56 protein-coding genes and 1 other annotated feature (2 of these 57 cut by a window edge) are annotated in these 57671 nt (G+C 49.4%); of the genes, 10 read left to right on the plus strand and 46 right to left on the minus strand.

Going from position 1 to position 57671, the window contains the following annotated elements; all coding sequences use genetic code 11:
- The 21 genes from DW835_RS06470 to DW835_RS06565 form a co-directional block, all read right to left on the minus strand.
- Window positions 1–1563 carry the 5' portion of an ABC transporter ATP-binding protein gene (locus tag DW835_RS06470; protein WP_118669241.1) on the minus strand. 117 nt of this gene lie to the left of the window's left edge, so the window shows 1563 of its 1680 coding nt (coding positions 1–1563); its start codon is at window positions 1561–1563; the stop codon falls past the left edge of the window.
- Between the two features lie 6 nt (window positions 1564–1569).
- Window positions 1570–1833, minus strand: a complete 264-nt coding sequence (locus tag DW835_RS06475; protein ID WP_243037075.1) for a PqqD family peptide modification chaperone — start codon at window positions 1831–1833, stop codon at window positions 1570–1572.
- Window positions 1834–1997: 164 nt separating this feature from the next.
- Window positions 1998–2174, minus strand: a complete 177-nt coding sequence (locus DW835_RS17935) for a hypothetical protein (protein ID WP_022312381.1) — start codon at window positions 2172–2174, stop codon at window positions 1998–2000.
- A gap of 79 nt (window positions 2175–2253) precedes the next feature.
- Window positions 2254–3189 carry a hypothetical protein gene (locus DW835_RS06480; protein ID WP_022312380.1) on the minus strand — a complete coding sequence of 312 codons (936 nt, stop codon included), beginning with the start codon at window positions 3187–3189 and terminating at the stop codon, window positions 2254–2256.
- Window positions 3186–4973, minus strand: a complete 1788-nt coding sequence (locus DW835_RS06485) for an asparagine synthase-related protein (protein WP_118669240.1) — start codon at window positions 4971–4973, stop codon at window positions 3186–3188. Before DW835_RS06485 ends, DW835_RS06480 begins: the two co-directional genes overlap by 4 nt.
- Window positions 4974–4975: 2 nt before the next feature.
- Window positions 4976–5425, minus strand: coding sequence for a lasso peptide biosynthesis B2 protein (locus DW835_RS06490; RefSeq protein WP_118669239.1), 450 nt, complete (start codon window positions 5423–5425; stop codon window positions 4976–4978).
- A 40-nt stretch (window positions 5426–5465) separates the two neighbouring features.
- On the minus strand, window positions 5466–6644 hold the full coding sequence (locus DW835_RS06495) for a nucleotidyltransferase family protein (protein ID WP_118730877.1): 1179 nt from the start codon (window positions 6642–6644) through the stop codon (window positions 5466–5468).
- Window positions 6645–6662: 18 nt separating this feature from the next.
- Entirely contained in the window at window positions 6663–8438 is a 1776-nt protein-coding gene (locus tag DW835_RS06500) for a CotH kinase family protein (RefSeq protein WP_118669237.1), read from the minus strand.
- 12 nt (window positions 8439–8450) lie between these two features.
- The gene (locus tag DW835_RS06505) at window positions 8451–9680 is read right to left on the minus strand and encodes a nucleotide sugar dehydrogenase (protein ID WP_118730878.1); all 1230 of its coding nucleotides are present in this window, start codon (window positions 9678–9680) and stop codon (window positions 8451–8453) included.
- The gene (locus tag DW835_RS06510; RefSeq protein ID WP_117465586.1) at window positions 9610–11286 is read right to left on the minus strand and encodes an oligosaccharide flippase family protein; all 1677 of its coding nucleotides are present in this window, start codon (window positions 11284–11286) and stop codon (window positions 9610–9612) included. The genes DW835_RS06505 and DW835_RS06510 overlap by 71 nt, the downstream gene beginning before the upstream one ends.
- Window positions 11283–12128 (minus strand): polysaccharide pyruvyl transferase family protein, encoded by an 846-nt coding sequence (locus DW835_RS06515; RefSeq protein ID WP_117465587.1) that lies wholly within the window; start codon window positions 12126–12128, stop codon window positions 11283–11285. Before DW835_RS06515 ends, DW835_RS06510 begins: the two co-directional genes overlap by 4 nt.
- 20 nt (window positions 12129–12148) lie before the next feature.
- Window positions 12149–13144: a glycosyltransferase gene (locus tag DW835_RS06520; RefSeq protein WP_022312372.1), complete on the minus strand. Its 996-nt coding sequence runs from the start codon at window positions 13142–13144 to the stop codon at window positions 12149–12151.
- A complete protein-coding gene (locus tag DW835_RS06525) occupies window positions 13104–14279 on the minus strand; it encodes a glycosyltransferase family 4 protein (RefSeq protein WP_182430263.1) in 1176 nt (391 codons plus the stop codon). The genes DW835_RS06520 and DW835_RS06525 overlap by 41 nt, the downstream gene beginning before the upstream one ends.
- A 2-nt stretch (window positions 14280–14281) precedes the next feature.
- A complete protein-coding gene (locus DW835_RS06530) occupies window positions 14282–15448 on the minus strand; it encodes a hypothetical protein (protein WP_118730880.1) in 1167 nt (388 codons plus the stop codon).
- 31 nt (window positions 15449–15479) lie between these two features.
- A complete protein-coding gene (locus DW835_RS06535; protein WP_118730881.1) occupies window positions 15480–16874 on the minus strand; it encodes an O-antigen ligase family protein in 1395 nt (464 codons plus the stop codon).
- A 4-nt stretch (window positions 16875–16878) separates the two neighbouring features.
- Window positions 16879–17835 carry a glycosyltransferase gene (locus DW835_RS06540; RefSeq protein ID WP_022312368.1) on the minus strand — a complete coding sequence of 319 codons (957 nt, stop codon included), beginning with the start codon at window positions 17833–17835 and terminating at the stop codon, window positions 16879–16881.
- A gap of 3 nt (window positions 17836–17838) precedes the next feature.
- Complete coding sequence (locus DW835_RS06545) at window positions 17839–18777, minus strand: glycosyltransferase (RefSeq protein ID WP_118730882.1); 939 nt, start codon at window positions 18775–18777, stop codon at window positions 17839–17841.
- A complete protein-coding gene (locus tag DW835_RS06550; RefSeq protein WP_022312366.1) occupies window positions 18759–19562 on the minus strand; it encodes a hypothetical protein in 804 nt (267 codons plus the stop codon). The genes DW835_RS06545 and DW835_RS06550 overlap by 19 nt, the downstream gene beginning before the upstream one ends.
- On the minus strand, window positions 19537–20052 hold the full coding sequence (gene pssE / locus DW835_RS06555) for a PssE/Cps14G family polysaccharide biosynthesis glycosyltransferase (RefSeq protein ID WP_118730883.1): 516 nt from the start codon (window positions 20050–20052) through the stop codon (window positions 19537–19539). The genes DW835_RS06550 and pssE overlap by 26 nt, the downstream gene beginning before the upstream one ends.
- 1 nt (window position 20053) lies before the next feature.
- On the minus strand, window positions 20054–20506 hold the full coding sequence (pssD, locus tag DW835_RS06560; RefSeq protein ID WP_118730884.1) for a PssD/Cps14F family polysaccharide biosynthesis glycosyltransferase: 453 nt from the start codon (window positions 20504–20506) through the stop codon (window positions 20054–20056).
- A 20-nt stretch (window positions 20507–20526) separates the two neighbouring features.
- Window positions 20527–21930: a polysaccharide biosynthesis tyrosine autokinase gene (locus tag DW835_RS06565; protein ID WP_118730885.1), complete on the minus strand. Its 1404-nt coding sequence runs from the start codon at window positions 21928–21930 to the stop codon at window positions 20527–20529.
- A 356-nt stretch (window positions 21931–22286) separates the two neighbouring features.
- Between DW835_RS06565 and DW835_RS06570 the strand changes: the two genes are divergently transcribed.
- The 9 genes from DW835_RS06570 (at window position 22287) to DW835_RS06610 (ending at window position 28024) form a co-directional block, all read left to right on the plus strand.
- Entirely contained in the window at window positions 22287–22991 is a 705-nt protein-coding gene (locus DW835_RS06570) for a GGDEF domain-containing protein (protein WP_118730886.1), read from the plus strand.
- A 32-nt stretch (window positions 22992–23023) separates the two neighbouring features.
- Entirely contained in the window at window positions 23024–23587 is a 564-nt protein-coding gene (locus DW835_RS06575; RefSeq protein ID WP_117568853.1) for a sigma-70 family RNA polymerase sigma factor, read from the plus strand.
- A 4-nt stretch (window positions 23588–23591) separates the two neighbouring features.
- A complete protein-coding gene (locus DW835_RS06580) occupies window positions 23592–24107 on the plus strand; it encodes a hypothetical protein (protein WP_118503859.1) in 516 nt (171 codons plus the stop codon).
- 75 nt (window positions 24108–24182) lie between these two features.
- Window positions 24183–25178: a transglutaminase-like domain-containing protein gene (locus DW835_RS06585; RefSeq protein WP_182430265.1), complete on the plus strand. Its 996-nt coding sequence runs from the start codon at window positions 24183–24185 to the stop codon at window positions 25176–25178.
- Between the two features lie 19 nt (window positions 25179–25197).
- On the plus strand, window positions 25198–26250 hold the full coding sequence (locus DW835_RS06590; protein WP_118730887.1) for a type II secretion system F family protein: 1053 nt from the start codon (window positions 25198–25200) through the stop codon (window positions 26248–26250).
- A gap of 12 nt (window positions 26251–26262) precedes the next feature.
- Window positions 26263–26601 carry a hypothetical protein gene (locus DW835_RS06595; RefSeq protein ID WP_022312357.1) on the plus strand — a complete coding sequence of 113 codons (339 nt, stop codon included), beginning with the start codon at window positions 26263–26265 and terminating at the stop codon, window positions 26599–26601.
- A 15-nt stretch (window positions 26602–26616) separates the two neighbouring features.
- Window positions 26617–27132: a DUF4860 domain-containing protein gene (locus DW835_RS06600; protein WP_117465601.1), complete on the plus strand. Its 516-nt coding sequence runs from the start codon at window positions 26617–26619 to the stop codon at window positions 27130–27132.
- A gap of 60 nt (window positions 27133–27192) precedes the next feature.
- The gene (locus tag DW835_RS06605) at window positions 27193–27615 is read left to right on the plus strand and encodes a hypothetical protein (protein ID WP_182430266.1); all 423 of its coding nucleotides are present in this window, start codon (window positions 27193–27195) and stop codon (window positions 27613–27615) included.
- Window positions 27608–28024 (plus strand): hypothetical protein, encoded by a 417-nt coding sequence (locus DW835_RS06610; RefSeq protein WP_022312354.1) that lies wholly within the window; start codon window positions 27608–27610, stop codon window positions 28022–28024. The genes DW835_RS06605 and DW835_RS06610 overlap by 8 nt, the downstream gene beginning before the upstream one ends.
- A gap of 67 nt (window positions 28025–28091) precedes the next feature.
- On the opposite strand, the gene rpoC is transcribed toward DW835_RS06610, so the two are convergent.
- The 10 genes from rpoC to rpmG form a co-directional block, all read right to left on the minus strand.
- On the minus strand, window positions 28092–31802 hold the full coding sequence (rpoC, locus tag DW835_RS06615; RefSeq protein ID WP_117568855.1) for a DNA-directed RNA polymerase subunit beta': 3711 nt from the start codon (window positions 31800–31802) through the stop codon (window positions 28092–28094).
- A gap of 27 nt (window positions 31803–31829) precedes the next feature.
- Window positions 31830–35759 (minus strand): DNA-directed RNA polymerase subunit beta, encoded by a 3930-nt coding sequence (locus DW835_RS06620; RefSeq protein WP_118503849.1) that lies wholly within the window; start codon window positions 35757–35759, stop codon window positions 31830–31832.
- A 276-nt stretch (window positions 35760–36035) separates the two neighbouring features.
- The gene (gene rplL / locus DW835_RS06625) at window positions 36036–36407 is read right to left on the minus strand and encodes a 50S ribosomal protein L7/L12 (protein WP_022153710.1); all 372 of its coding nucleotides are present in this window, start codon (window positions 36405–36407) and stop codon (window positions 36036–36038) included.
- A gap of 53 nt (window positions 36408–36460) precedes the next feature.
- A complete protein-coding gene (rplJ, locus tag DW835_RS06630; RefSeq protein ID WP_117465603.1) occupies window positions 36461–36979 on the minus strand; it encodes a 50S ribosomal protein L10 in 519 nt (172 codons plus the stop codon).
- Between the two features lie 155 nt (window positions 36980–37134).
- Window positions 37135–37258, minus strand: a sequence feature (ribosomal protein L10 leader region).
- A gap of 39 nt (window positions 37259–37297) precedes the next feature.
- Complete coding sequence (gene rbr / locus DW835_RS06640) at window positions 37298–37834, minus strand: rubrerythrin (protein WP_118503845.1); 537 nt, start codon at window positions 37832–37834, stop codon at window positions 37298–37300.
- Window positions 37835–38060: 226 nt separating this feature from the next.
- The gene (gene rplA, locus DW835_RS06645) at window positions 38061–38750 is read right to left on the minus strand and encodes a 50S ribosomal protein L1 (RefSeq protein WP_118503843.1); all 690 of its coding nucleotides are present in this window, start codon (window positions 38748–38750) and stop codon (window positions 38061–38063) included.
- A gap of 61 nt (window positions 38751–38811) precedes the next feature.
- Window positions 38812–39237: a 50S ribosomal protein L11 gene (gene rplK, locus DW835_RS06650; RefSeq protein WP_117465604.1), complete on the minus strand. Its 426-nt coding sequence runs from the start codon at window positions 39235–39237 to the stop codon at window positions 38812–38814.
- A gap of 178 nt (window positions 39238–39415) precedes the next feature.
- Window positions 39416–39934 carry a transcription termination/antitermination protein NusG gene (gene nusG, locus DW835_RS06655; RefSeq protein ID WP_117465605.1) on the minus strand — a complete coding sequence of 173 codons (519 nt, stop codon included), beginning with the start codon at window positions 39932–39934 and terminating at the stop codon, window positions 39416–39418.
- Between the two features lie 15 nt (window positions 39935–39949).
- Window positions 39950–40153, minus strand: coding sequence for a preprotein translocase subunit SecE (gene secE / locus DW835_RS06660; protein ID WP_022153715.1), 204 nt, complete (start codon window positions 40151–40153; stop codon window positions 39950–39952).
- 27 nt (window positions 40154–40180) lie between these two features.
- The gene (rpmG, locus tag DW835_RS06665) at window positions 40181–40330 is read right to left on the minus strand and encodes a 50S ribosomal protein L33 (RefSeq protein WP_022153716.1); all 150 of its coding nucleotides are present in this window, start codon (window positions 40328–40330) and stop codon (window positions 40181–40183) included.
- Window positions 40331–40560: 230 nt separating this feature from the next.
- On the opposite strand from rpmG, the gene fliD reads away from it, so the two are divergent.
- Window positions 40561–41856, plus strand: coding sequence for a flagellar filament capping protein FliD (gene fliD / locus DW835_RS06670; protein ID WP_182430268.1), 1296 nt, complete (start codon window positions 40561–40563; stop codon window positions 41854–41856).
- A gap of 54 nt (window positions 41857–41910) precedes the next feature.
- Here the strand turns inward: fliD and DW835_RS06675 are convergent, their stop codons facing one another.
- The 15 genes from DW835_RS06675 to DW835_RS06745 all read right to left on the minus strand — a co-directional run.
- Window positions 41911–42261 carry a transcriptional regulator gene (locus DW835_RS06675; protein ID WP_022312172.1) on the minus strand — a complete coding sequence of 117 codons (351 nt, stop codon included), beginning with the start codon at window positions 42259–42261 and terminating at the stop codon, window positions 41911–41913.
- Between the two features lie 116 nt (window positions 42262–42377).
- Entirely contained in the window at window positions 42378–44288 is a 1911-nt protein-coding gene (locus DW835_RS06680) for an NAD(+) synthase (protein WP_022312171.1), read from the minus strand.
- 25 nt (window positions 44289–44313) lie between these two features.
- Complete coding sequence (gene hslO, locus DW835_RS06685) at window positions 44314–45183, minus strand: Hsp33 family molecular chaperone HslO (protein ID WP_118503838.1); 870 nt, start codon at window positions 45181–45183, stop codon at window positions 44314–44316.
- A gap of 21 nt (window positions 45184–45204) precedes the next feature.
- Window positions 45205–46014 (minus strand): class I SAM-dependent methyltransferase, encoded by an 810-nt coding sequence (locus DW835_RS06690; protein ID WP_118669223.1) that lies wholly within the window; start codon window positions 46012–46014, stop codon window positions 45205–45207.
- A 22-nt stretch (window positions 46015–46036) separates the two neighbouring features.
- Entirely contained in the window at window positions 46037–46513 is a 477-nt protein-coding gene (locus DW835_RS06695; RefSeq protein WP_022312168.1) for a small multi-drug export protein, read from the minus strand.
- A gap of 27 nt (window positions 46514–46540) precedes the next feature.
- Entirely contained in the window at window positions 46541–47602 is a 1062-nt protein-coding gene (gene hisC / locus DW835_RS06700; RefSeq protein WP_118730889.1) for a histidinol-phosphate transaminase, read from the minus strand.
- An 89-nt stretch (window positions 47603–47691) separates the two neighbouring features.
- On the minus strand, window positions 47692–48720 hold the full coding sequence (locus tag DW835_RS06705) for a glycosyltransferase family 2 protein (protein ID WP_118730890.1): 1029 nt from the start codon (window positions 48718–48720) through the stop codon (window positions 47692–47694).
- Window positions 48721–48762: 42 nt separating this feature from the next.
- Entirely contained in the window at window positions 48763–49485 is a 723-nt protein-coding gene (locus DW835_RS06710) for an amino acid ABC transporter ATP-binding protein (RefSeq protein ID WP_022312165.1), read from the minus strand.
- Complete coding sequence (locus tag DW835_RS06715) at window positions 49472–50161, minus strand: amino acid ABC transporter permease (RefSeq protein WP_117465612.1); 690 nt, start codon at window positions 50159–50161, stop codon at window positions 49472–49474. The genes DW835_RS06710 and DW835_RS06715 overlap by 14 nt, the downstream gene beginning before the upstream one ends.
- A gap of 136 nt (window positions 50162–50297) precedes the next feature.
- A complete protein-coding gene (locus tag DW835_RS06720; RefSeq protein ID WP_118730891.1) occupies window positions 50298–51143 on the minus strand; it encodes a basic amino acid ABC transporter substrate-binding protein in 846 nt (281 codons plus the stop codon).
- 88 nt (window positions 51144–51231) lie between these two features.
- Window positions 51232–51978, minus strand: coding sequence for a hypothetical protein (locus tag DW835_RS06725; RefSeq protein WP_118730892.1), 747 nt, complete (start codon window positions 51976–51978; stop codon window positions 51232–51234).
- 6 nt (window positions 51979–51984) lie between these two features.
- The gene (locus tag DW835_RS06730) at window positions 51985–56295 is read right to left on the minus strand and encodes an InlB B-repeat-containing protein (protein ID WP_182430270.1); all 4311 of its coding nucleotides are present in this window, start codon (window positions 56293–56295) and stop codon (window positions 51985–51987) included.
- A 2-nt stretch (window positions 56296–56297) separates the two neighbouring features.
- Window positions 56298–56987, minus strand: coding sequence for a hypothetical protein (locus DW835_RS06735; protein WP_118730894.1), 690 nt, complete (start codon window positions 56985–56987; stop codon window positions 56298–56300).
- Window positions 56950–57606: a hypothetical protein gene (locus tag DW835_RS06740; RefSeq protein ID WP_118730895.1), complete on the minus strand. Its 657-nt coding sequence runs from the start codon at window positions 57604–57606 to the stop codon at window positions 56950–56952. Before DW835_RS06740 ends, DW835_RS06735 begins: the two co-directional genes overlap by 38 nt.
- On the minus strand, window positions 57566–57671 hold the 3' portion of the coding sequence (locus DW835_RS06745; RefSeq protein ID WP_117465618.1) for a hypothetical protein. Its footprint extends 260 nt past the window's final position; 106 of the gene's 366 nt are visible here — the last part of the coding sequence; its start codon lies beyond the right edge, outside the window; it ends in the stop codon at window positions 57566–57568. Before DW835_RS06745 ends, DW835_RS06740 begins: the two co-directional genes overlap by 41 nt.

The raw sequence follows: 57671 nt of genomic DNA on the forward strand, positions 1-57671 counted from the left end.
GGGTCTCGGTTCTAATGCCCGGAGCCCCTGCAATACAGCGACCTCCGTAGCTTCATCCAGCGCCGAGGTGGCCTCATCCAGGATCAGAAACGGTGCTCTCCGCAAAAAGGCTCTGGCAATGGCGATCCGCTGCGCCTGTCCTTCCGACAGGCCATGCCCTCTTTCCCCGATGACGGTATCCAGCCCCTCCGGCAGTGACCGGACAAAATTTTCTCCGGAAGCCAGTTTCAGGGCCGCCCACAATTCTTCCTCCGAAGCATCTTCTCTGCCCATCTGCAGATTTTCTCTCACGGTTCCGCTGAACAGAGTATTCCCCTGGGGGACATAGGCAATAAACTTCCGGACGAAAGCTCCGGTCTCCTGCCTCTGTCCGCTGCCATTGTAGAAATCCACCGTTCCCGCTCCCGTTTCCAGAAAGGCCATCAGAATGCGGATCAGTGTTGTCTTGCCGATACCGGACTCTCCTACAATGGCGACAAATTCTCCCGGACAGATCTTCAGATTCACCCGTTTCAGCACCGGTTCCCTGGTATATCCGAAGCATACATTTCGAAGCTCCACTCCGATCTCCCATCCACGGATCTCTCCGGCTGCCCTTTGCTCCCCGGGAATTCTCTGTAACTCCATGATTCTCCCGGCGGAAGTCAACAGGGCAATGATCCGGGGAATCTGCTGGGCCAGTCCCAGGATCGGCGCCTGTACCCGGTTCACCAGTGTCAGAAATACCGACATAGTACCGTAGGTGATCTGTTGTCTCGACAGCTGCCATGCCCCGTAGGAAAATGCTATCAGATATCCTCCCTGAAAAGCCAGTGACATCACCGTGGAACTGGCGGTTCCCAGTCCGGTCTTGCGGTATACCCAGTAGAACCGTTCCTCCCGCAGCTTTGTCAGGCGCTCCACCGCCCGGTCCTCTCCGGTAAAAGCCTTTACGATCAGAAGGTTGGCCAGACTTTCCTGCAAAAAGGAACGGTATTCCGACTCACTCTCCTGCACTTTCCCCTGTAACCGTTTCAGGCGTTTTCCCAGCCACCAGGAGCACAGGGCTGCCACCGGTGCCACCAGCAGGGCAAACACCGCAAGGAGCGGGGAATAATAAAACAACATACAAAACACCAGTACCAACTCGATCCCCAGCTGTAAGATATTAGGGATCGTCCCCACAATACCGTCCGCCACATTTCCCGCATCGCTGGTCAGTCTTGTCATGAGATCACCGGTATGATAGGCCGTCACTTCCCGCCAGCCAGAATGCAGGATCTTCTCATAGATCTGCCGTCGGATCCCGAAGGAAAACCGCTCCGTTACCAGTGCAGTAAGCAGTGTCGACAACACCGAGATTCCCTGCATTCCCAATAACAGCAGCACATAACCCGTAAGCAGCCGTCCGAAACCGCTTCCCACTGTGGCATGATCAATGATCTCCTTGGTGATCTGCACCATGGCCAGCGAGGCAAAAGTCTCCAACAATCCAAACAATAACAGCAGACCAATCCTGCCCGCATAGGGAGCGGTATATTGCCACAACCAGGAAATATAATCTCTTCCTCTTATTTTTCCCATATGTGTCTACACCTCTTCCAGGATCCCCGCCTGTTCCAGTTTGTCCAGAAATGCCAGCACCTCTTTTTCACACACCTCTTCCATCACTTCATATTCTTCCATCAGTTTATGTAAGATAGCCTCCACCGTTATGCCGTCTTCGCCTTCCTGCCCGTCCAGCATATCCCAGATGTCGTTTCCCACACCTTTGATGCAGAAATATTTCCCCTGTTCGAAATCCACCATGACCTTTTCTCCCGCCAGGTCCGTCACATTCCTTTTCGCTTTCATTCGGATTTTTGCCGTTTTGTCCATTTTCTGTTCTCCCTTCTTTTACACGCTCTGTCTCCGTCTGTTAATCGAGCAGGCTGACTCATCATATACACCAAAAAAGCCCATGTAACCATGAGCTTCCCTGATCCATTCTGGCATTTTCCTCTCATACAGTCCGAAAACTACTGTACGTCTACGGTAGGTTCTCCGGAATTGCCGGAAGAAGGACCGTAAGTGGGGATAGTATACTTACCGTCATCGGACTGGTAAACGCCGTCCTCGATCAGACCTCCCTTAGGGCTGTAAGCCGTTGCTCTTACGTTCAGTTCCTCCATTTCGGGCTGACTCCATGCTTTCATTTTCCATTCCTCCTTATTACATTTTTATGATTTCTTACATTTCTGATTATAATAATTTCCCTGTAAAAATACCCTCTTTCTAACAAAACTGTAAGATTTTCGTTACGACCTCGTGGAGTGTATCCTTGTCCGACTGCCTGATCACTTCATAGATTCCGGCCTGCCCTGCGATCCGGACCAACTGTTCCATCAAAGGATACGGAATCCCGGTACTGTACCGGTAGGTATCCGCCAGATACAACTGGCTGCTCAAAGTCTCCAGTGCTTTCTGCCCGGTGAGCTTTTGGATACTCACTGCCTCTTCCCCGGTATTCTGCACCGCATCCTGCCACCCGGCCACAGCATCCTTTCGCAGCAAAAAAATCTTCCCGAGGAGCGCCGCCTCTTTCCGATAGCAATCCTGTCTGCGCCAGGCATATTTGTCCCTCTCTTCGTCAATATAGATCAGTTCTTCCAGCGGCTTCCCGCATTTCAGCGCCATATCACGACAAAGCTTCTGCTGCGGGTAGGAAGGCTCCGCCAGCATCCCCATAGTTCCCGGATGCACCCTCACTGTGTCATCCGCCAGAAATCCAAGCTTTCTTTGCAACAATTCCATGGCCACCGTAGACTTCCCGGCCCCGCTCTCCCCACAGAGTAAAATGGCCTGTTCCCCGGTATACAATGCACTTCCGTGAAAAAAGGGTTCCCCCCTCTGCAGACAGACCAGTGCCATCCCGGCACTGAGCAACAGGGAAGTGATCACAAGCAGTTGCGGTTCCTCCGAAAGCTCCACGGTGATCCTACTGCCCCCTTCCACATAGACCTGTGTTCCGTCCCGGATGCGGAACCAGGCCGATACAAAGCCGTTTGTCCAGGTCCCGTAGCCCTTCTGTCCCGCTTCCAGCAGGAAATCCGGCATCCTTCCGAATACAATTTTTACCTCTGCCTCTCCCGCCGTCTCCGGTACTGCCTCCGAAAAGGGGATCTGCGACTGCACCCGCAGTCCGTAGATTCTGTAAAAATATTCCATCATACCTCAAACCTTCTCCGATATTCCTGTGCCAGGCCCACATAAAAGCCACGCACCATGTCTGCTTTTGAGTGCCCGTTTTCCCCGGACATCGTCTCACCCGGAATCCCCGACAGTTCCTCACAGATCCGTTCCCACTGCAAGGCGAGCAGTTCCCCGCTTCCCACGCCCTGTCTTCCCTTGTGGAATTCATCCGCCAGAATCTCTTCCGGGATCTTCCCCTGTAAATACTGCCGAACCAGGCGTCTCTCCTGCCCGGCATGGGTGAACTGTTCCACCGGGAGACTTAGCACCAGTGCGATCAGCCGCTTGTCTCTGGTGGGATCTCTGGGCACCACTCCGGTGGCCAGAGACAGCTTTACTTCATATTCTCCGATCTGCCGCAAGGCACTTTTGTCATACATATACCGGGACACCGCTTCATGATCCCCACCGGCTTCCGCCGTGAGAAGATCCCGCCAGATCCACTTGCGGCTCCTGCGGTATTTTCTGCTGTAGACATTGATCTCCCGCACCAGTTCTTTGATTCTTCCCTGATGTAGCAGTGTCAGGAACAGGCTTCGAAAATCCCCATAGGATATGGTAATATTTCCGTACTGTCCCGACAGCAGGATCCCACAGTCTTTCTGAGCTGCCAGACGATAACTTTCATACATCCAGGGCAGATTCAGTACCGCTTTACAGGGAACTTCCAGAACTTCCCACAGCCTCCGGTTCTCCGCCAGCAGATCTCCCCGGTTGGTCACCAGATACTCCGGTTCCAGATTCCCGTGAAATCTCCGCACCAGTTCCACACTGCTTCTCTCATCCTCCACAGCGTACTGTCCCGGGATCCGTGCTCTTTCCTTCTCCTCCGGCACCGCAGTAAAGGAATACAGTTTCTTTCCTCTGGCGGCAAGGTAAGGTGCTGCATAAGCCGCCACCGCATTGGAGTCCAGCCCGCCGCTTAACAGAATTCCTGTTTCTTTTCCACCCCGGCCTTCCCGGATCACATCCTCCACGCAGTGCCGGAACACCGTGGTCACCAGCTCCCGGTACCCTGCTTCCGTCTTCCCCCTCAGGATCCTCCGTCCCGCAAAGGGATCCCAGTACTCCCTTCTGTGCACCCCTTCTTCAGTAAATACCACAATTTCTCCCGGAGCCAGTCGCAGGATCCCCGCATAGGGTGTCTCTCTGGGTTCCGACACCGCCCGCAGATCCCGGATGGTATAGAACCGGTCAAACCAGCCCGTATTTTCCTTCCAGTTCTCCCGTTCGCAGGTGATCCCCGCAAGCAGCGTGGAAAAATAGACCCTTTTTTCCTCCTGAAAATAATAGACCGAACGGTTTCCCACCGCATCATTGAACAAAGTCAGGGTCCGCTTCCCCGGCTCCAGATACGCACAGGCATAGGCTCCTCTGGCCACGGCAAGCGTTTCCTCCGGATGGCTGCAAAAGCTTTCATACAGAATTTCCCCGTCCGGATGGCTGCACAGATCCCGGATGCCTCCAAACCGCTGCACCAGTTCTCCGCGGTTATCCAGGATCACATCCGCCACGAACAGGCTTCTGCGCTCTCCCTTTCTTTCATAAGGGAATCTTTCTTCCACAGCTTCCCTTGTGACATTCTGTACCCCGCAGGCCAGATAATAGGTTGCCTCCCTTTTTTCCTGTATCCGGTCCAGGCAGCTCGTCCTATAGGCCTGCCGCATCCGCAGAGCCTCTTCCCACAGGTTCCCTGCACGATTTTTTCTTTGTGCCTCTGACTGCGCCACACTCAGATCCACAATTCCCCAGATTGCCGACATACTTATCCCCTCTTTCCGGAAGCCTCCTTACAGAACCGGGCCACGGTAGTATATCCGCCGCCGTCCCCTCCGGTCACATACATTTCCCCAAAACGCAGCCAGGCATGGGCCACCATTTTACCTTCTTCCATGCCACACCCCAGATACAGGGTGGAAGAAAGTCCCCGCCGGCACAACAGTCTCTGGGCCGCCAGCGCCCGCACCAGACATTTACTCTCCCAGGGAGTCTTATCACAGACCTTTCCCACGATCCGGGCGATACGCGCCGCCTGCCGGTATCCTTCCCGGGATGCCGTTCCTGCGGATTCTTCGTTTTCTCTGCCCCAGCCCTTCCGCAGTTTCCCCGGCGGCAGGAGCAGCAGCTGCATGCGGAAGATCGCCGAATAATAATAGGTAAGTAAGGTTTCTTTTTTCCATGGGTTCTTCCAAAGAAACCCTGACGGACTTTTCATGGCTTTCTTACACTCCTTATAAATATTTCAATGGAACAGACTAATGAAAACGTAACTGCAGTCTGCGGTAGATATCCTGTCTTACACCGATCTGTGATGCATCGATCTGCCGCAGCATTTCCCGCTTGTATTTTCCCCGGCCGCAGACCACACCCCGGACGGCCCGGATTCCCCAGGCTGCCGGAAGCAGAAATTTTCCCGCAACGGGATTTCTCGAAAGCCACGGGTAATACAACACCATATATTCATAAGGAGGGAACCAGTACCAGCGTTTCAGGACATCTCGGCCCTTTTCTCCCTTCTCCGGCTGCGCATCGCAGAACCGGTTCCAGATACCGTTTTCATCCTTGCCATAGATTCCACACCCCTGCATATAGTCAAACAGTTGCTGATAAAACGCTTCACCGGGCTCTCCCTGCAGCCAGATCCGGGCCAGCTTCTCCATATGCTCCGTAAATGCCGTCAGTCCCAATCCCGCAAACTGCTTTTGCAGATAGTCTGCGTTCATTTCCCCACCGAATTTTTCCAGAAACACATAAATGTCCACCAGATTCCGGATACCACAGCCTCTCTTGTAAAAATGCTTTGCCATATGAGCCATCATGTAAATATAGAAATCTTCCGCCTCAAAATCATACACATACAGAAAACCCTTTCTGCGCACCGCCCGGGACAGATCCGAGAAATAGGCATACTGCCTCTCGTCCACTGTCCGGTCATACATGGCTCTGTGCGCCTCCACCACGATTTCCGGTGCTTTCCGATAGATATCATGATGCTTGATCTTCTGTTGCAGGACATACCCCATGGCTTCCAGTTCCACTGCCGCCTGCTCCATGAAATCTCCGTGGATCAGAATGTCAATATCACTCATTTCCCGCAGAAACGGAGACGGATAATAGAATTTCATCCGGGCTCCTTTCATGGGTTGACAGGGAATCTTTGCCTGTTCCATCCGTTCCTCCAGCTTCTTCAATTCCTGCAGCTGCATACCGGTAAAAAGCATGCTTCCCAGTACTTTTTCCCGCAAAAGCTCTTTTTCTTCCTCCGAAAGCCCATCTGTTTTTAACAAGGCTCCCAAAAGCAGATAATCCATATGGTTCTCCTCTGAAATCTTTACAATCTCCCTTACAGAGACTCCCTCTGGCAGAGACGCCGCCTTTCTGTCCTCCAATCCGGCCTTTACCAGTTCCGCCAGATATTCTGCCATTGTTTCCATACGCGGTCCCCTTTCCCTTTATTCTTCAGGTACGCTTTCCGTGACCGTTTCCTGTACTCCGTCAGGAGCCTCCGTCTGATCCACAAGCGTTATAAGCTCTTCCGTATATCGCAGAATATATTCTCCCCGTGAGGCAAAATATTCCTGAATCGTATCCCCGTCAGCCAGATATCCTTCCTCTGTCTGTCGCAGGCCGTAGCGCTCCGCCGTGGCTGTCACTGCCACCCGGTAAGTTTCCAGAAGCGGTGTCAGATACTCTTCTGCCTTTTCCTTCGTCAGTTCTTCCACGTATTCCCGCATTCTCTGCCGGAACGCTGTCTGAAAGTCCTTATTTTTCAGCAATCCCTGTAAAAACAGATCTTCTGCCACCCCCGGACACAGATAGGTATTCACACTGTAATTACTGACCTTATTCCGTCCCAGAGTATCCGTGGCATCCGAGAATTCCCAGTGCCATTTTCCCGTCTCTCCTTCTCCTGCCCGTCGCCACAAAGTGGTGGAAAAAGAGTCAAACTGCGAATTACCGAAATAGAGATTGGCACAGTAATAATCCAGATAGCTTTCCAGATCCATCTGCTCCAGGATCTTCTGATACGTTCCGTGTCCGGAAACATTCCCCTCGGTCACCAGCCGGTACAGTTCTCCGTATTCCGGAGCGATCTGGGAGGGATAGCGGTTCTCTATGACCTGAATTTCTTCCGGGGAACCGCCGGCTCTTCGGGCAAAGGTTTCCGCCGTATTTACCCTGCCCACCAGATACAATCCCCAGAACTCCCCGTCCACAAACACCAGACAGCCCTTCCGCTCTTCCAGCGTAAAATCCGTGATTTCTTTTAACAGCAGTTCCTCTAAAACCTGTCTGTTCTTGGCCACATGATCCGTGCCGCCCCCGTACAGAAGAAACGTGCCGTCCCGGAAAAGCTCATACAGCTCACAACTGCTCTCCGGCACCGGATCCGCTCCCGTCATAAGAAAACTTTTCTGCCCGTAATCCAGATTTCCGTCCTTCCGCAAACTTAAAATTACCTCCCCCTCATAAGTCAGATATCTGTCCGCTTCGAAGTATTCCACATGGGCATTCATCTCTCCACCCCGGTAATAATTGGCAGAATCAAACCGCAGGTCATCCGCCGCCAGCGCATTCTCATAATCCACACCTGTGACATAATTGCCGCCAAAATAATCAAACAGCTCCACAGGATCCACAGTCAGCGACAACACCGGCAGATCCCGGTACATTGCTCTGGCCTCCATAGCCACAAAATAGCTGGCGCAGGTGACATTACTTGTCCTGCCTCCGGCATCTACTGCCACTGCCTGTAACACCACCGCTTTGTCCACGTCATTAAACGGCGCATAGTCCTGGTAGGCTGACACTGTGGAAATGGCGGAGTAGACATTGGGACTGCCGCAGATATTCGTTATCTCCACCGGTGCCTCATAGAGAATTCCGTTCTCCGGATCCGGCACCGTGCCATCCAGTGTATAATAGATACTGCTTCCCGCCGGTGCAGCGATCTCTACCGTAATATCCTCCGGATAAAACCCTCCCGGCAGGGAAAATACCGGCTGATCCCCTGTTTTGCTCCGGGTAACACGACTCCGGATCTCGATCTGCCCGCTTCCTTCCGTCTGTTCTTCCCGCTGCCCGCTGTCCTGTACCTGTTGTGTCAGCTGCTGTCTGTCATTCTCTTGGCTTTGCTGCAGCCAGATCAGAAAAGCGGAAAATCCCACACATGCTAACAGTGCCAGCGTGATTCCTATTCGTTCCCCCGTTTTTTTCTCTGTATCCATTTCTTCCCTCACTCAGTCCCTGTAATAAATATCTCTGGTGTATACCTTCTCCCGGACATTCTCCAGATCTCTGTGATAACGATTGGCCACGATCACATCCGACTGCCGCTGAAAGGCTTCCAGATCCCGTATGACCGGGCTTCCGAAAAAATCATCCTCCGAAAGTTCCGGCTCGTACAACAAAATCTGTGCCCCTTTGGCCCGGATCCGTTTCATGACGCCCTGGATACTGGACTGACGGAAATTATCGGAGCCGGACTTCATGATAAGCCGATAGATTCCTATGACCACCTTTTGCCCCGGTACACCGCCTCTACCCTGACTTCCCTGATAAAATCCCGCCTTCTCCAGAATACTGTCCGCGATATGATCCTTGCGGGTACTGTTGGCGGACACGATGGCCTGGATCAGATTCTGGGGAATGTTCTCATAATTGGCCAGTAGCTGCTTCGTATCCTTCGGCAGACAGTATCCTCCGTAGCCAAAAGAGGGATTATTGTACTGCATCCCGATCCGGGGATCCAGGCAGACACCCTCGATAATACTGCGGCTGCTTAAGTTCCGCATCTCCGCATAAGTGTCCAGTTCGTTAAAAAAACTGACCCGGAGCGCCAGATAGGTATTGGCAAACAGTTTTACCGCCTCCGCTTCCGTAGGGTCCATGATCCGTATGGGGATCTCCTGTTTTTTTGCACCCTCACGCAAAAGCTCTGCAAACCGTCTTGCATACTCCGCCATTTCAACGGACTTTGTGTCTGCTCCCACAATGATCCGGGAAGGATACAGATTGTCATACAGTGCATGCCCTTCCCGCAAAAATTCCGGAGAAAACAGGATCCTGTCCGTGTGATATTTTTCCATCAGAGACACTGTATATCCCACCGGCACCGTACTCTTGATCACGATCACCGCGTCAGGATTCACCTTCCGTACTGTCTCCACCACCGTTTCCACAGAACCGGTATCAAAAAAGTGAATTCCGGGATCATAGTTCGTCGGTGTGGAGACGATCACAAGCTCCGCATCCCGGTAAGCCACCTCTCCGTCCAGGGTAGCCTGCAAATGCAGCCTGCCGCCTGACAGATATTCTTTGATCTCTTTATCCCGGATAGGTGATCTCCCTTTTTGTAACAACTCTACCTTCTCCGGTATCACATCCACCGCCGTTACTTCATGATTCTGGGCCAGCAGAACTGCCATGGACAATCCCACATACCCGGTTCCCGCTACTGCAATCTTCATAGAAAGCTCCCACCTTTCCGTAATCTGCAAACTTTGTGGTTTCCTCTGCGGATCGGTCATTTCCCGAAGCCGCTTTATCATGAGGTATTTCAGGCAGAAATCTCTTCCCCATTGCCAACAGGGCCCGGAAATCCTTCCGGCCTCCGTAACACAACAGAAAAATGCCGTTGGACACAAGCAGACATACCAGTGCCCGCTCCAATAATTCCCGGATTCCTTCTACCGGTATCTGACTGCATACCCGGTCGGTCAGCATACAGTTTAAAAATGTTACGCTTCCATAGAAGACCAGTGTCCCCAGATAGCTTTGCCGGTCCTCTCCGTCAAACAACGTCGTAAACAGATTATGTATCAGCCACGGCATTCCTACGATGAGCGTAGCAACTACCGTAGACAGGATCACTCCGTACAGCCCCATAGGTTTCACCAGCAGAAGATTCAGGACCAGATTCACTCCTGCCGTTGTCAGTGTCCGGAACCGGTCTCTGTGCCAGATCCCGGCGGCATCCTTGTAGGCATTGAACAGCTGGTTGAACTCGTAGATAAAATAATATACACACAGACAGATCACGATCTGTCCGGGCAAAATGCCTGCCTCTCCGATCCACAGTTTCATAAAGGGCTGCAACAGACACAGCAGGCAGCAGGTGCAAAGTCCTGCGATCCAGGCGATCAACAGTGTAAATTTACAGAAGTCCGCATAATTTTTCCCCCGGCTCTCGGTCAGAAGACTATTGCCGATCCCGGCTAGAGTGGAGGTGAAAAGCACCCCTACCAGACCAATAACGGAAGTAACGATGTAATAATAATTCTGATAGACTGCCAGCACCGTCAGTCCCAAAAATGCCGAAATGACCAGAGTATCCGCGGAATTCACAATGACCACCCCCACCCGGGAGGTAAACAGGTCCTTGATCTTGCCCCGGATTTTTTGCCTGGTCTGCTCTTCCACCTGTCCCTTTGGGACATAATCCGGATAATTTTTCTGTGCCACCAGTGCGGTACACAGATTCGTCAGGATCTGTGCTCCCAGTGCCGCCAGCAGATACCAGTAATAATTCCGAAAGCCCACCAGCAGCCCGGCCTGTATAAGATACTGCAGCGTCCGTACCGCCAGATCCGCCTTATTTGCCAGGTCACTTCGCTGATGAGCTGCCAGCAGACTGTTTTTATACGCAAACAGCCAGTAACTGATGACACAGGCTCCCAGATGCAGCAGATACAATACATACAAATCCACATCCGGCGGAATACTGTCCGTTTTCACCAGCGAGGGCAGAAACGGCAGCAGCACTATTCCGGCCAGAAAGATCCCCAGACCGATCAGGCGGTAATATCTGCGATACAATGACAACAGAGCACAGATCTCGTCCTTCTTTCCTTCCGCGATGGGAGCATACATACTGTAGCCCAGTGCACTCCCTACTCCCAGCTCCGCCAGATTCAGGATCTGCAGTATGGAAGTAAACAGACTGTTCAGCCCCAGATATTCCATTCCCAGATACCGGATCAGCAGCGTGCGCATGATAAAAGGAACCAGAATCTGATACCCCTTCAGGAGTCCTCCGAAGATCACATTTCTGACGGCATTTCTGGTCCTTTTCATTCACACTTTCTCCTTCCGGCTTTCTGGCCGATCCACAGATCATAGGGAAAGCTCTGTAGCAGTCCCTCCCTCAGTTCTTCCAGTTCGGGCAATTTCATGGGTTCTGTTTCCTTTGCTTCCGCAAGGGATGTTGCCGAGCGCACCTCATATCTGCCGGTGGCAAAGTACCAGTCATAATATTTCAGCATCTCTTCCTCCATCCCCTGCCGAAGGAATACCGACGGGACCCCATAGCTCTCCGCCAGAATGATCCCATGTAACGAAGACGAGTATACCACCTCCGCCTCCAGAATTTTGTCGAGGAAGGTCCGGTAATCTCCGGTTCGTATGGAAAGTCTGTCATCTCCTGTCGTTTTCCGCTTCATGTAATGGTCGATCACCACATATTTTTTCTTTTTCTCCGGTCGTCTGCCGGGATAAATCAGAGGCAGCAGGATTGCCGGGTCTCCGTAGATCTGCGGACAGGTATATCCGTTCTCCCGGAGCACCTGTGCGGTGACCGGACCTCTGACTGCCCGGATATCCAGCTTCCGGTATCCCTTTTGTGTAGTCACCCGTCCCACATGGGCGAAGGAATTGACCCCGCTGCCCCAGATCACCGCATCGAAAACTCCCAGTCCCAACACAGAACCAATGGTCATCAGATGGCAGGGCTTTGCCGCCTCTCTGTACAGATCCAGTCCCAGACGGTGCAACATCCACTGCGTCACCACCGGTGCCAGCAGATCCCCCAGATTCTCATTAAAATTCCAGTACTCCAGATTTACTTTGTTCCTGTCTGCTTTTCTTCCGTCCAAGGTTTTTCGATTGCGCAATACGCCGATCTGTTTTGTCAGTTCCAATCCTCTCTCCTTCCCCTGTCCTACCGCCACCGGTACAGACTGTCCAATAGCCGGAATCTCTTATGCAGGAGCAACTCCCGCAGCAAGCGCCTCTTTCCCGTGGCCCGGTATTCCCGCAGGGCATTCTGCAGCGGCAGGGAACCACCGATCCGTTTCAGTTCCGCATATTTCCTGGTTTCCTCATAGCCGGAATCTCTATAGATCTTATGCAGATACATCAGACTCTTCCCCACGAAACAGGCATTGACCTCCGCATACAGTTCCTGCTTTGCCTGAAGCGTTCGGAAGCACTGCCAGGTGCGGTCCCGGAAATACAATAAAGCCTCATAATAGTTCTCATGAAAACGGTTCACCAGATTCTCCGCTTCCTTATAGTGATAACAATACAACGACTCCGGAACCACACAGATCCCTTTGCTCTTTTCCAGCACCTGCATGGAAAAAGCCATATCCTCACAGATGGCAAATTCCTCTCCGAAGCGGATATCATTTTCCAGAAGCAATTCCCTGCGGATCAGCTTATTCCATGGCGGATTGAAAAATTCCCGCCGGAAGTCCGATAAAAACCGCTCCTCCAGATATTCTTTTCCTCCACCGCAGAAAGCTTTTTCCGGAAGGTTATCCACACATTCTTTCGTCTGTTCCACCAGATATGTAAAACCGCACACCGAAAGATCCGCGCCGGATACTTTTGCCTTTTGATATAAAGTTGCCAGGGTATCCGGGAACAGGGTATCATCACTGTCCGTAAAAAAAAGATACTCTCCTTCAGCCTTACAGATCCCCAGATTTCTGGCACTGCTGACACCGCCGTTTTCCTTGTGCCAGACCCGGACCCTTGTGTCCTGCGCCCCCAGCCTGTCACACAAGGCCGAAGAGCTATCCCTGCTGCCGTCATCGATAAGCAGCAGTTCCCAGTTGGAAAAGCTCTGCCGGAAAATACTGTCTACACAGCGCTGTAATTCTTTTTCCGCGTTATACACCGGCACTACGATACTGATCTTTGTCTCTCTCATTTTTCTCCATCACACTGCATATTCTCTGCGCCACCTTGTCCCAGGAATACTCTCTCAGATACCATTCCCTCCGCCGTTCCACTTCCTCCCGGTATTTCGGATCCTGAAGTACTTCCCACAGATCCAGTGCCAGTTCCTCCGCATCCTCCCCGGAAATAAGCCTGCCGGTGCATCCGTCCTCAATGAACTCCGACATAGCGAATTTATCTCTGCCGATACAGGGCAGACCATAAGTAAGTGCCTCTGCAAATACCAGTCCATAGGCTTCAAAATAAGACGGCATACAGAAGACATCACACAGGTTATAATAGTCTGTCAGTTTTTCAGACCCCAGATCTCCCAGCAGGTGGATCTTCTGCCAGTCCGCCTCTTCTACCCTGATCTGCCTCTCCCGCAGAGCGTCCCGGATGTCCGACTCCTTTGCCCCCGCCAGATACAGCTCCGCTGACCACAGATATTTTTTCCGCAGGATTGTGAAAGCCTGTACCACCAACGGACCACCTTTTCTCACAAAATTCCTTCCCACAAACAGGATACGCCGCCCCTCCTTTGATCCCGGACGGATCCCTGCAGCATCCACATTGATGCCGCCTCCCACCGCATGGACCTTTTCCCGGGGGAGCCCGCATTCCCGGATCAGGAACTCCGAAAGCCACCTGCTCATGGTGAATACCCCTTCACTTTGCCGGTATTGCTCCAATTGTCTCGCCGCCCTGCGTTCCAGCGTCTTTTGCGGCACCTGATCATACTCGCAGTACCGATAGCCCACCGGATCTTCCCTCTGCAGCCACAGAATCGCGGGAATGGAAAGGTCCTGATAGAGATAGGATGCCAAATGCGCTCCCGACGGCCAGCCGCCAAACTGAAACACAGGCATTTTTTCGTCTGTCCTGTGCCGATGTCTCCACGCAGCATATCTCCCCGACAGCCGCAGCCGGTCCCGCAGGACCGGCCCGGGGTTCAGTCCCTTCTTCCTCTGCAGTCTCCGGAGTATTTTGCGGTACAGAGGATCCGAAAGTGCCAGATCCTGCACCTGCAGATAAGGCTCCATGGCCTGTCGCAGGGACCAGGCCGTTCCGGACCAGGTTCTCTTTTTATCTTTGTACCACAGGCATATATACAGTACTTCCGTCATAATCATCTCTTCCTTTCCGCATACAGTGCGATCTGTGTGCACCCGTCCGTGATGTCATAGCATACCGCCCACTGTGCCCCCGGCACCACCACATCGATATCAAAGGGAAAATCCTCAAAGGTCATATCCGCCGTTCTGTCCTCATAGGGCGGACACGCCTTAACAGGCAGTATTATGGTCTGTCTGGGCGTCACGATCATCAGCTTCCGTTCCTGCGCCGTATCGTTGGTCACGCTGAAATGGATCCTGCCCTCTTCATCCACGAATCTGCTGCCTACATACAAAGTATCCGTCGTATAAATATTCTCCATGGTGACCCCCGCCGTGACATTGCGATGGTAGAAGGTTCCATAACGGGCCGCATCCCCTACCGAGATATTACACAGCACCACATTCTCCAGAGAAAAACCGTCTTTTACCAGTGTGTAGATGGCATAACCGCCTCCGTTGAGAATGCAGTTTGTGAAATAGATTCCTTTGGCACCGCTCTTCTCCGGGGCAATCATGAGACAGGCATTCACATAGCTCCCCCCTCCGGGGATCGCCGGTACTTCGAATCTGCAGTTGTCGAAGGAAATATTCTCCGCCGTAAGAGAAGGATATCCGAAGATCTGTACCCCGTCAGAATGTACTGTATCCCCGCTGTCCGGGTGTGCCAGATCCGCAATGTAGCAATCTCTCAGTGTCACATTGCGATAGGGATTCAAAGCATCTCCGCTGCTGCCACCCAGACGGCACCGGGTAAACGTGGCATTGCTTCCCTGAAAATTACGCAGGGTGCAGTCTTCGAACACATAGGATATCCGGGCATCCTCCCGCCCGGTAGTGACTGCATCGAATTTACAGTTCCGGAAAGTCACCGTAGTCTCCACGGCAATTTTGCCCTCATTGACCATCAACAGTGCATACCGGGAAAAATCCATATTCCGGATCTCTATCTCATTCCCCGCCTGTCTGTTGCTGTAGACCAGATCCAGTGCCAGCTGTCCTCCGGCTCCGGTCTTATACTGGATTCCACCGTAAATCCCCGGTTCCGGGATCTCCGTCAGCTCTGTATCTGTATCCACACCGGTATTGAAATGGTCCGGGATCTCTCTGGGTGCCGCCTGCACCCGTATCCCCAGACTCATACTCAGAACTATTGCAAACAGCCAAAAACTTTTTCGCATTTTCGTTTCCTTTTTCGTTTCTTCTCTCTATTTACCTTATGTATCTGTGCACCGCTTTGTGTTGCAAATCCGACATATTTTCCCATTTTTCCCGGGAGATCACCTGGAACAGTGCGATGGGAAGATACGCATACTTGATGGTCTGCAGCGTATCCATCCACCACAGATTTAAGAAGTACCCGCAGACCGCAAGCGCCAGACTTAACATTGTTCTGTCCTTCTTTTGAATCCCGCATCGCACCATCTCCCCCACCGCCTGCAGGATCAACAGTCCGTAGACCACCAGTCCCGGATACCCGTAGCGGATATAATTGGCCACATAGAAATTGTCAATGGAGTGGATCGTGGCCCCTCCCGGAATATACCAGGAGAAATGATATCCGGAGCCCTGCCCCAGCCAGGGGTTCAACCAGTCCACCGTGAAAATATCCAGCAGGGCATCCCTGTAGGAAGCGCTGTTGGCAAGGGAGGTGCTGTCTACCCCGTAACGGATGGCATAGGAGGTTCCAAACATCTCATCCACCACCGTACTAAGCTGCAACAAAATATAATGTCCCGGCGGAGAATTGGGGAATAAAAATGCAAGAAGCAGAATCAAAAGCCCGGCCGGTACTATGGTAAACAACAGTTTCTTCCTCTGCTCTCCCGGTGCCAGCACGGTCAACAGCAAAAGCTCCAGTCCCATGACCGCCAGCGTGGAACGGGATCCCGTAAGAAATACATTAACCACCACCAATAGCAGGAGAGGCAGATGCCGAAACAGCGTGAAGCAATGTTTCTCCTCATCAATGCACAATAATGGTAACCCGGAGATCAGGATCAGCCCATACGCCAGAGAATGATTGGCCGGTCCCATGATCCGGTAGGAACCGGAGCGAATCATGCCTCCGGTATAAAGTCCCCTGATGGTCTCCAGATAGACAAAGGGTGTCTTTCTCATGACCGCCTCCACGAGTCCCAGCACACACAGAAACAAAAGCATCCGCCGGAAAAGCACCAGAAATCCATCACTTCCCAGATACTCCCGCAGTACGTAGATCACCAGAAAAGCTCCCAATAATTCAATGAACGGATAAAGAAAAGTACCTATGTGAAAACGCAGTACCGCCGTATAGAAACAGATTCCCAGATATCCTGCCATAAAAAGCCACAATCTGCAGCTTCTCACCCCTTCCCAGAACATCTTTTTCCGGGATTCTTTGCTCAGCAGAAAGAGACACAGAATCGTTATGAGCATTCGCTGTGCCGTCAGATCAAAGCCCGGCAGCCGGATTCCGAAATACTGTGGTAAAATATAATAGGCCACAAGAAAAGAAACCGACAAAAACTGTCCAAGACTCCGCTCCCCACAATTTTCAAAATAGCGGTTGCTGCTCTGCCAGCCCTGCCCCGTTGTCTTCGTTTTTTCCACCAGATATCTGCTCATTGCCTCATCCTCTGACTGCCATGGCAAATTCCACCGGCAGAGATTTTTTGCTGTGATAACAATCCCGGTATTTCCATAAAAGCGGCACAATATTCCACAATTTTCGCTGTTCCATCAACTCGATCCGAAGGGTGGTGGCCCGGATATTGCGTCTTAACAGTTCCTTCGCTTCCTCCGGCATTCCAAAGTCCTCGGCGAACCGCAGAGTGGTTTCATGACTTTTCTGCAATTCCCGGAAAAAAGCGATCCGTCTGTCCAGATCCCGCATCTTGCGTTTGGATACATTACCCGAGTGCATTCGCCGCCGTAACGTAACACTGTGCAGAATGTAACAGCCGTCCATGCACAGGGACAACTTCCAGGCATATTCATCATGCGCCCACCCGGGATACCAGTACTTCTTCGTCTCTTCCAGAAACTCTCTGCGCAGACACATGGTACAGCCCTCACTGCCGATGAAAATATGGGCCGGACTCCATGCAACATGCTCCATGCTTCCGTCCCCCCGGAAGCTTTTCAATACGCTCCGGCTGACAGAAGGAGCATCGGGATCCACTGTAAACGGTACGAATTCCGATCCCAGCACCAGTATCTCTCTCCGTTTTTCCATCTCGCTCACCATATCTTCCACCCGGTCCGGTTCCCAGATATCGTCCTGATCGCAGAAAAAGACATAATCACCGTCCGTCTCTTCCACCGCTGCCCGGAAATTCTCCGCATACCCCAGTCGTTTTCCGTTCTGTGTGATCCTCCATGCCGGTGCCAGCTCGTAAGTCTCCAGATATTCCCGTACGATCTCCAGCGTCTGATCCGAGGAACCGTCATCCCGCAGGATCACCTGATCCACAGGAAGGCTCTGAAGCCGGATGGAATCCAGCTGTTCTGTGATAAATCTGGCCCCGTTATAAGTGGCCATTGCTACCGATATCCGCATATTTTTCCCCTTTTCTCTGTCCGCCATTTTCTATCCCGGTAACCCTCCCGGCCTGCATCTGCCGATGGTTCCCCCACAGATCCCGCACAATGCCGGTGTGGCGATCCGCAGATAACGCCCTTTCAGTCCATTGCCCAGATAAGGGTTCTTCCGATACTCCGGAAAATTTTCCCGAAGGAACACAAAAGTCTCTTCCCGCAGAGATTTCCGCAGCTTCCGGTCCCGCACTCTGGAGATCCGCCCCATGGAACTGCACAACAGGATCCTCGTACAGAAATATTCCAGTTCTTTCCCATAAGTATCCATCAGTTCTTTTTCCCGGTAAAACCGACAGGCATCCTGCAATACCGGAAAAATATTTCCCACCCGTCTGCTTTTATTGTCATTCATGGTAGAATCCCCTCTGTCCCGGTGATAGGCATAGACTCCCAGCATTTTCGCCTGTTTTTTCACAAAGGGACGTAACTTCAGGTAGAAAGAGGTGTCCTCATAGATATACCCCTCCGGGAACCATATATCGTTGTCCGTAAGCAGTCTCCTGCGGATCAGCTTGTTCCAGGGAGCCGCCGAACCGTAAGAGCGCTTCTCTCTGCCGTCGTCCTCCAGATAATGAAAATCACATTCCACCAGATCCAGTTCTTCGGAACCGGCCCTGGTGTACATGGCCGCGTACATACGCCTGTCCACATAATCATCCGAATCCACGAATCCCACATATTCTCCCGTGGCAGCCGCAAGTCCTACATTTCTTGCCTTTCCCTGCCCTGCGTTCTTCTGGGTGATGACCCGGATGTGTTCGGGATCCCTGGCACGATATCTTTCCAGAATCTTGGGAGAAGCATCCGTGGAACCGTCATCCACGAAGATCAGTTCCAGTGAAGACAACGTCTGCTCTGTCAGGGAACGAATGCATTCCTCCAGATATTTTTCCGTATTGTATACCGGAACGATCACGCTGACTGCCGGCATAAGATTTCCTCCACACTATGTAATAAAAATTCCGGAAAATACAGACTGATCTCCCCGTGTTCCTTGTAATGTGCCACGTCCTCGCTGCAGCGGTATCCCTTTTTCGCCAGATCCCGGCGCAGATAGCGGATATGTTCCTCATAGGTGTGTTCGCTGTCGGAATAATGCAGATAGATCCTCTGGGAGGGCGCATAACGGTTGGCTGCCACCTTTTTCGGAAGATACTCATTGAGGAATTCGACCTTTTCCTTACAGACCTGTCCGGCAATATGCTTCAACGCCTCAATATTCCCGGTGTCCAGCAGGCTTTGTCCCAGAAAATACTGGGGCCCCCCCACCACCATATAGCTTCCGGGATAGTCCAGTCCGAAATTCAGTGCCGTGTAACCGCCCTTGCTGGAACCGCAGAAGATCAGGCGTTTTGCTCCGGTCTGCTCCCGTACCCGGTCGATCAGTTCCCTTACAACGACCGCCTCCTCGAATTTCATATTGCTGCCCAGATAAAAGGAACCTCTGTGATCTGACGCAAAATCATCCAACAGAAACAACTTGTTACAGGGAACTTCCTTTAACGTCCGGACATAATTGTATCTGGCCCGGATCCCTTTTCTGGTGCAGGAGCTGAAAACGATGATCAGATCCCGGGAATCCACCCGGTCCAGCATATATTTTAATGTCACTCCCCGGGAGCGATATTTTTTCTGATCCCGCAAAAGGCGCAGCTTCGTCATCATATACTCTCCCAGTTTTTTCCCTTTTTTACGAAATTTTTGAATGTTTTCCATGGTTTTCCCCCTCTTCCGCAATTAAAAAATTCTCAATATCCTTAAGGATCCTCCGGGTATTGGAATGGTATCCGGCAAAGTCCCTGCTGCCGGTATCCCGGATGCAATCCCCCAGTTTCTCACTGTCATAACAGGCACAGATCAGGTTCATTCCGTCAAATTCCCGAAGCAGCTGTACCTGATGATCGTCCACATGCTCCCCGTAGCTGGCAAGTCTCGGCACTGCGATCACTTTTTTCCCTTGTTTTACGGCGCCGATGATCACACCGGTTCCACCATGGGTAATGACCATCCGGCATTCCCGCAGCTTTCCGGTGAAGCCTTCTCTGTCCAGAAACCTGCAGTATTCATAATGCTTTGGCTGATAATCGCTGACTCCGATCTGGGCAAACACCTCCTCTCTTATCATGCCTTCCTCGATCAGCAGATCTATCTTTTGTAACAATCGATTGAACTGGAACTTCTGAGATCCGGTCGTTACAAATATCATCCTAATAAATTCCCCCCAGGCAGATCGCATCCGGATAGATTTCCTTCATCTGTGTCCATTGGACATAAAAACGATCCGCATAATGATATAACAGTTTTCCCGTCTGTGTGGCCGAAGTCACTTTGGCAAATGACTCGATGTAGATCAGCTTCCTGCCGGAGAGCTTGGCTTCCATGCACAGCGGGATCATGGCCAGCACTCCGGTACAGACCACCACATCCGGCTGTTCTTTATGCAACAGCCGCAACGAATCCACGGTATTTTTCAACAGATAAAAAAGGCATCTCCACTGTCTCCGGTTCACCTGCTGCAGATAGTAACATTTCACCGGTGTCTTCACCTCATAGCCTGTTTTCTCCGTTACTACAAAACTTTCGTATTTTTCCATTAGCGGTTTTAACATCATCAGTTGTTCAAAGTGGCCGCCCGACGATGCGGCAAAACATATTTTCATAAAGACCTCCCGGTTTTTTTTCAAACTGCTTCCCCATTTTGCTGTTTATATTCCTGCCAGTATTGCTGCAGTCTGTAGTTACAGTCCTTAGATTTTGGCGGCAGGCCGTTGAACAGGATGCCGCAGATATCCGCATCCACCTGCTCTAACAGTGTCACCGCCGCCTTTTCCCGGCTCATATGGCTGACGCCGGCCCGCACCACCAGAAGATAGGCGGTGACTTCATGGGATAATAGCAGGGCATCCGTCACAATTCCTACCGGCGGCAGATCAATAATGATGCAGTCATACCGGCTACGCAACGTCGTAAGCAGCTCCTTCATCCGCTCTCCGCCCAACAGTTCGGAAGGATTCGGTGGATTTTCTCCTCCCACCAGCACATCCAGATTCTGCCGGTATTCCACGATCTGCGGTGTCTCCCGCAATCCCGCCAGATACTGGCTCAGTCCCAGTCTGCCCCGGAGCTTTAGCAGAGATGCCACCGACATATTCCGCATGTCTCCGTCGATGAGCAATACTTTTTTGCCCAGCTGTGCGTAACTGATGGCGATGTTGACACTGTTCAAAGTCTTGCCTTCATCCTTATCCGCACTGGTGACGGCATAGACCGGACAACGTTCTCCTTTTCCCGTGAACAGCAGGTTTGCCCGGATGGTATTATAGGATTCCTTCACGGCAAAGGAGCTGTTCTCCCCCAATACTAACACGGGCTTACTCTTCCGGTCCGGCGCCTGGATCTGCGGAATATCTCCCAGCACCGGAATCCGGAATGCCAGCTTCAGTTCGTACCGCCTGCGGATCGTGGTATCCATCAGTCCTGCCAGCAGAAACAATACAAAGGATGCCCCAAAGCATCCGACAAAGCCCACCAGTGCATATTTGACCAGACTGGTGGAACTGTAGGGTGCTTCCGGCAGTGTGGCATAATCGATCACCTCAATGCCACCGGACTTCACGATCCGGCCGATCTCCTTCGGAGCCACCCTGCCGATAGCATTGGCCAGCTCCATGGCCCGGTAAGGATCGCTGTCATAAGTGTAGACATAGAACACTGCCGTGTTTTCCACCACACTGGTACCGATTCTTCCCGACAAAGCTTCCGTTCCGTAATCCAGCCCGGCTTCCTCCAGCACCTTCTGAAGGATCGTGTTACTCTTCAGGATTAATATGTAACTCTGTACCAGATTCTTGGCCTGGGTAAATTCGGAATTTGAAATATTGACCGAAGAATCATACACATAGTCCGGATCACTGTATACATAGAAGGATACCTCCGCCCGGTAAAGTGTACTGTTGGTCAGATATGCATAAGCGCCTCCTGCCATTCCTCCCAGTACCCCCAGGATCATAATGTATGCAATCCTTTTTTGCAGGATCCACAGGATCTTCTCCAGATGAAAATTATTCAAGATCGTTTCCAACATTGTCCTCTCCTTTTCGACAAATTCTGCTTTTCCCTAAAATGAAAATATCCACCAGGGAATTCCCTGATGGATATCTTATGCCGGACATTGGCCTGTCCGTTTTCTTCTTATGTAAACCGTATAAATAATACGTTCCATATATGCAGCCACGCCTCCGCTCATACACTCCGGAAGCACTTCCGTATATAAAGACGGCGCTAAGAAGCGGAATGGCTCAATATTTCTTTTCTTTTTTTTAAGTGCCTGTTATGATATAATGAGCGCAAGAGAGCCAACATGCTTGCATGATTGGCGAACGGCGAAGTATTTTCCCGATGTACACCTCACCACCAGCGCAATCAAAGGAGTGAACCTATATGATACAGAAAAAGAAATTCGTAAAAACCTTCCGTAACACCAAAACCGTGCAGTTAATTCTTCTTCTGCTGTTGGAAACCGCCTATGTTCTGGTCCTGACTCTGAACCCTGCACTGGGCACAAAGCTTTTCGAAGACCGGACTCTGTTTATCTTATGCACACTTTCCTGGATCCTTGCATTATTTAATCTGATATGGTTATTATACGATTTCTATAAATTACGCACTTTTGCCGAAGAAAGCCATGCTCTGAACCGTGCGGCTTTCCTGGATCATCTGACCGGTATCCCCAACCGGCACGGTCTGGACGTGGTCTTCGAGACCTATGACTCTCCGGAATCTCTGGCTCATGTAGCCTGCTATATGGTGACCATCACCAACCTGAAAGAGATCAACCAGACCATGGGCCATGTCGTAGGTGACCAGATGTTAAAAGACTTCTCCGGTATTCTGGAGAGCGTTGGCGATGCCTTCGGTGTAGTGGGACGTAACGGCGGTAATGAATTCCTCATGATCGTCAACCACGGTTCCCATGATACCATGGACTATTTCATAGAAAGTCTGGCGCAGCAGTTAAAAGAATATAACGAAGAACACAGCAATGCGCCCATTCAGATCAAGTACGCATATATTTTAAATGAAGAAGCACATGCAGAGTATTTCTCCACTCTGCTTACAGAGACATACAATAAGCTCCACGCTTAAGGAACCCGTTAACCAAGCAGTGAGACGAACGCATGAAAGACATGAACATTCCTTACATTGCCGGTCTTGTGATCCGTGCCCAGCACAGCGACTCGGATGCCTTCGCGGAATTGTATGCTCTTACCTATAATAAAGTATACAACTACACCAGGCATTATCTGAGAGATGACTTTCTCGCTCAGGACGCTATGCAGGAGGTCTACATACTGGCTCTGAAAAACATTGGAAAACTGAATGATCCCACGGTTTTTATCGCCTGGCTGAACCGCATCTGCTTCCACGTCTGCTATGACATGACCCAGAAGAACCGACCGCAGAACGACTGCCAGGTCTTGAGCCAGGAGATTCTGGATATTGTCCAGGATCCCCACCTGGACACCAATCCGGAACTGCACTACCAGCAGAAGGATGAATACTCCCGGCTGACGGACGCCTTAGAGCAGCTTCCTTTCAATGAGAAGCAGGTCCTGATCATGCGCTACTATAACGACATGAAGCTCGAAGAGATCGCTGCAGCCATGGAGATCAGCCGCAGCAGCGTCAAACGCTACATTGCCTCCGGACAGGAACATTTGAAAGAAAGTATGAAAGGATAACAGAATGATGTTTTTTCATAAAAAAAACAGATATGAACTGGACATGACAACTGCCAACAATGCTTTGCAGAATATCCTGTCCAGTTGCAACCAGCCGGTCAATACGATCCCTTTTGACAAGCTGGTGCTTCGCAAAAAAGTGAATGCCGCCTCCTACAACCGGCTGATCGTTGCCACGACACTGATCTTCGTGCTGACCTTTTTGTCGCCGCTCGCCATCGTTCCTCTCTCTGAGATGACTGAAAAACTGTTGGCCCCCACACCTGCGGTGCTTACACTGGATTATGTGGAAAATAATATTTTAAGTCTGAAATTCACCGGTGACAACATTCTTTACGAGGAGGCTTTTATGGAGACTGTGTCCGGGGAGATCATCGAACCGCTCTCTGTGGATTCCTCCAAGGGTGTGATCAATTTTCCGTTTTTGTCCGAGGAAGCCAATATTTATGTCCCCGTCAAAAACGGTGAGACTCTCCACCTGCTTTTTACTCCCGATAATGTAACGGGCCTGGAACAATAACAACAGGATGTAACGATTTTTATGCGGATGCCAAAATTATCTGCGCGACTGCGCATTTTGCTAATTACATATTCCATGACAATCGGCTTATGTGCCTGCGGATCCGGCTCTGACAATCTGCCTGTGGATGCCCCCGTCGCAGACACTTACGGCGAACCATCACAATCCTCCGCAGTTCCTTCTTCTGCGGATACGAATATCAGCTCTGCGGATGCCTCTTCTCCTGAAACGGAAGCCGTAGCTGACGCAGAGCCTCTCCGGGATGCCACGCCTGTCTGTCTTGTGCCCCGGGCCGACGGAACAGCAACAGCTTCCAATGATGTGGCTGTCATTGACTATTCTCATATGTCTGACGGCTATGTCTGTGCCAATTACACCGGCACCTGTCCCAAGGTCAAACTGCGCATTACCGGGCCGGATACCGTTGTCTATACTTACGATCTGCACGGTGGCGGCTATGAGACTTTCCCCTTGTCTTCCGGAGACGGATATTATGACGTGACGATCTATGAAAATATCTCCGGTACCAATTATGCCACCTGCCTGTATGCAGACCTGGATGTACAGATTACGGATGCATTCAGCCCTTTTCTCTACCCCAACCAGTACGTGAATTTTACTGCGGACAGCAAAGTGGTGGCCAAGGGACAGGAACTTGCCGAGGGTGCTTCCTCGGATCTGGAAGTGATCACCCGGATCTATGATTATATTACCCAGAATATTACTTACGACTACGACAAAGCCTCCGATCCTCCTACGGGCTATACCTCCGATGTGGATGCCATTCTTGCTTCCGGCACCGGTATCTGTCTGGATTATGCCGCGGTAATGGCAAGCATGCTGCGAAGCCAGCGGATCCCGACCCGGCTGGAGGTCGGCTATGCCCAGGATGCCTACCATGCCTGGATCAGTGTCTACACCGCTGATACCGGATGGCTGAACGGCATCATAGAATTTGACGGCAATGTCTGGACCCTGGTGGATCCTACGTTCGGTGCCAACACGGATGACAAGACTCTGAAAAAGTTCATCGGTGACGGCAGTAATTATATCCTGCAGAAAATGTATTAGTGAAAGGGAACAAAACGCCATGAAGACCACAGAGAAAAAACTACTTTCCAATGAAGAGATCGCTTCTTTTTGCAGTCAGGCTGCCATGCTGTTTCAGGCAGGCATTCCGCCCGTGGAGGGCATGGCCATCCTGCAAAGTGATGCCCAGTCTCCCGAAGGCAAGGCGATCTTCGAGGAGATCCTTACCGTATGCCGACAGGGAGAAAGCTTTCACAAAGCACTGGAAGCCACCAAGGTCTTCCCCGATTACTGCCTGCATATGATCGCTCTGGGTGAAGAATCCGGTAATCTCGATGTGTGTATGAGCTCTCTGGCGGATTATTATGAAAAAGAGGATGCCATCGCAGGCAGTATCTGGGATGCTGTAACATATCCCTTTATCATGATCGCCATGATGGCCGCTGTCATCGTGGTACTGGTCAGCCGCGTCATGCCGATCTTCGAGCAGGTCTATATAGAGCTGGGCAGTGAGATGACCGGGTTTGCTGCATCACTTTTGCGTCTCGGCAACCATCTGAACCGGTATTCCTTTATTTTCGTAAGTATTCTGTGCATATTGTTGTTACTGTACCTTTTTGCTACCAGAACCCAGACCGGCAAACGTGTCACCGCCCGGTTCCTGAACTGGTTCCCCCTCACCAGACGTTTTTATGAAAGTGTGGCCTGCGAACGTTTTGCCAGCGGTATGGCACTGACCTTAAGCAGCGGTATGGATACCTATTCCAGCCTGGATATGGTGGCCGCTCTGGTAGGCAACGAGAAAATGAAACAGAAGATCCTGAGCTGTAAGGAAGCCATTAATGCCGGTGCCAATTTTGCCGAGGCTCTGACCGGTGCCGGCATTTTCAACCACCTGTATTCCCAGATGGTATCTGTCGGTTTCCGCAGCGGTAACGTAGATGTGGTGCTCAAAAAAATAGCGGATCGTTATGAGGAAACTACCAACCGCAGACTACAATCCATCATTGCCATTCTGGAGCCGACCCTTGTCATTATTCTGTCGGTGATCGTGGGCTTGATCCTGTTATCGGTCATCCTGCCTCTTATGGGTATTATGACCAGCATCGGATAGGAGTACGATACTATGAACCGTTTTGAGCAAAAAAGTATGTCCCTCGGGCGTAAGCTGATCTATTTACTTCCCATTCTGGCCTTTGTGATATTGTTTGTTCTTTTTCTGCGGGGCATCGGCTCCGTCGGTGAATCTACTCTGAGCAAGCAGCAGGAAAGTCTGGAAACCGCATTGGAACGCAGCATTTCCCAGTGCTATGCCGTAGAAGGCTGTTATCCTCCTTCTCTGGAATATCTGGAGCAGCATTACGGACTGTTGTATGACGAGGACAGCTTCTTCATTGACTATGAATATTATGGCAGCAACCTTCTTCCGGAAGTCACTGTACTTCGCCGGACCGGTGCTCACTAAAGGAGTTTCTGACATATGAACAATAGAAATCATCAGAAGCAGGAAAAACATTTTATTGTGGATATCTTGTTCGTTCTGGCGTTGTTCGGTGTATTCGCTGTCTCCGCACTTGCCCTTGTTACCATCGGAGCAGATGTATACCAGCACACTGTAGAAGATATGGGCGTCAATTACGAAAGCCGGACGGCGGTGTCTTATATCATGGAAAAGGTGCGGCAGAACGATACCACTGACAGTATTTTCCTGACCGATCTGGAAAATGTTCCGGCGCTCTGCATGCTTTCCGAAATTGACGAAGAAACCTACTGTACTTACCTCTATCTGTATGACGGACATTTAAAAGAACTTTTTATGCGGGAAGGAGCTTCTCTCGGCGGACAGGTATTGCCTGCCGGTACGGATATTATGGACTTGCAGGAGTTCTCCTTATCCTATGCGTCGGACGATCTGATCCGGATATCCCTGAGAACCGCCTCCGGAGAGGACCATACTTTTTATATCCACGTGCACTGTAATACTACCACAGAATAGAAACCGAACAGAAAGGATTCCGAACTTATTATGAAACATTCCAGATCCAGTTTATTTTTAATGGAAATGATCATAGCGATCCTGTTTTTTTCACTGGCCAGTGCCGTCTGTATCCAGTTGTTTGCCCGCTCACATCTTTTGAGCACACAGACGGTAAACCAGAATCATGCTGTCATTCAGGCACAGAATCTGGCAGAGTCCTATCTCTCTCTGGAGGGCAATGTGGCTGCCATGCAGGATTTGTTCTCCCCATCGGAGCTGACCGATGAAAACACTCTCCGCCTTGCCTTTGACAGCAGCTGGAATCTGTGCACTGCCGAAGATAACGCCGGCTTTTATGCAGAACTAAAAAGCACTCCGGCAGAAGAGACCGGAATCATGAAAGGCGAGATCACCGTCTATGATGTATCTACACCGGAATCTCCCATTTACACACTCTCTGTCATGCATCACACCGCAGAAAGGAGGGGATCCCATGAATAATTCCTCCAGAAAAAAACAATTCGGCATGAATATCGGATCCGCCTCGATCCTTCTGGTATTCGTGATCCTCTGCCTGGTGTCTTTTGCCGTACTGTCCATCGTCAGTGCCAACGCTGATAGCAAACTCAGCGCCCGTGTGCTGGAACGTACCACCGCTTATTATGCCGCCTGCAATCAGGCAGAACAATCCCTGGCAGGTATGGATAAGACGTTGCAACGCATGTATGCATCCAGTGACAGCGAAGAAGCCTATTTTGTGGCGGTAGGTCACGGAAAATCTTACGTGATTCCAATCTCCGACTTACAGACCCTGCAGGTGACCATTGAGATCCTCTATCCGGAATCTGATGAAGATACCTTTTACCGGATCACTGCCTGGCAGGTTCTGAATACAGAAGAATTGCAATAATTGTTCCGATTCTAAAAGGCTCCCCGGGAAAATCCCGGAGAGCCTTTCTTAATAAAGTCTTTTTATTTTACTGATTATCAGCGTCTGTTCCCACTTCCACAGTTTCTGCTTCTGTGTTCACATCTTCATTCAGTTCTGCACCTTCTGCATCCAGTTCGCTTCCGTCGCTCAGGTTCAGTTCTGCATCGTCACCGTACATATCACCACCGAAGTCAATGGTCTCTACGGCATCGGTGCTCAGTCTGGTATTGCGATATCTCTTCATACCGGTTCCTACAGGAATCAGCTTACCGATGATTACGTTCTCCTTCAGACCGATCAGATTATCTACCTTACCCTTGATGGCAGCTTCTGTCAGGACCTTGGTGGTCTCCTGGAAGGATGCTGCAGACAGGAAGGACTCGGTTGCCAGTGCTGCCTTGGTAATACCCAGGATAATACGCTTACCTTCTGCAGGCTCCTTGCCTTCAGCGGTCAGCTTCTCGTTCATTTCTTCGAAATCCAGAACATCTACCAGAGTTCCGGGCAGGAACTCGGTATCGCCGTTATTCTCGATACGAACCTTCTTCAGCATCTGACGTACCAGGACTTCGATATGCTTATCTGCGATATCTACACCCTGCAGACGATATACACGCTGTACTTCACGAAGCATGTAATCCTGTACGGCACGAATACCCTTGATCTTCAACAGATCGTGAGGGTTTACACTACCTTCGGTCAGTTCATCACCGGCCTCCAGTACCTGGCCGTCGATAACCTTGATACGGGAACCGTAAGGAATCAGATATGCCTTGGATTCACCGGTCTCTTCGTTGGTAATTACCACTTCACGCTTCTTCTTGGTATCACGGATCTCAGCCTTGCCGCCAAATTCAGCAATGATTGCAAGTCCCTTAGGCTTTCTGGCCTCGAACAACTCCTCGACACGGGGAAGACCCTGAGTGATATCGTCACCTGCGACACCACCACTGTGGAAGGTTCTCATGGTCAGCTGGGTACCGGGCTCACCGATAGACTGTGCAGCGATGATACCAACTGCTTCACCTACCTGTACGGCTTCACCGGTTGCCATGTTGGCACCGTAACATTTTGCACAGATACCAACGTGTGAACGGCAGGTCAGGATCGTACGGATCTTCACTTCCTCAATGGGCTCACCCTGTGCATTGACACCAACACTTAAGATCTTGGCAGCACGGCTGGGGGTGATCATGTGGTTGTGCTTAACGATCAACTGTCCGTCTTTATCATAAATATCCTCGCAGGAATATCTTCCTGTGATTCTATCTTTCAGGCCTTCAATGGTCTCTTTGCCATCCATGAATGCCTTGACTACCATACCAGGGATCTCAGCCTGACCCTCACAGCAGTCTACTTCACGGATAGAAAGTTCCTGAGATACGTCCACCATTCGTCTGGTCAGATAACCGGAGTCTGCGGTACGCAGAGCGGTATCGGACATACCTTTTCGTGCACCATGTGCGGACATGAAGTATTCCAGTACGTCCAGACCTTCACGGAAGTTTGACTTAATGGGCAGCTCGATGGTTCTACCTGTAGTATCAGCCATCAGTCCACGCATACCTGCCAGCTGTTTGATCTGCTGACTGGAACCACGCGCACCGGAGTCTGCCATCATGAAAATGTTGTTGTATTTATCCAGACCGGACAGCAGTACGTCGGTCAGCTCTTTATCGGTCTCGTTCCAGGTCTCTACAACGGCACGATAACGCTCTTCCTCGGTGATCAGACCACGTCTGAAGTTGCTTGCGATCTTGTCTACGGTAGCCTGTGCAGCTGCCAGCATTTCACCCTTCTTCTCAGGGACGGTCATATCGGAAATGGATACGGTCATAGCAGCTCTGGTAGAGTACTTGTAACCGATAGCCTTAACATCATCCAGTACCTCTGCGGTCTTGGATGCTCCGTGGGTATTGATGACCTTCTCCAGGATCTGCTTCAACTGCTTCTTGCCTACGTGGAAGTCTACTTCCAGCTTCAGGAAGTTCTCGGGATCGCTTCTGTCTACGAATCCCAGATCCTGAGGCAGGATCTCATTGAAGATGAAACGTCCCAGAGTGGACTCTACCGTACCGGTAATGGTCTCGCCCTCTGCATTTACCTTGTGCATACGCACATGGATGCGGGAATGTAAGGTCAGCGCCTGGTTCTCATATGCCAGGATTGCTTCGTTTACGCTCTTGAAATACTTACCTTCACCGATTGCACCGGGTCTCTCCTGGGTCAGATAGTAGATACCAAGTACCATATCCTGGGAAGGAACGGCTACGGGTCCACCATCGGAAGGCTTCAGTAAGTTGTTGGGAGACAGCAGCAGGAAACGACACTCTGCCTGTGCCTCCTGGGACAGAGGAAGATGTACAGCCATCTGGTCTCCATCGAAGTCTGCGTTGAATGCGGTACATACCAGGGGATGCAGCTTGATTGCCTTACCTTCTACCAGGATCGGCTCAAATGCCTGAATACCCAGTCTGTGCAGTGTCGGCGCACGGTTCAGCATAACAGGATGTTCCTTGATAACCTCTTCCAGCACATCCCATACCTGTGTATCCAGCTTTTCTACCAGCTTCTTCGCATTCTTGATGTTCTGGCTGATTCCCTTGGCTACCAGTTCTTTCATTACGAAAGGCTTGAACAGTTCGATTGCCATTTCCTTCGGCAGACCACACTGATAGATCTTCAGTTCCGGTCCAACGACGATAACGGAACGTCCGGAGTAATCTACACGCTTACCTAACAGGTTCTGACGGAAACGACCGGTCTTACCCTTTAACATATCGGACAGAGACTTCAGTGCTCTGTTACCGGGGCCGGTAACAGGACGTCCGCGTCTGCCGTTATCGATCAGAGCATCTACCGCTTCCTGCAACATTCTCTTCTCGTTACGAACAATGATATCAGGAGCACCAAGCTCTAACAGTCTCTTCAGACGGTTATTACGGTTGATGATCCTTCTGTACAGATCATTCAGATCGGAGGTAGCAAAACGTCCGCCATCCAGCTGTACCATAGGACGCAGATCGGGAGGAATGACAGGAACCACATCCATGATCATCCACTCCGGCTTATTACCGGACTCACGGAAAGCTTCTACAACTTCCAGTCTCTTAATGATACGTGCACGCTTCTGACCGGAGGACTCCTTCAGACCGGTCTTCAGCTCTACTGCCTCTTTTTCCAGGTCAATGGCCTGCAGCAGCTCTTTGATAGCCTCTGCACCCATGCCTACACGGAACTTGTTGCCCCAGGTCTCTCTTGCATCCTGATATTCCTTCTCGGACAGCACTGCCTTGTATTCAAGGTTCGTGGTTCCCGGATCCAGAACGATATAGGAAGCGAAGTACAGAACCTTCTCCAGGATTCTGGGAGACAGATCCAGGATCAGGCCCATGCGGCTGGGGATACCTTTGAAATACCAGATATGGGATACGGGAGCTGCAAGCTCGATATGTCCCATACGCTCTCTACGTACGCTGGCTTTGGTAACTTCTACACCACAACGGTCGCAGACAACGCCCTTATATCTGATCTTTTTATATTTACCGCAATGACATTCCCAGTCTTTGCTGGGTCCAAAGATTCTCTCACAGAACAGACCGTCTCTTTCAGGCTTCAGTGTTCTATAGTTGATTGTCTCGGGCTTTAATACCTCACCATGGGACCACTCCCGGATTTTCTCCGGGGAAGCTAATCCAATCTTGATGGCATCAAATGTCATAGGCTGATAGGTTGTTTCATTTTTTGTTTCTGACATTAATGGCACTCCCTTCTATACAAAGCATTAAAATTCATCATCACTGCCGTCAAAGCTATCATCGGTGTAATCATCGTCAACGTAATCGTCGTCCTCAGAGTTCACCAGCTCACCATTGTCATCAAATTCCTGTGACTGATAGCCCATCTCGCCAAGGGAGCTCTTATCGTAATCGTCATCGTACTTACGATCACCTTCCATCTCATAACGGTAATCGGTATCACCGTAATCGACAGTCTCCATGATCTCAACCTCGGTCTGATCCTCACGCAGCACTCTGACATCCAGCCCCAGTGCCTGCAGTTCCTTTAACAGAACCTTGAAGGACTCGGGGATACCGGGCTCAGGGATATTGTCTCCCTTGATGATTGCTTCGTAAGTCTTCACACGTCCGATCACATCATCGGACTTCACAGTCAGAATCTCCTGCAGGGTGTAGGATGCGCCATACGCCTCCAGAGCCCATACTTCCATCTCTCCGAAACGCTGGCCGCCGAACTGGGCTTTACCACCCAGAGGCTGCTGTGTTACCAGGGAGTACGGTCCGGTAGAACGCGCATGGATCTTATCATCTACCAGATGATGCAGTTTCAGGTAATGCATGTGTCCGATCGTTACAGGGCCATCAAAGTATTCACCGGTTCTACCGTCACGAAGACGTACCTTACCGTCTCTGGAAATGGGAACACCCTTCCATACTCCTCTGTGATCTCTGTTCTCAGACAGATACTGCATAACCTCAGGAAGAAGCTCTTCACCATGCTTGCTGGTAAAGGTCTCTCCTGCCCAGGGCTTACCGTCTGCGGTAGTTTCCTGTCCCTTTTCTTTCCACTCTGCACTTTCTGCATCGTCGAAAGGAAGGTTTACATAATCGTTGGCAAGATCCAACGTATCCATAATATCTTTCTCGTTCGCACCATCGAAGACAGGTGTTGCCACATTGAATCCCAGAGCCTTGGCAGCCAGGGAAAGGTGGATCTCCAGGACCTGTCCGATATTCATACGGGAAGGCACGCCCAGGGGGTTCAGCACGATGTCCAAAGGACGTCCGTTGGGCAGATAAGGCATATCTTCTACAGGAAGCACGCGGGAAACGACACCCTTGTTACCATGACGACCTGCCATCTTATCGCCTACGGAGATTTTTCTCTTCTGTGCGATATAAATGCGGACTGCCTGATTTACTCCGGGTGCCAGCTCATCGCTGTTCTCACGGGTAAATACCTTGGCATCCACTACAATACCATATTCGCCATGAGGTACCTTTAAGGAGGTATCTCTTACTTCTCTTGCCTTCTCACCGAAGATGGCACGCAGCAGTCTCTCTTCTGCGGTCAGTTCAGTCTCTCCCTTAGGAGTAACCTTACCTACCAGAATATCACCGGCACGAACCTCTGCGCCGATACGAATGATACCTCTGTCATCCAGATCCTTCAGTGCATCGTCACCGACACCGGGAACATCACGGGTGATCTCTTCCGGTCCCAGCTTGGTGTCACGGGCTTCTGCCTCATACTCCTCGATATGAACGGAAGTATAAACATCGTCACGTACCAGTCTCTCACTTAACAGAACCGCATCCTCGTAGTTGTAACCTTCCCAGGTCATGAAACCGATCAGAGGGTTCTTACCCAGTGCCAGCTCACCCTGAGAGGTGGAAGGACCGTCTGCAATGACCTGACCTGCCGCTACATGGTCACCCTTGAATACGATAGGCTTCTGGTTGTAGCAGTTGGACTGGTTACTGCGGGAGAACTTGGTCAGATGGATCTCTGCCTTTTCTCCGTCATCATAAGCAATGCGAATGATCTTGGAAGATACATAGGTAATGGTTCCGGGCTTCTTGGCCACTACGCAGACACCGGAGTCAACCGCTGTCTTTACTTCCATACCGGTACCAACCACAGGAGCCTCAGTGCTTAACAGAGGCACAGCCTGACGCTGCATGTTGGATCCCATCAGCGCACGGTTCGCATCATCGTTCTGCAGGAAAGGAATCAGTGCAGTAGCCACAGAGAATACCATTCTCGGGGATACATCCATGTAATCAAACATTTCCTTAGGATATTCCTGTGTCTCATCCAGATAACGTCCGGAAACAGATTTTCTCACGAAATGTCCCTCTGCATCCAGTGCTTCGTTTGCCTGTGCCACATGGTAATTATCCTCTTCGTCCGCAGTCATGTAGACTACTTCATCGGTAACGCGGGGGTTCTTAGGATCGGACTTGTCGATCTTGCGATAAGGAGCCTCTACGAAACCATATTCATTAATTCTTGCATAGCTTGCAAGAGAGTTGATCAGACCGATGTTAGGACCTTCGGGTGTCTCGATAGGGCACATTCTTCCATAATGGGAGTAATGTACATCTCGAACCTCGAATCCGGCACGGTCTCTGGACAGACCGCCGGGGCCCAGTGCAGACAGACGTCTCTTGTGGGTCAGCTCACCCAGAGGGTTATTCTGATCCATGAACTGAGACAGCTGGGAAGATCCGAAGAACTCCTTCACTGCAGCGGTTACAGGCTTGATATTGATCAGAGACTGGGGAGAAATATCCTCAGCATCATGTGTTGTCATACGCTCACGTACCACTCTCTCCATTCTGGACAGACCGATACGATACTGGTTCTGCAGCAGCTCACCTACTGCGCGGATACGTCTGTTGCCCAGATGGTCGATATCATCATCGTTGCCCAGGCCATACTCCAGATGCATATTATAGTTGATGGAAGCCAGGATATCTTCCTTGGTAATATGCTTGGGTACCAGTTCATGTACGTTCTTCTTGATTGCTTCTGCCAGCTTCTCGGGATCATCGCCGAACTCTTCCAGGATCTGTGCCAGAACCGGATAGTATACCAGTTCATGGATACCGAAATCCTTGGGATTGCAATCTACATAGTGGGTAAGATCTACCATCAGATTAGACAGTACTTTTACAGTTCTCTCTTCGGTCTGGATATATACGAAGGGAACTGCGCTGTTCTGGATGGTATCTGCCAGCTCTGCGGTCACCTTGTCTCCTGCGGATGCGATCACTTCACCGGTGGAAGGATCCACTACATCTGCAGCCAGGATCTGATGACGGATACGATTCTTCAGAGCTAACTTCTTATTGAATTTATATCTGCCGACTTTGGCTAAATCATATCTTCTGGGGTCGAAGAACATAGCATTGATCAGGCTCTCAGCGCTCTCAACGCTTAAAGGCTCACCGGGACGGATCTTTTTGTATAACTCTAACAGACCCTCCTGATAATTCTCAGCAGTGTCCTTGGTAAAGCTTGCCTCGATCTTGGGCTCGTCACCGAAGAGTTCACGGATCTCATCATTGGTACCGATACCCAGGGCTCTGATCAGTACGGTAATGGGAACCTTACGGGTTCTGTCCACACGTACATAGAAGACATCGTTAGAGTCGGTCTCATACTCCAGCCATGCACCACGGTTCGGGATCACGGTACAGGAGAAGAGCTTCTTACCGATCTTATCATGTCCGATTCCGTAGTAGATACCGGGAGAACGAACCAACTGGCTGACGATAACACGTTCTGCGCCATTGATTACGAAAGTACCGGTCTCAGTCATCAGCGGAAGATCACCCATGAAGATCTCATGCTCACTGATTTCTTCCTTCTCCTTGTTATAAAGGCGAACCTTAACCTTAAGAGGTGCTGCAAAGGTAGCATCTCTCTCTTTACACTCTTCGATAGAATACTTCACGTCGTCCCTGCAGAGTTCAAAATCCACAAATTCCAGACTCAAGGAACCGCTGTAGTCAGCGATCGGAGAGATGTCGTCAAAGACTTCCTTCAAGCCTTCGTCTAAAAACCACTGATAGGAGTCCTTCTGGACCTCGATCAGATTGGGCATCTCTAAAACCTCTTCTTGTCTTGAATAACTCATACGCATAACCTTGGTACCGGCAATCGGACGTATTCTGTTCTTTTCCATTGACATTTCACCCCGTTCTTTCAGATTTAAAGCCTATTTTGCGTCGGCAACAATGCAGTATATATAAACGCCAGTTTTTTGGCATGACAAATAAGCATGGTACCGCACAATAGTGCACTATCCATAATAGCACAATGTTAGAAATACGTCAAGGAAATATTTTGAATTATTTAAAAAGAATAGATATTTTTAAAAATTAATAACTGACAGATGCGAATAAGAAAAACCATGCACCGGCAGGTGCCGGCACATGGTCCGTCATATACTGGTTAAAAATTACTTCAGAGTAACCTTTGCGCCAACTTCCTCAAGCTTCTTCTTGATGTCCTCAGCCTCTTCCTTAGAAGCGCCTTCCTTAACAACCTTAGGAGCTCCGTCAACTACGTCCTTAGCTTCCTTCAGGCCCAGACCGGTTACTTCACGAACAACCTTGATAACCTTAACCTTCTCAGCGCCAACCTCGGTCAGCTCTACGTCGAACTCAGTCTTCTCTTCTGCTGCTTCAGCAGGGCCAGCTGCTGCTACAACAACGCCAGCTGCTGCAGATACGCCGAACTCCTCCTCGCAAGCCTTTACGAGATCATTTAACTCTAATACAGATAACTCTTTGATAGCATCGATTAATTCCTGTGCTGTTAATTTAGCCATTTTAATTTCCTCCATTTGAAATATTTTGATTGATTGTCAATTAGCTGCAATTATTATTCAGCTGTGGGTGCTGCTTCGCAAGCTGCTGCGCCGCCTTTTTCAGCCAGCTGATTCATAACACGTGCAAAATTGGTGATAGGACTCTGTAAGCTGCCAAGCAGTTTGGAAATGAGTACGTCTCTGGAAGGGATGTTAGCGATTGCAGCCATACCCTTAGCATCATAAACAGTACCTTCTACCACACCGGCCTTGATCTCAAGCTTATCAGCAGTCTTAGCGAATTGAGCCAGTACTCTTGCAGGAGCGGTTGCATCCTCGGTAGAGTAAGCCATTGCGCTGGGTCCTTCCAGATACTCGGACAGACCTTCGAACTGTGTACCCTTGAACGCAAAGTTCATCATAGTGTTCTTGTAAACCTTGTAGCTAACTCCTGCCTCACGTAAGCTCTTACGTAACTGGGTATCCTGCTCAACAGTAAGTCCACGGTAGTCTACCAGAACTACAGACTGGGCATCTTTGATACCAGCAGAAATCTCTTCTACTACAGGCTGTTTTAATTCAACTTTTGCCATTTCTTTACCTCCTTATAGATTTTGTGCCGATAAGAAGAATATAAATAGAATCCTGCTCGCAGGATTCTACGCCTGCGGCGAATCGCTTTAGCGATATATTTCACTTCGCCGCAGTGCGATCCTCGCGGAGCGTTTTGCTTTATAGGATAAAATCCTATAAAGTAAAAAAAACTCTCTGTGAAGACACAGAGAGATGATATCATCATACTTATCTCCTCGGCAGGACTTACGCTCGGTCTCCCTTGCACCTGCTGTCTTCGGCATGGTTTTACAACCTCAGATAGAATAGCATGGGAGACCTTGTTTGTCAAGGATTATTTAATAATTTTCTGCATGAATTTCAAAATAGCTCTGGGGATGATTACATACGGGGCAAACCTCCGGTGCCTTGGTGCCTACCACGATATGCCCGCAGTTGCGGCACTCCCATACCTTCACTTCACTCTTCTCGAACACTTTTGCTGTCTCCACGTTCTTTAACAGTTCGCGGTATCTTTCCTCATGATGCTTTTCGATCTCTCCAACCATACGGAATTTCTGCGCCAGTTCAGGGAATCCCTCATTCTCTGCAGTTGCCGCAAAATCTTCATACATATCAGTCCACTCGAAATTCTCACCTTCGGATGCTGCAGCAAGATTTGCTTTGGTATCACCGATGCCGTTCAGTTCCTTGAACCACATTTTTGCATGTTCTTTCTCATTATCTGCAGTCTTTAAGAAAATAGCTGCGATCTGCTCATACCCTTCCTTCTTTGCTACAGATGAAAAATAAGTATATTTGTTACGTGCCTGGGACTCTCCGGCAAATGCCGCCTGGAGATTTTTCTCTGTCTGGGTTCCCTGATATTTGTTCATGGTGTTTTCTCCTTCTCTTTTCATCTACTATACCTTTTGGAGGTAACCTTTATTCTAAAACATACGGTTTCTCCGTTCTTCGAACGTTCGAATTCGTAACCAGCATACCTGCAGGCAGCCAGTTATTGTTTCCTAAGGATAAATGTATTCTATCACAAAAACCGCCTCACTGTAAACAGTGAAGCGGCTCTTTTGCATTCGTTATCTAATTAGATTAGAGATCAGATTAGAACTTTGCTACGCTAACCTTAACGCCAGGTCCCATAGTGCTGGTCAGAGTGATGCTTCTCAGATACTGACCCTTTAATGCGCTGGGCTTAGCCTTTACGATTGCGTCCATAAGTGCATTGAAGTTCTCCTGCAGAGCTTCCTCAGAGAAAGAAGCCTTACCAACGGGAACATGCACGATGTTGGTCTTATCAAGTCTGTATTCAATCTTACCGGCTTTGATATCGTTAACTGCCTTGGTTACATCCATGGTTACGGTACCAGCCTTAGGGTTAGGCATTAAGCCCTTAGGTCCGAGAACCTTACCCAGACGACCTACAACGCCCATCATATCAGGGGTTGCTACTACAACGTCGAAGTCCAGCCATCCTTCGTTCTGGATCTTCGGGATCAGCTCCTCGCCACCAACATAGTCAGCGCCTGCAGCCTCAGCCTCATTGATCTTATCGCCCTTTGCGAATACCAGAACTTTTACAGTCTTACCAGTTCCGTTAGGCAGTACAACTGCGCCACGGATCTGCTGCTCAGCGTGACGTCCGTCACAACCGGTTCTGATGTGAACTTCGATGGTCTCATCGAATTTAGCAGTTGCAGTTTTCTTAACCAGAGCGATAGCATCGTTGGGCTCATAGAATGTAGCACGATCTACCAGCTTGGCAGCTTCGGTATATTTCTTACCATGTTTCATTATTTTACCTCCTAGGTTCCAGCGGCAATATTTTATTCATTGCCTCCCAAATATTTATAAGTTACTCCTCAACAACAATACCCATGCTGCGTGCAGTACCAGCGATCATGCTCATAGCTGCTTCCAGGCTTGCTGCATTCAGATCCGGCATCTTCATCTCAGCGATTTCCTGAACCTTAGCCTTGGAAATGGTAGCTACCTTGGTCTTGTTAGGAACGCCGGAACCGGACTTAATGTTGCAGGCTTTCTTTAACAGTACTGCTGCAGGGGGAGTCTTTGTAACGAAACTAAAGCTTCTGTCTGCATATACAGTAATAACTACGGGGATGATAAGATCCCCCTTGTCTGCTGTTCTTGCGTTGAACTGCTTGGTAAATTCAACGATGTTAACCCCGTGCTGTCCAAGTGCAGGACCAACAGGGGGAGCCGGTGTTGCTTTGCCGGCAGGGATCTGTAACTTGATATATCCTTCTACTTTCTTTGCCATTGTGGCACCTCCTATAATGTGGTAATTCGGCGCAGGCTGCCTTGTTGCTCGCCTCCTGCTCCCACTGGAACGACTTCTCGTTCCTTTCATGCTGCCACTCTCTTCACCTTGCGGTTTCTGAGAGTTTTATATTTTATCTCCGGAATTGCCCGTGAGAAAAAATATCCTTCTAAGCTTATTAAAGCTTTCTGACCTCTGCAAAGCTGATTTCCACAGGGGTCTCTCTTCCAAACATTTCTACATTGATCGTAGCTGTCTGTTTGCCATAGTCCAGTTTCTGCACCACGCCGACGGTATCCTTCCATACTCCGGCCACAACAGCAATGCTGTCGCCTTCACCAAAGTCGATGGATACATTCTCGGTCTTAATGCCCAAAGGCTTCATCTCAGCTTCTGTAAGAGGTACAGGTTTACTTCCGGGACCTACGAAACCGGTCACGCCACGGGTATTACGAACGACATACCAGGTATCATCGTTCATCTCCATGTTGAGAAGCACATAACCGGGGAACATTTTCTTGGAGACCGTCTTGCGGGCGCCGTCTTTCAGTTCTACGACATCCTGCATGGGAACTCTTACTTCAAGGATCTGTTCTGCCAGACTCTTGTTGTTCTCTATGGTCTTCTCAATATTGGCTTTGACCTTGTTCTCATATCCTGAATAGGTATGGACTACATACCATTTTGCCTCTGCCATACAATCACCCTCGCTCTATAATGATGTTAAGAAGTTTACGCCGTACTGGATAAAATAATCCAGAACCGCAATAATCACACCCACTACAACTGATATTGCAACAACCGCTACGGATTGCTTCAATGTTGATTGTCTGTCCGGCCATGAAATTTTCTTAAATTCAGCTTTTGCGCCTTTAAAGAAACTGGGGCGCTTCTGTTTTTCTGCGGAATCTCCCATTTCGACCTCCCATACTAGAACGGCTGATTATTTGGTTTCTTTGTGCAATGTATGTGTCTTACAGAATCTACAATACTTCTTGGTTTCCATTCTATCAGGATGAGTCTTCTTATCCTTGGTAGTATTGTAGTTACGCTGCTTGCACTCGGTACATGCTAAAGTAATTTTTGTACGCATTTTTCTACCTCCACGTGTTTTCTGATCTCTAAATTTAAGCATAAAAAAAAGACCTAAATCTCATCTCGCTTGGATACTATAACATAATCTGCGGTCTTCGTCAACTGTTTTCCCAAAAATCCCACTATTTTTCTTGTTTCTTCTTATTTATTATGCTATAATGATCGCATAAAAGTGGGATATTGGATTTTCCCGTCCCAATTCATCCGCAGGGAAGAAAGGAGATGCCTATGAGTGCTATCATGAACACTGTCTATAATAACTACCTGACTGCCTATGCATCAAGACAGATTACAAAATATGACACCCATAAAAAGAGTGAGCTTCGCAGTGTATACAACTCTATCGTAAAGCTGAACAAGGACACTCCCTGGTATCTTCCCACCACCAGTAAAGACACACAGCATTATGCCGTGGATCTGAAGGAAAACGCCCGCGAACTGCACAACACCATCGCACAGATCGGCGGACTGGAGACGGATGGACTGTTCCGGAAAAAGAGTGCCTACTCCACAGACGATGATATCGTGGAGGCTTCCTACATAGGCTCCGATACCACCACAGGAGCTTCTCCGGAATTTGATATCGAAGTAAAACAGCTGGCCACGCCGCAGGAGAATCTGGGTTATTTTCTTCCGGATCTGGCAGCCACGCTTGCTCCTGCCACCTATTCTTTTGATATTGCGATCAACGATATGAACTATGAATTCCAGTTCAATATTGGCGAGGGTGATACGAACCGGCAGATCACGGAACGTCTGTCCCGTCTGATCAACAACGCGGATATCGGTATCACAGCAGATGTGATGGAATCCGATTCCCGTTACGCACTTCGTCTGACCTCGGATGCTACCGGTGTACCGAACGGCAAGGCCTATCATTTTCAGGTCAGCGATGATCATACCAGCAAGACCTCCGGTGTTGTGGATTACCTCGGACTGAATTATGTCAGTCGTCCTGCCGGCAACGCAAGATTTTTTCTCAATGGTGAAGAACGAACCGCTTCTTCCAACCACTTTACAATAGGAAAACTGTTCGATGTACAGTTAAAAGCCGTCAGTCCGGAGGATCAGCCCACACATGTCGGTCTGAAAACAGATACCGAATCCATCACAGACAATATCATCCAGCTGGTAGGCAGTTATAATGAATTTATTAAAACAGCTTCCTCCTACCTGGAGACACAGTCCAGAAGCAAACAACTGATTCACGAATTCTCCTCCATAACTTCCCACTACGGTACTTCTCTGGAAAACATGGGAATGCACCTGCAGGAGGATGGTATTCTATCTGTCAATGATGAAAAGCTGCGGCAGACCGCCGCGGAATCCGGGAATGACCTGTCCGGCTTCAATGTACTAAAAGAATTCAGCAGTTCGCTTTTACACAAGAGTGATCAGGTTGCTCTGAATCCTATGAATTATGTAGACAAAAAAATTGTGGCCTACAAAAATCCCGGTCACAATTTTGCCAGTCCTTACATTACCAGCGCTTACAGCGGTATGATGTTTAACAGCTACTGTTGATTCCCTTCCGGGGAATTAACAGTAGCTGTTATTTCATTTTCTGCTTCTGTTTTCTTATTTTGCCTTTTTGGATTTGGCCTTGTACTTATCAATCTGTACAAAATCATCCATCAGCTCCAGAATCTTGTCTCTACCTGTCTGGTTCAGCTTCACGTAGTTCTGCATAACACGGTTTTCCAGAAGCTGTGCTCCCAGAGAAGCATCTCTCTCCAGAGAAGAGAAATCCACCGGGTTCAGGCTCAGCTTGTCACACATCTTGATCACTGTTCCGTACGCCATCCCTTCAATCCCGCGCTCCAATGCAGTCACCAGTGTGCTGTAGGGAATGTTCATCTCCATGGCAAACTGTCTGACACTACGATACTGTCTCAAAATTTCTTTCTTTAAAATCTCCGCCTTAGTCATATTTATTCCTCCACGTGTCCTCCAAAATTGGTACAGCTATAATATACGATTTCCCGTTTTCCATTTCAAGTAAAAAACAGAAAATTAAGAATTTCGACGAATTTTTAACAATATTTTTATATTTCTTCCAATTGATCCAGCCAGATCCTGGCACAGGCATCGGACGGCATCCGCAGATCACCTCTGGGTGACAATGCCACACTTCCCACTTTCGGTCCGTCCGGCAGGCAGGAACGCTTAAACTGCTGTGTGAAAAATCTCCGGTAAAAATTCTTCAGCCACTTGCGGATCGTCGGATCGTCATATTTTCCTTCAAAGGTCTCTCTCGCGATCCGGTAGACCTTGTCCGGTGCATAACCGCACCGCAGCATATAATACAGGAAAAAGTCATGCAGTTCGTAAGGACCTACCAGATCTTCCGTCTTCTGTGCAATGTTCCCCTCCACCGGTGGAAGCAGTTCCGGGCTCACCGGCGTATCCAGCACGTCCTTTAGGACTGCGGTAAGCTCTGCATTATTACAGGTATCGGCATAATAGGCCACCAGATGTCTCACCAGTGTTTTGGGCACTCCGGCATTGACGCCATACATGGACATATGATCTCCGTTATAGGTAGCCCACCCTAAGGCCAGTTCCGACATATCTCCCGTGCCGATGACCAGAGCATTTTCCTTGTTGGCAATATCCATGAGCACCTGGGTACGCTCTCTGGCCTGTCCATTCTCATAGGTGACATCATGGCACTCCATATCCTGACCGATATCCGTAAAATGTCTGGTGACCGATTCCCGGATATCCACCTCCCGCAATGTAGTTCCCAGCGTCTTCGCCAGCAGACAGGCATTCTCATAAGTCCGGTCTGTTGTTCCGAAACAGGGCATGGTCACTGCAATGATCCCCGACCTCGGAAGTCCCAACAGATCAAAAGTGCGCACTGTCACTAAAAGTGCCAGTGTGGAATCCAGTCCTCCTGAAATCCCCAGGACCGCTGTCTTACATCCGATATGCTCATATCTCTTTTTCAGGCCGAAAGCCTGAATGGATAAAATATCTTCACATCTGCGGTTGCGTTCTACCATGTCCTCCGGTACAAACGGGTGTGCAGCAAACTTCCGGTCCAGTTTTGTCCCAGTCAGCTGCATGGAAAAAGGAACTGTAAGATAGGGCTTCATCGGTCTCTTTCCGAAGGTACCCATTCGCCTGCGCTCACTGCTTATTTTTAATACATCCAGATCTGTGTAAAGAATTCCCGTAGTAAAACGCGCGGACTGTACCAACAGTGTTCCGTTCTCTGCGATCAGATCATGTCCTCCGAATACCAGATCCTGCGTGGATTCCCCTTCTCCGGCAGAGGTATAGATATAACCGCACAGAAGTCTTGCACTGGAAGCTTTTATCAGAAGGGTACGATAATCATCCTTGGAAACCGTCTCATTGGAGGCCGACAGATTCGCAATAACTGTAGCTCCCATCAGTGCATGCGAGGTAGAAGGCGGCTCTGCCACCCACAGATCTTCGCAGAGCTCACATCCCAATATCAGCTCCGGAAGTTCCTCACACCGGAACAACAGGTTGGATCCGAAAGGAATCACCTGTTTTCCCAGACGATATTCCGTCACCGTTTCCTCTCCCGGTGTGAAATGTCTGCCTTCATAGAACTCCGCATACATAGGGATATTTTTCTTAGGAATCATTCCCAGTATCCTACCCCGGTACAATACCGCAGCCACATTGTACAGACGGCCGTCCTTGTCCACGGGAAGTCCCACCAGAAATAACGTTTCCAACTGTCCGGTCTCTTCTGCAATCGTAAGCAATGCTTCTTTTGCTTTTTCCAACAAAAGTTCTTGCAAAAAAAGATCGTTACAGGTGTATCCGGTAATACATAATTCCGGAAACACTACGATCTTTGCTCCATGCTCCGCCGCTTCTTTTGCCTGTTCACAGATTACCTGCGCATTATAGACCGGATCCGCCACCCGGATCCTGGGTGTGGCGGATGCTACCTTGACAAATCCCTGTTTCATAAGCTTCCTCGCTTTACTGTATACATTACTGGATCATCTGTTTCAATTCATCCACGGTAAAATTATAGTTTTTATTACAGAAGTGGCAGTTCACTTCGATGGTCTCTCCATCATCGATCATGGACTGCAATTCTTCCCTGCCAATGCTGATCAGTGCTTTTCTCACTCTGTCCTTGCTGCAATTGCAGGCAAATTCCACAGGAAGTGTATCGGTGATCTCCAGATCCATTCCGGAAAGCAGTACTTCCAGCATTCCCTCCGGAGTCTTGCCGGCATCCAGCATAGTAGTAACGGAAGAGAGATTCTTGATATTCTCTTCCAGTTTGCTGATCATTTCCTCTTCCGCAAAGGGCATCAGCTGTACAATGAAACCGCCTGCCTGTCTCACGGTATTGTCTCTGTTCATCAATACCCCAAGTCCTACCACGGAAGGTACCTGTTCGGATACCGCAAAATAATAGGTCAGATCCTCTGCAATCTCGCCGGTCTGCAGCTCTGTCTGTCCCACATAGGGATCCTTCAGTCCCATATCGCGGATCACGCTTAAAACACCTGCACCTACGGCACCGCCCACATCCAGTTTTCCCTGGGCATTGGCTGGCAGGATCACATCGGGCACATTGGCATAGCCCTTTACATGACCGTTCATATCTGCTGTAACTGTCAGTCCGCCAATCGGACCATCTCCTTTGATCTGCAGTGTGATCAGTTCATCATCGCCCTTTAACATGCTTCCCATCATGGCCCCTGCGCTGAGTAATCTTCCCAGTGCCGCCGTTACCACAGGGCTGGTATTGTGAGACGCTCTTGCGGTCTCCACCGTCTCTCTTGTCGTGCAGGCGAACGCTCGGATCTGCGCATTTGCCGCGGTTGCACGTACCATATAATCCTTCATTTATTCCACGTACCTTTCTGTCTACAGCTCTTTCTGCTGCTCTTTTGCTACGATATATACTCTTTCACTGGTCTCCGTTACCGCCTCACCGGTATCGGAATCCATGATCTCCAGAATCTTCAGTCCGGCCTGTTCCACCAGTGTCCTCATCTGTCCTACGGTATAACCCCTCTGCAAATGGGTCTCGGTAAATCTGTGGAAGGTATCACCCTCTTCCTGGACGAAGATTGTCAGATCATACTCGTTGATCTCTTCTTCCGGATCATAATAATTTTCCCAGATAAAACTACAATCCTCCCGGTTCTCCGCAATCGTCGTATTGCCGATGACTTCCCGGTATTTATAATCTGTATTAAAATCAAAGATAAAAATGCCACCGGGGTAGAGATAATTGTTCACCAGCCGGAATACCTGCAAAAGTTCCTCTTCTTCCAAAATATAATTGACGGAATCACAGACGCTGATCACCGTACCAACAGTAGAATACAGATCCAGTTCCCGCATATCCTGATGCAGATAGAGGATCTCCGAACCGCTCTCCACCTTTTTCTCCATGGCAATGCCCAGCATCTCTTCAGAATTGTCCACGCCGATGCAATCATACCCTTTTTGGTATAACAGTTCTGTCAAAGTGCCGGTGCCGCAGCCCAGATCCACCACCAGATTCCGCTCGGAATCCAGAATTCCTTCCGCGTCCCGCGTAGGTCTGGATACACCATAGGACGCAATCAGCTGATCCAGACGATTGCACCACATTTCATAGGGTGTATTATCCATCAGTTCGTCATATACTCTTGCAAAGTCTGTATAGATTTCTTCCGTATTCTCCATAATTGCAGCATCTCCAGTTTTTTTAGAAAATAGTCCCCAGTGCGCCGAATACTCCCATGCTGAGCAATCCCATGATCACGCCTGCCAGAACCACACCGCACATTACTGCAATGACACTGGACTTGAAATCCATGTCTAACAAACTTGCTGCCAGTGTTCCGGTCCACGCACCGGTTCCGGGAAGGGGAATACCCACGAACAACAACAGCGCCACGAACAGACCTCTGCCCGCTTTTTCCTGCAGCTTTTGTCCGCCTTTATGTCCTTTTTCCAGGCAGAAGGTAAAGAACTTGCCGATGACCGGCTTGTCCGCACCCCATTCCAGTACTTTTCTTGCAAAAAAGAAGATAATAGGTACCGGCAGCATATTTCCCAGAATACAGATAATATAGCTGGGAAGCAAAGGAAGATTCATTCCAACCGCAATAGGGACAGCACCTCTCAGCTCGATCAGAGGAACCATAGATACCAGGAAAATCATCAAATATTTTTTTAACATGTGTTTACTCCAATTCTTTTAATTTATTTATGCCCGCTTTTCCAGATAATTTTTCAAAAAAGCGATCAATCGGTCCATTTCCTCATCCGTGCCGACTGTAATACGCAGGGAGTTGGCAATTCTCGGTTTATTCCAGTGTCTGACATAGATGTCAGCCTCACGGAGAGCCCGGAACAGTTCTTCCGCGGGAACTTCCTTATGAGAAGCAAATATAAAGTTTGCTTTCGAATCTGGGAAAGTAAAGCCCAGCTCGTTCAGTTCCTTCTTGATCCGCTCTCTGGTAGCTGCGATCTTTGCCGTGGTGGCCTTGAAATAAGCGTCATCTCTTACCGCTTCCACACCCATGACCTGTGAAGGCAGGTTCATGGTATAGGAGTTAAAGGAGAATTTTACATCATTCAGATAATGGATCAGCTTCTCATTACCAATGCAGAAGCCGATACGCATTCCCGCCATGGCTCTGGATTTGGAAAAAGTCTGTACCACCAGAAGATTCTCATATTTTTTAAGTAACGGCAGTGCACTTGTGCCACCGAAGTCCACATAAGCCTCATCCACGATCACTACCACATCCGGATTGGCCTGCAGGATCTCTTCGATCAGTTCCTGCGATTCCTCCACACCGGTGGGGGCATTGGGATTCGGGAAGATCACACCGCCGTTGGGCTGCTTGTAGTCCTCCGGGTTAATGTGCCAGTTCTCATCCAGTGCACAGGTATGATACGGAATGCGATACAGATCCGCCCACACATCATAGAAGGAATAAGTCACATCCGGGAACAGGATCGGCTTTCCGCTGTTGAAAAATGTCAGAAATGCCATGGATAATACATCATCGGATCCCACACCTACAAATACCTGTTCCGGTTTCACACCATAATATGCTGCCAACTCGTCCACCAGGGGCTGCGCATTTGAATTCGGATATAAGCGCAGTGCCGCACTCTCCATATTTTCTGCTGCCTTCCGCACCCCCGGGGCAGGAGGATAAGGACACTCATTCGTATTCAGCTTGATCATGTTCGGGCGGTTCGGCTGCTCTCCTGCCACATAAGGAACCACCTTACGTACGTTTTCTTCCCACTTCATGTTAATAACCATGCCTTTCTCAAAACCTGCAAACTTCAGGGACTTTTGTCCCTTGCGCAGGCACAAATTTGCGTGTGAAAAATTTATTTTCAGTTATCTGTTTTTTCATTCTGTCGATGTTTTAATTCTTCCGCATAGCTCCTCGCCTGTGCAGGAAGTCCCAGCTGTTCGTAACACCGGATCAGTCCCGCCAGGGGTTCTGCCCCGGAAGTCCTTAGCGCCAGTACCGGCTGTGTTTCATAAGCTGCATTATAATACCAGACAGCCGCTTCCTCAAAGTCTCCCGTCTCTTCATAGAAATACCCCAGTTCACAGCAGATTTCCGAACAGCCGTCCCCTGCGATCACCTTGGAAGTATACTTGAAAAATGTCACGGCAGCTCCCCGCAGTCTGGCGGCTCTGGCCACCACACAACAGCCTTCCGTAATCTCATCCGCACTTCTGTCGGGGGACGAAACTTCTGCCCGGAAATAATCTTCCGCTTCCAGAAAGTCCCGTGCCTCTCCCGCCAGGAACAGTTCTCTGGCATACATTCCGTACAGTCTTCTGGAAAGTCGTCTTGCCTGTGCGATCTGTTTGCGGAAATTTGCCAGATCTCTGCCCGCATGGTTCTGTTCCGGCATGTGAGTGATGACTATATCGCTGTCATAGACTACCGGTTCCAACCGTACAGTTTCATGGATTGGTTCTTCCCACACGAAGCTTCGCAGTCTGCGGAATAATTTGGGACGATATTCTTCATCAAAATTATACACTGTGCCGTTCTGTAGCTGATTGCCGTATTTCATCTGGACGATCTCGATCTCCGGAAGCAGTGTCTCCTTTAACAGTCGGAACCTTCGCCGGTTTTCTTCCGAAAGCACCTCATCCGCATCTGCGGAGTAAATGTATTCCTTCGTAGCTTTGGAAAATGCAAAATTTCTCGCCGCACTGAAGTCATCGTTCCATGTGAGATCATATATTTTATCGGTGTATCCGGCTGCAATCCGCTTTGTGGCATCCGTGGATCCTGTATCCACAATAATGATCTCATCCACCAGATCCCTGACACTGTCCAGACACCTTTTCAGAACCCGTTCTTCATTTTTTACAATCATACACAAAGATATTGTGATCATTCCGGATCTCCGTTCCCGCATTTTTTGCATGCGATGCTGTTCCTACAGCACTTTGGATAAGAATTCCTGTAATCTTGGGCTCTTAGGATTGGTGAAGAACTCCTGGGGGGTATTCTCCTCCACGATATTACCACCGTCCATGAAAAGCACCTTCGTACCCACTTCTCTGGCAAATCCCATCTCATGTGTCACGACCACCATGGTCATACCGCTCTCTGCCAGTTCTTTCATAACTTCAAGTACCTCTCCCACCATTTCGGGATCCAGTGCGGAAGTAGGCTCATCAAACAGCATTACTCTGGGATTCATTGCCAGAGATCTGACAATTGCAATTCTCTGCTTCTGACCGCCGCTTAAAGATGCCGGATAAGCATCTGCCTTTTCCTCCAGTCCAACTCTCTTTAACAGCTTCAGGGCATTCTCTTTTGCTTCTTCCTCACCCATCAGTTTCAATTTCACGGGGGCAAGGGTAATATTGTTCATGATCGTCAGATTGTTGAACAGGTTAAAATGCTGAAATACCATACCCATATGCTGACGAACTTTGTTGATGTCGATCCTGGGATCCGTGATGTTCTGTCCATCGAACCAGATCTCACCGCTGGTAGGTCTCTCTAAAAGATTCAGGCAGCGTAAAAATGTACTCTTACCGGAGCCGGAAGGTCCTACCACCACGATCTTCTCACCTGGGTGAATATGATAATTTACCCCTTTTAATACCTGATTATCTTCAAAGCTTTTATGCAGATCTTTAACGATTATCACTCTTACGCAGTCTCCTTTCCAGTTTTGCAAGCAGAATGGACAATACCTTGGTCAGTACAAAATAGATGAAGGCAATACCAAGCAGCGGTGTAAATACATCAAACAGCTTGGAGGTCATCTGGTTGGCCACACGGGTAAGGTCACTCATTCCTACGTAACCTACAATAGAGGTCTCCTTGATCAGCACGATAAATTCATTGCCCAGAGGCGGCAGAATGCTCTTGAATGCCTGAGGAATGATAATATATCGCATCGTCTGGAATTTGTTCAGTCCCAGTGATCTGCCCGCTTCCATTTGTCCCTTGTCCACAGCCAGGATACCTGCTCTGACGATCTCCGCCACATAAGCACCGGAATTGATACCGAATGTCAGACTGGCGATCAGCACACTGTTCTTACAGGCAGCCAGAATGCCGGACCACATGATCAACAGCTGTACCGTAGTAGGAGTTCCGCGGATAATATCAATATAGGCACTTGCAATCCGGGACGCTATGGTCTTCGATCCGTTCTTTCTCGTGGATAATTTCAAAAATGCCGCTATGGTTCCAATCAGGATACCAAGCAGTGCCGCAAAAAAAGAAACCTCTAAGGTTACTCCCAGTCCTTTCAGATAAAGCTTCCATCTGTCCGCTTCAATGAAGGCTGCATAAATATGTTGCCAGATATTTTGCATGTTATTTCCTATGCCTTTCTTGTGAAAATAAAGTGTACGATTGGTCAAACTGTATATGTTACCTACCTTAATATAGCAAAAAGAAGAGAATGGCACAAGCCATTCTCTTCTTTTTCATGTATATTTTGTATAAAAATTATTCACCGATGTACTCAGCTACCAGTGCATCAAAAGTACCGTCAGCCTTAAGGTCTTCCAGTGCCTGATTGATCTGATCTACCAGTTCGCTTCCCTTGGGAAGTGCAATCGCATATTCCTCGGTCTCGAAGCCGAACTCTGCGCCATCGATGATCTTAACTTTGCCTTCGAACTTGGTGTTGAATACTTCTGCAGGGTTTTTGTCGATAATAACAGCATCTACTCTGCCATTTACCAGATCGTTGACAGCATCGATGGCTCTATTATAGGTCTGTGCGGTAGCTCCTTCAATGTCCTCGGAAAGGAACATTCCGGTGGTACCAAGCTGGCTGCCGATGGTCTTGTTCTTCAGGTCATCAGCGGTTGCAATATCGGAATCTGCCGATACGATCACGAACTGTACAGCCTCGTAATAAGGATTGGAGAAATCCACCTGTTCCTTACGTTCGTCGGTGACAGTCATACCCGCGATAGCGCCATCAATTCTGTTGCCGATAGAGCTTACCAGAGAGTCGAACTCCATGTTTTCTACCTGAACTTCCATGCCCAGCTTCTCACCTACTGCCTTGATCAGAGCGACATCGAATCCGTCGGGTTCTCCATCATCTCCTACATACTCAAAGGGAGGGAACTCTGCGTTGGTACCGAATACCAGTACACCGCCCTCGGTCTTATCAGCAGCCTCAGTAGTAGCTGCTGCTTCTGTGGTGGTTGCTGCAGCAGTCTCTGCCACACTGCTCTCGGAAGCCTGAGAGCTCTCGTTTGCTGCGGAATCAGAACCACAGCCAGTCAGCATTGCTGTACACATTACAGTTGCAAGTAACATTGCGATTGCTTTTTTCATAATATTTTCCTCCTGTCTGTTTTCTACGGACGACAGTCGTCCTTAAACGTTGATTACTATAGCACCTTTTTGAAAATTGTGCAACTGTTTATGCATAAATATACACAGATCCACTCTGCAAATACAACATTACCGGGATCTGCACCCAGAAGGTTACCACTATATATGGAATAAACGGCTTCGGTACATGAAGTTTTCCATCCGGTGTCACATTTCTTCTGCAAAGCTGTACTGCAGCCAGCAATGTTAACGCCGATAACATATGGACCAGAAACCACAACAGATTCCCCTGCCAGGCACAGCCAGCCAACGCACATGCAGAAAATGCATGGCAGTCAGCCCTTCCGTACATTCTGGCAAACAATATCTGCTGCAGGAGTACAAACAATACCACCGCTGCCGCCTGCTGTATGCTAAACCTGTCAGTAATCCTGCACACTCCATCCTCCATATAAGCTTCCAACACCGGAAGACCCAGCAGTATTCCTGTCCATGGCAGGCACCACCACCATACATAATTATACACATAACTGTGTACAGCATCCATGCAGGCCGCCGCTAACAAACCTCCCGCCAGCAGGGAGCACAGGATCTCCTGTGCCCCCTGGATCACCAGTCTGTTTTCTTCCGGAAGTCTTCCATCCATTCCCCCTATAACAAGAATCACAACTGCATTGATCCAGGCCAGTCCCCTGAGAAGCCACGCTTTTCCGGGTTCCATCCTCTCGATGTCTCCCGATAGTTCCACACGCAGCAGCCAGATTGTACTGCCATAGATAAGGCCTCCCAGAGCCACCGACCACAGTATCCGGAACACGATTTCCAAGGCTCTCATACCTCCTTACCGTAACCGGGTACGCAGTTCATCCAACACATTTCCCGACACTCCGATCAAGCTGATCGTCGGATGATCTTCTAGCCTCTTGTCACCTTTATAGGCCCGCACTGTGATTTCCTGTGTCTGGTTCTCCGGAGTATATAAAGGCACCATAAATTCCAGTTCTTCCGTCTTACGATACCCCTGACTTTCGGTATAATCATAGACTTTATTCAATGTCGGATCCAGTGCTGTCATACATTCCGGGAAAATGACCTCCACCCGGTCCGCATATCCCCATGTGGTAAAGGTAAGAATTCCGCTTTCGCCGCATTTGAAGACCGGCTCCTGCGGCTCCAAAATACGTTTCACACTGCTTTCAAGTGCAAATTCCGTCGTACCGTAACAGATACGGCTCTCATTCCCCACATGATCCGAAGCATATCCCAGTACCGTAAAATCCCCGCTGAACAGCGGTTCGTCCTCTGTGATTGTAATCACGATACAGCCGTCTTCTCCGGGAAGGTAGGTCTTAGAAACAGCATTGTCCGTATTACTGATAACAATTGTAAAATGATCCACACCACTTAGAGCATCTGTGGCAGTAACACGTATGGTAACAGCTCCGTCTCTGCGATCGATCAGTGCCCGGTTCTCCAGTATTTCCATCCCCCGGATGACCGGAGCTTCTCCGTCAGCGATCAGAGCGATCCCGTTTTTCTGATCCTGCGTAGATACAGAATATATTTTATCTGTTCCATGATCCGCTTCCGCTACCGGAATCACCCGAATCGTTTGTCCGTTCCGGTCTCCACTTATGACAAATTGCTGTACTCCGGTAAGTTCCTGGTTCCGGTGTGACCGCAAAGTATAGGAATAGGAATGTTGCTGCAGCACATTGGTTCCCTCAGTCGCATAAGACAGTCCCTCCGCATCTGTCCGGATCACATCATCCGTTATCTCCGCAGACGGTGTGACAATGATATTTCTCGCCCTGCCACCGTCCTCCGTCACCGTTTCATATATTGTCCCATTCAGTTGATAGTCCGGTCTGGCTGTACCTTCCATATAAGATGCATTCGTTAACGTGAACGGTGTCTTTCCGTCCGCCCGGACATACCAGGTTTTGTCTGCTGCCGCCGGATATACATTGCCCTCTGCCTCGTTTATCTTAAGCTGTTTTGTATGAAGCTTCCACAGAATCTGTTTTCCATCCACACAAATATGTGTGGTCTCGCCTACATTTCCCGCCACATCCACAGCGGCAACATGCAGATACTGCACCCCATCCTTTACCTCCAGTTCCATATGGGGTTCTTTACAATAACCGGCATCGTCCGTTACGACGGTATCCCTGTTTTGATCCACAAGATAATAATATCCCCTGATACCGCTAAGCAATGTGTTTTTTGTGATATTGGAGTCACATAGTTTGGAAGTACTGCCCGTCAGATAAGATTCCGCTCTATGATAATATACCGTCCCGTAATCCTCCGGCTCTGTCCACGAGATTCTTATTCTTTCACTGTCCAGTGCTTCTCTTACGACGTTCTCCGGAATTTTCCCGGGAACCGCAAGATCAGTTGCCCTGACTCCCTTCAGCTGTAAAGTCTCCTGGTAGCCTATTGCTTTTGACTGCAGACACAACAGCCCGTCTCCACTCCGTACTCCACTTTCACTTTCATATAGCAGTGCACATTCCGGATTTACATAATTGCTTCCGCCATATGCCGGCTTCGAGAATAGGACCTGGCCTTCCGTATAACCGCATACAAGAGTTCTCCCACCACTGAAACTAAGTGAGCTGATTCCCGCGGTAAACCAGACATTTCCTCTTAAATGAAAATTCAGATGCACGTAGATATGTGTCGTTCCTTCCGGTAATGAGATATGCAGGGACTGCCGGAAATCACTGGCTGCCGGGTCTCCGCCGCCATGTTTATCATAAAAAGGATAATCCCGAAATTTTCCCTGTGCAATTTTTGTTCCTTTCTGATCCAGGATTACAAATTCCGACGGCTGCTTCTCATCCGGCAGCCAGTCGGTATTCACAATATTTCCACCCAGAGATCCCCATCCATCGCAAAAATATGAAAGATTCAATGTCGTATTGCCATTGGTGGGAATCCCCCGATAACCGGAAACATTCCACATCTGTTCCTTAGGATAATTCCCGTTTCTGGCCCATCCGACCCGGACTATGGCACGGCTCCACTCATCATCGTCCGTACTTGTGGTATGTCCGTTATACTGATAAGAATTTGTGCCTGAGGAATCAAAGCAATTCGATCCCCACATAAAATATTCCCAATCTCCGAATGTTGGTGTATAAGAAGCATTTCTATAGCAGTCATTCGTATGGTGATGCACGATCTTCTCTCCGGCGGTTCCTCCATAATATCCGGCTCCGCCTCCGGCCATACCCGCTTCTCCTTCCTGCTGCCCTAGGACACTTTCCATGCTGCCACCCTTGCCGCCTGCACCGCCCGGTGATGCTCCACCGCCTCCTCCTGCGATCAGCAGGATTCCCTTCCGGTCGGATACCACGGATGTCATTCCTCCTCCGTTTCCATAATTTGAAGCTCTGCCGCCTTTGTTATACCCGTTTTGACCACCCACGGCATAGGTCAGTTGTTCCCCCCTCTGCAGCCAGAATGTTCCGGAGGCACTTCCCCCACATCCTCCCCGAAAGGAACCGTAGCCCTGTCCCTGCGCCCCCATCGCCTTTATGACGTAGAGTCCGGTATACGGCACGTTATATGTCCTCGTCTTTGCTTCATAAATACCGGTCAGTTCAACGGCCGCTCCGCTGTTGATATCCGTTGCACTATTAATCCGCATCCAGGCACCGTCTTCCAGTCTCTGATAAATAAGGTACGTTTTGTTGTTGTGATCCGTCTGCTCCCAGGACAGATCCACTGCTCCTTTTCCTTCGTTTTCCTTGTAGTTATCTTTCGCCAGCAGGGTAAGATCCACCCATTGCGCGTACAATGTCGTATTTTCGGACGGTATGATGCTGTCGCCCGCTCCTCCTGCCGGCCGTCGGAATTCCGAGTCATAATACCAGCCTCCAAAGGACCACCCGGGTCTGGTGGTCTCCGGTAATGTGACAGGTTCCGGCTGATAGACTGCCGTCAGCCTGTCCACATTACCGTCCGGAGCATCAAAGATATATTGCTTTCCATCCAGACTCCCCCGGAACGGATGCACCTTTTTCCATTCGACAAACCGATTTTTCCCCTGCACCGGAGTGATCTCCGATCCGCCATTGGCACGAAAACAGACTGTATACCCATCTGGTGCGCAGACCAGTTCTTCCTGCAACAGATATCTTTCAAGATATGGCTGCGTTACAGAAAATATCTCCCGGTCATCATACTTTCCTCCATTGGCATAAAGCACAAGGGTGCTTTCACTCCGCACCCATTGTGCATATAAATTGACTACACCATGATCGTTATCTGTCCAGGTTGTCCGGTCTCTCCAATCCGCCTGCCTGAGATTTTCGATTGCAGCTTTATCCGCATAAGCGGTTCCTGAACCATCTGGCTCTGTGTTCCAGCCCGCGAACAAATATCCGGTCCTGCTGTAATTGTTCTCTGTCAGGTGTGTCACCGGAGTGACCGTCTTGCCTTCGTAGACTATGGCATCGTTGTACATATGGATACTGTCATCCATATAACCGTTATAAGATGCACCTCCCGTATTGGCCTGATAACAGACCTTATACTGATTCCAGGAAATATTTTTACATTTATGTGCCGGCAGATCCACCCCCTGCTCCAGATTGTCGCAGAACGGACAGAGATAATAGTAGCTCATCGGTTTTCTTTCGTTGCCCAGATCCAGGTACTGTATCGAGGCCGCCGCTTCTCTGCTCATATAGATATTGTACTCTTCAATGGCTTCTCCACAATCCGCACAATAGGCTTTCCAGCCGGAATAATAATACTGCATGCATTTTTGTCTGCCAAAAGATACCCCGTGCCAGTTTTTTCCGGTATATCCATTATGAATACACTGTCCCGGCCGGTGGACCACTTTCCAATATCTCACTGGGATTTCTCCATACCGTTTCTCTGTATAAATATGTTCTCCCACTACCGGATCTCTCAGCGAAGAAGAAATCTGCGTATACACAGTGGTGCTGTCATCCCGGGCATACCACACATAATTCCGGTCTCCTGCGCAGGTTGTAAATGCACGTCCATCCGGACTGAAAGAAACATAAGGACTGTTGTAAATGGTCTTTTTCGCTGCCGCTTCCGACTGTATCGAAAACAGGAGCGCAATTCCCAGCACGAGTAATCCTGCCAGATATCTCCCATACCGCATTCTCATTCCTCCTGCCTATCCGCATCCTCTGCCTTGACCACACGCAAGGAGCCCTGTGCCAGTGCAGCATAAAAGTCCGCCACCCTTTCTTTTTCCATATAGATATTTACTCTCTGTGCCGGAGTTGTCCCATCATCACCGCCGATTGCAGCTCCATTCCGGTCAAACACCTGTTGGACAAACACATTTTCCCACAACAGTTTCCCGTTTTGTTCCTCTTCCTCCTGTTCCACACAATAAATATGGATCCTGTCTCCGGCACGCAGGACACCGCCCACTACCTGGTACAGATCTTCGGCGCGAAATCCGGCTATAACAGGTTCCCGCATCTGTTCTGTGATCTCCGACAGTTCCCGCAGCATGCCTGTAGTCAGTACCATCCCCTGTTCCACTCCATATGCCGCTATTCTTCCGCTTGCCGCCTCTGTGCTTTTCAGTGCAGTCTCCGGCACAATTCTTTTGTCGATTTCCATGACTGTAATATACTGCTCTGCATTTTCCGCGGAGATTTTTTCTCCCCTGGGAATTGCTGCCGTTACCACGCATACCTGTTCTTTTTCGTATTCCGTAAGCACTCTCTTTTCTGTCTGCAGCAAAAAAACAAATACTGCCATAGCCGCCACAAACGCTGCCAGGATACTTCCGTTCCAGATTCTATTCTTCCACGCCTGACTCATCTTCCGTTTTTTCATTCGTTTCCTCTCCCATATATTCACTGACCACATCTACCAGCTTACTTTTTTCAGCAGTTACTGTAATTCCCAGAAAACCTTCCACCGGATATGTGATCTCACTGTACACACCGGTATTCTCAATGGTCTGTCCCCCCGGAGTCCTCACTTCTCCCAGGGTTCCTTCCCATTCCAGGATCCTACCGTCACCGTTTCGTTCCCACACCTGCACTTTTGTTCCCGTGACATTATAGATAATGTAATTTTGTATCTCTACCTTTCCGGAAATCAGCTTGTGACCTACTGCTTCATAATTTTCATTTAATCCCAGATTTTCGCAGACAGCAGAACAATATCCCGCATACGCCTGTTCCTGATCTGTGATATGTACCTTATGTGTGCTGCCATACTCCCGGATATCAATGACTGCCGATGCCAGATTGGACAGTGCCAATGCATCTTCCAGATACCGTGCGGATGCCTTGTACATTGCCAGTTGCAGCTGCATATACAACAAAATTGCCAGAAACAGTATCAGAAACAATCCCAGTACCCAGGAAACCTGTCCGCTTTCTGCTTTTCCTGTCTCCTGCCGGTTCTCAGTTTTTGGCAGTCGATACTCTCTTTTCCCGTATTTCATAATGTCCGCCCAGCTTTCCGTGAATCTGCAGGATAATGCGTTCCCCATATCCTGCAGGTTCCAAA

The organism is Clostridium sp. AM34-9AC (assembly GCF_003480225.1).
In the GTDB taxonomy this organism is placed as follows: domain Bacteria; phylum Bacillota; class Clostridia; order Lachnospirales; family Lachnospiraceae; genus Acetatifactor; species Acetatifactor acetigignens.

Coding starts and splice junctions, on each gene's coding strand:
- DW835_RS06475 (WP_243037075.1), bottom strand. CDS start 1,833: ATGAAAGCGAAAAGGAATGTGACGGACCTGGCGGGAGAAAAGGTCATG.
- DW835_RS17935 (WP_022312381.1), bottom strand. CDS start 2,174: ATGAAAGCATGGAGTCAGCCCGAAATGGAGGAACTGAACGTAAGAGCA.
- DW835_RS06480 (WP_022312380.1), bottom strand. CDS start 3,189: ATGATGGAATATTTTTACAGAATCTACGGACTGCGGGTGCAGTCGCAG.
- DW835_RS06485 (WP_118669240.1), bottom strand. CDS start 4,973: ATGTCGGCAATCTGGGGAATTGTGGATCTGAGTGTGGCGCAGTCAGAG.
- DW835_RS06490 (WP_118669239.1), bottom strand. CDS start 5,425: ATGAAAAGTCCGTCAGGGTTTCTTTGGAAGAACCCATGGAAAAAAGAA.
- DW835_RS06495 (WP_118730877.1), bottom strand. CDS start 6,644: ATGGAAACAATGGCAGAATATCTGGCGGAACTGGTAAAGGCCGGATTG.
- DW835_RS06500 (WP_118669237.1), bottom strand. CDS start 8,438: ATGGATACAGAGAAAAAAACGGGGGAACGAATAGGAATCACGCTGGCA.
- DW835_RS06505 (WP_118730878.1), bottom strand. CDS start 9,680: ATGAAGATTGCAGTAGCGGGAACCGGGTATGTGGGATTGTCCATGGCA.
- DW835_RS06510 (WP_117465586.1), bottom strand. CDS start 11,286: ATGAAAAGGACCAGAAATGCCGTCAGAAATGTGATCTTCGGAGGACTC.
- DW835_RS06520 (WP_022312372.1), bottom strand. CDS start 13,144: ATGAGAGAGACAAAGATCAGTATCGTAGTGCCGGTGTATAACGCGGAA.
- DW835_RS06525 (WP_182430263.1), bottom strand. CDS start 14,279: ATGACGGAAGTACTGTATATATGCCTGTGGTACAAAGATAAAAAGAGA.
- DW835_RS06530 (WP_118730880.1), bottom strand. CDS start 15,448: ATGCGAAAAAGTTTTTGGCTGTTTGCAATAGTTCTGAGTATGAGTCTG.
- DW835_RS06535 (WP_118730881.1), bottom strand. CDS start 16,874: ATGAGCAGATATCTGGTGGAAAAAACGAAGACAACGGGGCAGGGCTGG.
- DW835_RS06540 (WP_022312368.1), bottom strand. CDS start 17,835: ATGGCGGACAGAGAAAAGGGGAAAAATATGCGGATATCGGTAGCAATG.
- DW835_RS06545 (WP_118730882.1), bottom strand. CDS start 18,777: ATGCCGGCAGTCAGCGTGATCGTTCCGGTATACAATACGGAAAAATAT.
- DW835_RS06550 (WP_022312366.1), bottom strand. CDS start 19,562: ATGGAAAACATTCAAAAATTTCGTAAAAAAGGGAAAAAACTGGGAGAG.
- pssE (WP_118730883.1), bottom strand. CDS start 20,052: ATGATATTTGTAACGACCGGATCTCAGAAGTTCCAGTTCAATCGATTG.
- pssD (WP_118730884.1), bottom strand. CDS start 20,506: ATGAAAATATGTTTTGCCGCATCGTCGGGCGGCCACTTTGAACAACTG.
- DW835_RS06565 (WP_118730885.1), bottom strand. CDS start 21,930: ATGTTGGAAACGATCTTGAATAATTTTCATCTGGAGAAGATCCTGTGG.
- DW835_RS06570 (WP_118730886.1), top strand. CDS start 22,287: ATGATACAGAAAAAGAAATTCGTAAAAACCTTCCGTAACACCAAAACC.
- DW835_RS06575 (WP_117568853.1), top strand. CDS start 23,024: ATGAAAGACATGAACATTCCTTACATTGCCGGTCTTGTGATCCGTGCC.
- DW835_RS06580 (WP_118503859.1), top strand. CDS start 23,592: ATGATGTTTTTTCATAAAAAAAACAGATATGAACTGGACATGACAACT.
- DW835_RS06585 (WP_182430265.1), top strand. CDS start 24,183: ATGACAATCGGCTTATGTGCCTGCGGATCCGGCTCTGACAATCTGCCT.
- DW835_RS06590 (WP_118730887.1), top strand. CDS start 25,198: ATGAAGACCACAGAGAAAAAACTACTTTCCAATGAAGAGATCGCTTCT.
- DW835_RS06595 (WP_022312357.1), top strand. CDS start 26,263: ATGAACCGTTTTGAGCAAAAAAGTATGTCCCTCGGGCGTAAGCTGATC.
- DW835_RS06600 (WP_117465601.1), top strand. CDS start 26,617: ATGAACAATAGAAATCATCAGAAGCAGGAAAAACATTTTATTGTGGAT.
- DW835_RS06605 (WP_182430266.1), top strand. CDS start 27,193: ATGGAAATGATCATAGCGATCCTGTTTTTTTCACTGGCCAGTGCCGTC.
- DW835_RS06610 (WP_022312354.1), top strand. CDS start 27,608: ATGAATAATTCCTCCAGAAAAAAACAATTCGGCATGAATATCGGATCC.
- rpoC (WP_117568855.1), bottom strand. CDS start 31,802: ATGTCAGAAACAAAAAATGAAACAACCTATCAGCCTATGACATTTGAT.
- DW835_RS06620 (WP_118503849.1), bottom strand. CDS start 35,759: ATGGAAAAGAACAGAATACGTCCGATTGCCGGTACCAAGGTTATGCGT.
- rplL (WP_022153710.1), bottom strand. CDS start 36,407: ATGGCTAAATTAACAGCACAGGAATTAATCGATGCTATCAAAGAGTTA.
- rplJ (WP_117465603.1), bottom strand. CDS start 36,979: ATGGCAAAAGTTGAATTAAAACAGCCTGTAGTAGAAGAGATTTCTGCT.
- rbr (WP_118503845.1), bottom strand. CDS start 37,834: ATGAACAAATATCAGGGAACCCAGACAGAGAAAAATCTCCAGGCGGCA.
- rplA (WP_118503843.1), bottom strand. CDS start 38,750: ATGAAACATGGTAAGAAATATACCGAAGCTGCCAAGCTGGTAGATCGT.
- rplK (WP_117465604.1), bottom strand. CDS start 39,237: ATGGCAAAGAAAGTAGAAGGATATATCAAGTTACAGATCCCTGCCGGC.
- nusG (WP_117465605.1), bottom strand. CDS start 39,934: ATGGCAGAGGCAAAATGGTATGTAGTCCATACCTATTCAGGATATGAG.
- secE (WP_022153715.1), bottom strand. CDS start 40,153: ATGGGAGATTCCGCAGAAAAACAGAAGCGCCCCAGTTTCTTTAAAGGC.
- rpmG (WP_022153716.1), bottom strand. CDS start 40,330: ATGCGTACAAAAATTACTTTAGCATGTACCGAGTGCAAGCAGCGTAAC.
- fliD (WP_182430268.1), top strand. CDS start 40,561: ATGAGTGCTATCATGAACACTGTCTATAATAACTACCTGACTGCCTAT.
- DW835_RS06675 (WP_022312172.1), bottom strand. CDS start 42,261: ATGACTAAGGCGGAGATTTTAAAGAAAGAAATTTTGAGACAGTATCGT.
- DW835_RS06680 (WP_022312171.1), bottom strand. CDS start 44,288: ATGAAACAGGGATTTGTCAAGGTAGCATCCGCCACACCCAGGATCCGG.
- hslO (WP_118503838.1), bottom strand. CDS start 45,183: ATGAAGGATTATATGGTACGTGCAACCGCGGCAAATGCGCAGATCCGA.
- DW835_RS06690 (WP_118669223.1), bottom strand. CDS start 46,014: ATGGAGAATACGGAAGAAATCTATACAGACTTTGCAAGAGTATATGAC.
- DW835_RS06695 (WP_022312168.1), bottom strand. CDS start 46,513: ATGTTAAAAAAATATTTGATGATTTTCCTGGTATCTATGGTTCCTCTG.
- hisC (WP_118730889.1), bottom strand. CDS start 47,602: ATGAAGTGGGAAGAAAACGTACGTAAGGTGGTTCCTTATGTGGCAGGA.
- DW835_RS06705 (WP_118730890.1), bottom strand. CDS start 48,720: ATGATCACAATATCTTTGTGTATGATTGTAAAAAATGAAGAACGGGTT.
- DW835_RS06715 (WP_117465612.1), bottom strand. CDS start 50,161: ATGCAAAATATCTGGCAACATATTTATGCAGCCTTCATTGAAGCGGAC.
- DW835_RS06720 (WP_118730891.1), bottom strand. CDS start 51,143: ATGAAAAAAGCAATCGCAATGTTACTTGCAACTGTAATGTGTACAGCA.
- DW835_RS06725 (WP_118730892.1), bottom strand. CDS start 51,978: ATGAGAGCCTTGGAAATCGTGTTCCGGATACTGTGGTCGGTGGCTCTG.
- DW835_RS06730 (WP_182430270.1), bottom strand. CDS start 56,295: ATGCGGTATGGGAGATATCTGGCAGGATTACTCGTGCTGGGAATTGCG.
- DW835_RS06735 (WP_118730894.1), bottom strand. CDS start 56,987: ATGAAAAAACGGAAGATGAGTCAGGCGTGGAAGAATAGAATCTGGAAC.
- DW835_RS06740 (WP_118730895.1), bottom strand. CDS start 57,606: ATGAAATACGGGAAAAGAGAGTATCGACTGCCAAAAACTGAGAACCGG.